Source organism: Klebsiella sp. 28 (assembly GCF_018223905.1).
Taxonomy (GTDB): Bacteria; Pseudomonadota; Gammaproteobacteria; order Enterobacterales; family Enterobacteriaceae; genus Klebsiella; species Klebsiella pneumoniae.
In genome coordinates this window covers 55323-111854 of the sequence record NZ_JAGRQY010000057.1, presented here as the reverse complement: position 1 = coordinate 111854, position 56532 = coordinate 55323, and the positions used below count along the sequence as shown (strand labels likewise).

Annotated in this window: 52 protein-coding genes (2 of these 52 running past the window's edge); 32 read left to right on the top strand and 20 right to left on the bottom strand. The window is 56.7% G+C overall.

The genetic code is table 11. The features are described from left to right. Together KHQ28_RS10715 and KHQ28_RS10710 are read right to left on the bottom strand one after the other, a co-directional pair. On the bottom strand, positions 1–72 hold the 5' end (the start) of the coding sequence (locus KHQ28_RS10715; protein WP_004177854.1) for an AzlC family ABC transporter permease. Its footprint begins 669 nt before the window's first position; 72 of the gene's 741 nt are visible here — the first part of the coding sequence; its start codon is at positions 70–72; the stop codon falls past the left edge of the window. 83 nt (positions 73–155) lie between these two features. Then, positions 156–1433: a serine dehydratase subunit alpha family protein gene (locus KHQ28_RS10710; RefSeq protein WP_004177853.1), complete on the bottom strand. Its 1278-nt coding sequence runs from the start codon at positions 1431–1433 to the stop codon at positions 156–158. 373 nt (positions 1434–1806) lie between these two features. On the opposite strand from KHQ28_RS10710, the gene psiE reads away from it, so the two are divergent. Continuing rightward, entirely contained in the window at positions 1807–2217 is a 411-nt protein-coding gene (gene psiE, locus KHQ28_RS10705; RefSeq protein ID WP_002884721.1) for a phosphate-starvation-inducible protein PsiE, read from the top strand. Between the two features lie 191 nt (positions 2218–2408). On the opposite strand, the gene malG is transcribed toward psiE, so the two are convergent. The 3 genes from malG to malE form a co-directional block, all read right to left on the bottom strand. Continuing rightward, on the bottom strand, positions 2409–3299 hold the full coding sequence (gene malG / locus KHQ28_RS10700) for a maltose ABC transporter permease MalG (RefSeq protein ID WP_002884725.1): 891 nt from the start codon (positions 3297–3299) through the stop codon (positions 2409–2411). A gap of 14 nt (positions 3300–3313) precedes the next feature. Beyond that, a complete protein-coding gene (gene malF / locus KHQ28_RS10695; RefSeq protein WP_002884726.1) occupies positions 3314–4858 on the bottom strand; it encodes a maltose ABC transporter permease MalF in 1545 nt (514 codons plus the stop codon). A 117-nt stretch (positions 4859–4975) separates the two neighbouring features. After that, entirely contained in the window at positions 4976–6166 is a 1191-nt protein-coding gene (gene malE, locus KHQ28_RS10690) for a maltose/maltodextrin ABC transporter substrate-binding protein MalE (RefSeq protein ID WP_009309456.1), read from the bottom strand. A gap of 370 nt (positions 6167–6536) precedes the next feature. Between malE and malK the strand changes: the two genes are divergently transcribed. The 5 genes from malK (at position 6537) to ubiA (ending at position 11621) form a co-directional block, all read left to right on the top strand. Then, the gene (gene malK / locus KHQ28_RS10685) at positions 6537–7646 is read left to right on the top strand and encodes a maltose/maltodextrin ABC transporter ATP-binding protein MalK (RefSeq protein WP_002884743.1); all 1110 of its coding nucleotides are present in this window, start codon (positions 6537–6539) and stop codon (positions 7644–7646) included. Between the two features lie 83 nt (positions 7647–7729). After that, complete coding sequence (locus tag KHQ28_RS10680) at positions 7730–9019, top strand: maltoporin (RefSeq protein WP_002884747.1); 1290 nt, start codon at positions 7730–7732, stop codon at positions 9017–9019. Positions 9020–9133: 114 nt separating this feature from the next. Continuing rightward, positions 9134–10057: a maltose operon protein MalM gene (gene malM, locus KHQ28_RS10675; protein WP_004151749.1), complete on the top strand. Its 924-nt coding sequence runs from the start codon at positions 9134–9136 to the stop codon at positions 10055–10057. 187 nt (positions 10058–10244) lie between these two features. Then, positions 10245–10742 carry a chorismate lyase gene (ubiC, locus tag KHQ28_RS10670; RefSeq protein ID WP_032418208.1) on the top strand — a complete coding sequence of 166 codons (498 nt, stop codon included), beginning with the start codon at positions 10245–10247 and terminating at the stop codon, positions 10740–10742. 12 nt (positions 10743–10754) lie between these two features. After that, positions 10755–11621: a 4-hydroxybenzoate octaprenyltransferase gene (gene ubiA / locus KHQ28_RS10665; protein ID WP_023287012.1), complete on the top strand. Its 867-nt coding sequence runs from the start codon at positions 10755–10757 to the stop codon at positions 11619–11621. 48 nt (positions 11622–11669) lie between these two features. On the opposite strand, the gene plsB is transcribed toward ubiA, so the two are convergent. Beyond that, positions 11670–14093 (bottom strand): glycerol-3-phosphate 1-O-acyltransferase PlsB, encoded by a 2424-nt coding sequence (gene plsB / locus KHQ28_RS10660; RefSeq protein ID WP_004178269.1) that lies wholly within the window; start codon positions 14091–14093, stop codon positions 11670–11672. Positions 14094–14221: 128 nt separating this feature from the next. Between plsB and KHQ28_RS10655 the strand changes: the two genes are divergently transcribed. From KHQ28_RS10655 to dinF, 3 genes are all read left to right on the top strand, one after another. Then, positions 14222–14590, top strand: a complete 369-nt coding sequence (locus tag KHQ28_RS10655) for a diacylglycerol kinase (RefSeq protein WP_002884819.1) — start codon at positions 14222–14224, stop codon at positions 14588–14590. A gap of 122 nt (positions 14591–14712) precedes the next feature. Continuing rightward, positions 14713–15321, top strand: a complete 609-nt coding sequence (gene lexA / locus KHQ28_RS10650; protein ID WP_002884822.1) for a transcriptional repressor LexA — start codon at positions 14713–14715, stop codon at positions 15319–15321. A 69-nt stretch (positions 15322–15390) separates the two neighbouring features. Then, entirely contained in the window at positions 15391–16707 is a 1317-nt protein-coding gene (gene dinF, locus KHQ28_RS10645) for an MATE family efflux transporter DinF (RefSeq protein ID WP_032418207.1), read from the top strand. A gap of 19 nt (positions 16708–16726) precedes the next feature. On the opposite strand, the gene KHQ28_RS10640 is transcribed toward dinF, so the two are convergent. Further along, on the bottom strand, positions 16727–16876 hold the full coding sequence (locus KHQ28_RS10640; protein ID WP_004219133.1) for a hypothetical protein: 150 nt from the start codon (positions 16874–16876) through the stop codon (positions 16727–16729). 65 nt (positions 16877–16941) lie between these two features. On the opposite strand from KHQ28_RS10640, the gene KHQ28_RS10635 reads away from it, so the two are divergent. Further along, the gene (locus KHQ28_RS10635; RefSeq protein WP_004151747.1) at positions 16942–17151 is read left to right on the top strand and encodes a CsbD family protein; all 210 of its coding nucleotides are present in this window, start codon (positions 16942–16944) and stop codon (positions 17149–17151) included. A gap of 95 nt (positions 17152–17246) precedes the next feature. Here KHQ28_RS10635 and zur read toward each other — a convergent pair whose 3' ends face one another. After that, positions 17247–17762 (bottom strand): zinc uptake transcriptional repressor Zur, encoded by a 516-nt coding sequence (gene zur / locus KHQ28_RS10630; RefSeq protein WP_002884931.1) that lies wholly within the window; start codon positions 17760–17762, stop codon positions 17247–17249. Between the two features lie 249 nt (positions 17763–18011). Here zur and KHQ28_RS10625 point away from each other — a divergent pair, with 249 nt between their 5' ends. The 3 genes from KHQ28_RS10625 (at position 18012) to pspG (ending at position 19981) form a co-directional block, all read left to right on the top strand. Beyond that, positions 18012–18500 carry a cupin domain-containing protein gene (locus KHQ28_RS10625; protein WP_002884935.1) on the top strand — a complete coding sequence of 163 codons (489 nt, stop codon included), beginning with the start codon at positions 18012–18014 and terminating at the stop codon, positions 18498–18500. Positions 18501–18600: 100 nt separating this feature from the next. After that, a complete protein-coding gene (gene dusA, locus KHQ28_RS10620; protein WP_032418205.1) occupies positions 18601–19599 on the top strand; it encodes a tRNA dihydrouridine(20/20a) synthase DusA in 999 nt (332 codons plus the stop codon). 139 nt (positions 19600–19738) lie between these two features. After that, complete coding sequence (gene pspG, locus KHQ28_RS10615; RefSeq protein ID WP_032418204.1) at positions 19739–19981, top strand: envelope stress response protein PspG; 243 nt, start codon at positions 19739–19741, stop codon at positions 19979–19981. Positions 19982–20163: 182 nt separating this feature from the next. Here pspG and KHQ28_RS10610 read toward each other — a convergent pair whose 3' ends face one another. Further along, positions 20164–21147, bottom strand: a complete 984-nt coding sequence (locus tag KHQ28_RS10610; protein WP_002884941.1) for a quinone oxidoreductase — start codon at positions 21145–21147, stop codon at positions 20164–20166. Positions 21148–21316: 169 nt separating this feature from the next. On the opposite strand from KHQ28_RS10610, the gene dnaB reads away from it, so the two are divergent. The 6 genes from dnaB to KHQ28_RS10580 all read left to right on the top strand — a co-directional run bounded on the left by dnaB (position 21317) and on the right by KHQ28_RS10580 (position 27024). After that, positions 21317–22732: a replicative DNA helicase gene (gene dnaB / locus KHQ28_RS10605; protein WP_002884942.1), complete on the top strand. Its 1416-nt coding sequence runs from the start codon at positions 21317–21319 to the stop codon at positions 22730–22732. Between the two features lie 31 nt (positions 22733–22763). After that, a complete protein-coding gene (gene alr, locus KHQ28_RS10600; RefSeq protein ID WP_032418203.1) occupies positions 22764–23843 on the top strand; it encodes an alanine racemase in 1080 nt (359 codons plus the stop codon). Between the two features lie 176 nt (positions 23844–24019). Then, positions 24020–25213 carry an aromatic amino acid transaminase gene (gene tyrB / locus KHQ28_RS10595; RefSeq protein WP_009485000.1) on the top strand — a complete coding sequence of 398 codons (1194 nt, stop codon included), beginning with the start codon at positions 24020–24022 and terminating at the stop codon, positions 25211–25213. 190 nt (positions 25214–25403) lie between these two features. After that, complete coding sequence (gene aphA, locus KHQ28_RS10590) at positions 25404–26117, top strand: acid phosphatase AphA (protein WP_004151745.1); 714 nt, start codon at positions 25404–25406, stop codon at positions 26115–26117. Positions 26118–26247: 130 nt separating this feature from the next. Continuing rightward, on the top strand, positions 26248–26664 hold the full coding sequence (locus KHQ28_RS10585; protein WP_002884951.1) for a secondary thiamine-phosphate synthase enzyme YjbQ: 417 nt from the start codon (positions 26248–26250) through the stop codon (positions 26662–26664). 3 nt (positions 26665–26667) lie between these two features. Further along, on the top strand, positions 26668–27024 hold the full coding sequence (locus KHQ28_RS10580) for an MmcQ/YjbR family DNA-binding protein (RefSeq protein WP_002884953.1): 357 nt from the start codon (positions 26668–26670) through the stop codon (positions 27022–27024). Here the strand turns inward: KHQ28_RS10580 and uvrA are convergent, their stop codons facing one another. Next, positions 27025–29850 (bottom strand): excinuclease ABC subunit UvrA, encoded by a 2826-nt coding sequence (gene uvrA, locus KHQ28_RS10575; protein ID WP_004146620.1) that lies wholly within the window; start codon positions 29848–29850, stop codon positions 27025–27027. It lies immediately after the preceding gene. 251 nt (positions 29851–30101) lie between these two features. Between uvrA and ssb1 the strand changes: the two genes are divergently transcribed. Then, the gene (gene ssb1, locus KHQ28_RS10570; protein WP_004151744.1) at positions 30102–30626 is read left to right on the top strand and encodes a single-stranded DNA-binding protein SSB1; all 525 of its coding nucleotides are present in this window, start codon (positions 30102–30104) and stop codon (positions 30624–30626) included. Between the two features lie 124 nt (positions 30627–30750). On the opposite strand, the gene KHQ28_RS10565 is transcribed toward ssb1, so the two are convergent. Continuing rightward, positions 30751–32331 carry a lytic transglycosylase F gene (locus KHQ28_RS10565; RefSeq protein ID WP_032418202.1) on the bottom strand — a complete coding sequence of 527 codons (1581 nt, stop codon included), beginning with the start codon at positions 32329–32331 and terminating at the stop codon, positions 30751–30753. Positions 32332–32917: 586 nt separating this feature from the next. Between KHQ28_RS10565 and KHQ28_RS10560 the strand changes: the two genes are divergently transcribed. Continuing rightward, positions 32918–35176: a TonB-dependent siderophore receptor gene (locus KHQ28_RS10560; protein WP_032418201.1), complete on the top strand. Its 2259-nt coding sequence runs from the start codon at positions 32918–32920 to the stop codon at positions 35174–35176. A 263-nt stretch (positions 35177–35439) separates the two neighbouring features. On the opposite strand, the gene KHQ28_RS10555 is transcribed toward KHQ28_RS10560, so the two are convergent. The 3 genes from KHQ28_RS10555 to KHQ28_RS10545 all read right to left on the bottom strand — a co-directional run bounded on the left by KHQ28_RS10555 (position 35440) and on the right by KHQ28_RS10545 (position 38206). Then, the gene (locus tag KHQ28_RS10555) at positions 35440–35808 is read right to left on the bottom strand and encodes a helix-turn-helix transcriptional regulator (protein WP_004177844.1); all 369 of its coding nucleotides are present in this window, start codon (positions 35806–35808) and stop codon (positions 35440–35442) included. 33 nt (positions 35809–35841) lie between these two features. Continuing rightward, complete coding sequence (locus KHQ28_RS10550; RefSeq protein WP_032418200.1) at positions 35842–37602, bottom strand: tannase/feruloyl esterase family alpha/beta hydrolase; 1761 nt, start codon at positions 37600–37602, stop codon at positions 35842–35844. 373 nt (positions 37603–37975) lie between these two features. Further along, the gene (locus KHQ28_RS10545) at positions 37976–38206 is read right to left on the bottom strand and encodes a hypothetical protein (RefSeq protein ID WP_032418199.1); all 231 of its coding nucleotides are present in this window, start codon (positions 38204–38206) and stop codon (positions 37976–37978) included. A 21-nt stretch (positions 38207–38227) separates the two neighbouring features. Between KHQ28_RS10545 and bamA the strand changes: the two genes are divergently transcribed. Together bamA and iraM are read left to right on the top strand one after the other, a co-directional pair. Then, positions 38228–40651 (top strand): outer membrane protein assembly factor BamA, encoded by a 2424-nt coding sequence (gene bamA, locus KHQ28_RS10540; protein ID WP_004146635.1) that lies wholly within the window; start codon positions 38228–38230, stop codon positions 40649–40651. 551 nt (positions 40652–41202) lie between these two features. Further along, a complete protein-coding gene (gene iraM / locus KHQ28_RS10535) occupies positions 41203–41556 on the top strand; it encodes an anti-adapter protein IraM (protein ID WP_002885039.1) in 354 nt (117 codons plus the stop codon). Between the two features lie 38 nt (positions 41557–41594). Here iraM and KHQ28_RS10530 read toward each other — a convergent pair whose 3' ends face one another. From KHQ28_RS10530 to KHQ28_RS10520, 3 genes are read right to left on the bottom strand one after another with little or no spacing between them, the layout of a single operon-like run. Then, positions 41595–42356 (bottom strand): inositol monophosphatase, encoded by a 762-nt coding sequence (locus KHQ28_RS10530; RefSeq protein ID WP_032418198.1) that lies wholly within the window; start codon positions 42354–42356, stop codon positions 41595–41597. Positions 42357–42366: 10 nt separating this feature from the next. Next, the gene (locus KHQ28_RS10525) at positions 42367–43380 is read right to left on the bottom strand and encodes a LacI family DNA-binding transcriptional regulator (RefSeq protein ID WP_032418197.1); all 1014 of its coding nucleotides are present in this window, start codon (positions 43378–43380) and stop codon (positions 42367–42369) included. Further along, a complete protein-coding gene (locus KHQ28_RS10520; RefSeq protein ID WP_004186510.1) occupies positions 43377–44147 on the bottom strand; it encodes an MBL fold metallo-hydrolase in 771 nt (256 codons plus the stop codon). Before KHQ28_RS10520 ends, KHQ28_RS10525 begins: the two co-directional genes overlap by 4 nt. Positions 44148–44310: 163 nt before the next feature. On the opposite strand from KHQ28_RS10520, the gene KHQ28_RS10515 reads away from it, so the two are divergent. The 4 genes from KHQ28_RS10515 to KHQ28_RS10500 are packed head-to-tail and all read left to right on the top strand — an operon-like array spanning position 44311 to position 48259. Further along, entirely contained in the window at positions 44311–45342 is a 1032-nt protein-coding gene (locus tag KHQ28_RS10515; RefSeq protein ID WP_004177837.1) for an ABC transporter ATP-binding protein, read from the top strand. Positions 45343–45371: 29 nt separating this feature from the next. Next, positions 45372–46511 carry an extracellular solute-binding protein gene (locus tag KHQ28_RS10510; RefSeq protein WP_004177835.1) on the top strand — a complete coding sequence of 380 codons (1140 nt, stop codon included), beginning with the start codon at positions 45372–45374 and terminating at the stop codon, positions 46509–46511. A 60-nt stretch (positions 46512–46571) separates the two neighbouring features. Continuing rightward, entirely contained in the window at positions 46572–47405 is an 834-nt protein-coding gene (locus KHQ28_RS10505) for an ABC transporter permease (RefSeq protein WP_032418196.1), read from the top strand. Next, positions 47402–48259 (top strand): ABC transporter permease, encoded by an 858-nt coding sequence (locus tag KHQ28_RS10500; RefSeq protein ID WP_032418194.1) that lies wholly within the window; start codon positions 47402–47404, stop codon positions 48257–48259. The genes KHQ28_RS10505 and KHQ28_RS10500 overlap by 4 nt, the downstream gene beginning before the upstream one ends. Before the next feature lie 46 nt (positions 48260–48305). On the opposite strand, the gene KHQ28_RS10495 is transcribed toward KHQ28_RS10500, so the two are convergent. Beyond that, on the bottom strand, positions 48306–48587 hold the full coding sequence (locus KHQ28_RS10495) for a YjcB family protein (RefSeq protein WP_004177826.1): 282 nt from the start codon (positions 48585–48587) through the stop codon (positions 48306–48308). A 506-nt stretch (positions 48588–49093) separates the two neighbouring features. On the opposite strand from KHQ28_RS10495, the gene KHQ28_RS10490 reads away from it, so the two are divergent. Next, the gene (locus KHQ28_RS10490) at positions 49094–50698 is read left to right on the top strand and encodes an EAL domain-containing protein (RefSeq protein ID WP_004177824.1); all 1605 of its coding nucleotides are present in this window, start codon (positions 49094–49096) and stop codon (positions 50696–50698) included. Here KHQ28_RS10490 and soxS read toward each other — a convergent pair. Then, positions 50683–51012: a superoxide response transcriptional regulator SoxS gene (gene soxS / locus KHQ28_RS10485; protein ID WP_032418193.1), complete on the bottom strand. Its 330-nt coding sequence runs from the start codon at positions 51010–51012 to the stop codon at positions 50683–50685. The genes KHQ28_RS10490 and soxS overlap by 16 nt on opposite strands. 84 nt (positions 51013–51096) lie before the next feature. Here soxS and soxR point away from each other — a divergent pair, with 84 nt between their 5' ends. The 4 genes from soxR to KHQ28_RS10465 all read left to right on the top strand — a co-directional run bounded on the left by soxR (position 51097) and on the right by KHQ28_RS10465 (position 56015). After that, positions 51097–51555, top strand: coding sequence for a redox-sensitive transcriptional activator SoxR (soxR, locus tag KHQ28_RS10480; protein WP_002885077.1), 459 nt, complete (start codon positions 51097–51099; stop codon positions 51553–51555). Between the two features lie 259 nt (positions 51556–51814). Then, complete coding sequence (locus tag KHQ28_RS10475; protein WP_002885078.1) at positions 51815–52483, top strand: glutathione S-transferase family protein; 669 nt, start codon at positions 51815–51817, stop codon at positions 52481–52483. A 388-nt stretch (positions 52484–52871) separates the two neighbouring features. Continuing rightward, positions 52872–54221: an NCS2 family permease gene (locus KHQ28_RS10470; protein ID WP_002885079.1), complete on the top strand. Its 1350-nt coding sequence runs from the start codon at positions 52872–52874 to the stop codon at positions 54219–54221. 147 nt (positions 54222–54368) lie between these two features. Beyond that, a complete protein-coding gene (locus KHQ28_RS10465) occupies positions 54369–56015 on the top strand; it encodes a Na+/H+ antiporter (RefSeq protein ID WP_002885082.1) in 1647 nt (548 codons plus the stop codon). A gap of 162 nt (positions 56016–56177) precedes the next feature. On the opposite strand, the gene KHQ28_RS10460 is transcribed toward KHQ28_RS10465, so the two are convergent. Continuing rightward, on the bottom strand, positions 56178–56532 hold the 3' portion of the coding sequence (locus KHQ28_RS10460; protein WP_002885085.1) for a LysR family transcriptional regulator. 527 nt of this gene lie beyond the right edge of the window; the window shows 355 of its 882 coding nt (coding positions 528–882); the start codon falls outside the window, past its right edge — the gene reads right to left on this strand; its stop codon occupies positions 56178–56180.

The window sequence follows — 56532 nt, the reverse complement described above, 5'->3', positions numbered from 1 at the left end:
TGAAAATGGAAAGTCGCCGATGCATAGGGGCATAATAGCGCTGGCGCCGCGGAAGATGACTTTTTTATTCATCTGCTATACCTGCTAATTTATAAATAATAGTGTGGGTAGAGTACGTTAATCGGGGCCTGCTCTTTCAGGCCCGTGAAATGGTATTATTTAGCGACCATAATGCTGATAATTTCTTTATCGGTGAGAGTCATTGGTTTAATCACCAGACGGCACAGGTTATTAATAGTCTGCTCGACATCGGCGCAGACAATACCGTCATTGGCGCCAGCGCAGCTATTTTGCATTGCCATTAGTACCGCCTTAAAGGCGCTGGATACCACTGACGAGACTTTCATCGCGCAGCTGTTGGAAGCGCCATCACAAATCATGCCGGTAATATCGCTGACCATATTAATAATTGCGGTATTAATGGTGTTGATGTCGCGGGTAAACAGCCATGCCATACCGGCGGCGGCGCCCATAGCGGCGGTTGAGGCTGCGCATAGCGCAGATAAGCGCGTATAACGAGAATGAATTGAGATGGCGGTGAGATGAGATAGAGACAAAGCGCGAGCCAGGGTCTCTTCATCGACGCCAAGATGCTCTGCAACCACCACTACCGGCATGGTTGCTGTAATGCCCTGATTGCCTGAACCGAAGTTAGACATCGCTACCACCGGCGCGCCGCCCATACGGGCATCTGAAGCGGCGACGGTGTTGATGATCACCTTGCTTAACAGATCGTTGCTCATCAGACCGTTTTTCACTGCGTCAGAAAAGGTACCGTTAATGTTCAGGCCATATTTTTTTGTTTTGCCTTCTGCCGCCAGCGCGGAGTTTAAGCGCGCGGCGTCGAGAATAAAGCGAATATCATTAAAGTCGACGCGATTAATAAAGTCGTAAGCCTGTTGTAGCGAGAAAGTGGGCAGCGTTTCGCGCTGGGTGCGCGTATTCTGTTTTTCGCTTAATGGCTGCGGTTGGCCATTAATATAAAGTTCGACCACGTTGGTGTGGGTTCCTTTGACCACGACACGACAGCAATTCTCGCCAGCAGAGAGGGTTAGATCGAGATGAATAAAATCCGGGGTCTCTTCGACGGCAATATCAACGGCGTTATTGGCGATCAGCTTCTGCGCCATTTCAACGTGTCGCGGAGTGATATCTTCCAGCGTTTTTAATCCCTTTTGCGGGTCGCCGCCAAATGCGCCAATTGCGGCTGCCAGCGGTACACCGCAAACGGTGGTGCCGGGTATGGTGACGCCCATCGCGTTTTTATAAAGATTGGCGGAAATAAAACCGCTAATTTTAGTGCAAGGCTGATCCAGATATTGTGCGGCGTAGGCGGCCGCGAAGGAAATAGCGACGGGTTCAGTACAACCTAAAGCCGGGGCGACCTCTTGTTTGAGCCATTTTACGTACAGGGAAGCGTTATCGGTGTTCATAATGATTTAATGTCCAAAATTAAATTTTATTCAGCTGCGATAATGCTAAGACAAAAGATAAGAAAAAACTTACCCTAATAACCATAAAAAGACTGTGGTTTGGAGAAAAATTTTATCTTACGGGAGGTTTTAAGATACACCTGTTTCTAAAAATAAACTTTTTATATTTCAGTTAGTTGGGCTGATTCGTTCTAAGCGTAATGGATGATTTTGTTAATCTGCTCACAGCGTTGCTGGAAGGACAATTTTCTCTTGTTCGTACTTTTCGAATCAATAGCCCGGAGATAGCGTAAGACGAAGGAATCATAGGTAGATCTGGATCACACTTTTGCGCTATACAGATCGACAACGTTCATGCATTTGAGGTGTCACTATGCCGTCGGTATATCGTCCGCTGGTTAATTTCGTTGCGAAGGCCATGCAGGCCGTGCTGAATCTGGCACTGCTGTGCCTGGGAATTATTCTGGTGGTGTTCCTGGGAAAGGAGACCCTGCATCTGGCGCACGTACTGTTTACGCCGGAGCCGGTGAGTAAGTACAAGCTGGTCGAAGGGCTGGTGGTCTATTTTCTCTACTTTGAGTTTATCGCGCTGATTGTTAAATATTTTGAATCCGGTTTTCACTTTCCACTGCGCTATTTCGTCTATATCGGTATTACCGCGATTGTGCGGCTTATTATCGTCGATCATGAGTCGCCGCTGGCGGTGCTCATTTACTCCGCGGCGATCCTGATCCTGGTGATTACGCTCTGGCTGTGTAACTCCAATCGCCTGAAACGCGAATAAAAAAAAGCGGCCTCCAGGGCCGCTGACCAACAGTCACAAATAGAATTTATGTAGGGTCCAGTTGAGGATAGCAGTGGCATTGACCTTACTTTTTCAGCTGAGGGCGACGGCGACAATACCCGGTTGGGGTCGTGTATTGCGGCTAGACCGTCGGCCCTCCTCTGAAATTTGGGGCCGGTGTTACAAAAAAATTAACCTTTCACTCCACCCGCCGTCAGGCCATTAACCAGCCAGCGCTGCGCCAGCAGGAAGACAACCGTGATCGGAATGGCGGAGAGCACCGCCGCGGCGGCAAAGTCGCCCCACAGATAGTTCTGCGGGTTGAGATACTGTTGCATACCTACCGCCAGGGTATAGCTGTTCACATCGCGCAGCAGCAGCGAGGCGACCGGCACTTCGGTGATGGCCGCGATGAACGACAGAATAAACACGACTGCCAGAATCGGCACCGACAGCGGCAGCAGCACCAGACGGAAAGCCTGCCATGGGGTCGCGCCATCCAGCGCCGCCGCTTCTTCCAGCGAGCCATCGATGGTTTCGAAGTAGCCTTTAATCGTCCAGACGTGCAGCGCGATACCGCCCATGTAGGCAAAGATGACGCCGCCGTGGGTGTTGAGGCCGACGAACGGGATGTACTGGCCCAGGCGGTCAAACAACGCGTACAGGGCAACCAGCGACAGCACCGCCGGGAACATCTGGAAAATCAGCATCCCTTTCAGCAGGGTCGCTTTCCCCGGGAAGCGCATACGGGCGAAAGCGTAGGCGCAGGTGGTGGAGAGAGCGACGATACCGATCGCGGTGATCCCGGCGACCTTAATCGAGTTCCACAGCCACAGCAGGACCGGGAACGGCGGCGGCGTGACGCGGCCATCGGCGTGTTCGACGCTGAAGCCTAACGCCAGACGCCAGTGCTCCCAGGAGATGGTATCCGGGATCAGGCTGCCGGTGGCGAAGTTACCCTCGCGCAGCGAGATGGCGATAACCATCAGCAGCGGAAACATAATCGCGGCGATAAAAATCAGTAGCAGGAGATGCGTGGTAAATAAACGTAGCTTCTGCGATTTGGGTTGGACCATAGCCATTATCGTTATCTCCCTTAATCAAACTTCATGCGCGTGGCTTTCAGATTCACAATCGCTAACGCGCCAACCAGCAGGAAGATAAGCGTTGCGATAGCCGCCGCCAGGCCGAAGTCCTGACCGCCGCCGCCTTCAAAGGCGATGCGATAGGTGTAGCTCACCAGCAGGTCGGTATAACCGGCCGGGGTGGTGGTGCCGAGACGGTCCGGACCGCCGTTGGTCAACAATTGAATCAGGACGAAGTTGTTAAAGTTAAAGGCGAAGCTGGCGATCATCAGCGGCGTTAGCGGCTTAATCAGCAGCGGGAAGGTAATTTTAAAGAAGTTCTGGAACGGGCCGGCGCCATCCATTGCCGACGCTTCGTACAGATCGTCCGGAATCGCCTTCAGCAGCCCCATGCACAGGATCATCATGTACGGGTAGCCCAGCCAGGTGTTGACGATGATGATCATGGTGCGCGCGGTGGTCGGGTCGCTAAACCAGGCCGGCTTAATGCCGAACAGCGTGCTGAGCATCATGTTGATTTCACCAAAGCTCTGGTTGAACAGCCCTTTGAAAATCAGAATCGAAATAAACGACGGTACGGCGTACGGCAGAATCAGCAGGACGCGATAAATCGCTTTGCCTTTCAGCGCTTCCCACTGCACCAGGCAGGCGAGGATCATCCCCACCGCGACGGTCAGCACCACGGTCAGCACCGAGAACACCACCGTCCAGACGAAGATCGCAAAGAACGGTTTCTGAATGCCTTCATCGTGGAAGACGCGGGTAAAGTTGTCCCAGCCGATAGTCACAGTGTAGCCCGGGCTCAGCTTCTCATTGCCCCAGCTGCCGTCGGCGTTAATTGACTGGTAGAAGCCGACGTCGTTGTTCGGGCGGTATTTAACGTGGGTCTGATTGTTGGTCAGTACCCCGTCTTCGCCGAGGGTATACAGAGGCTGGGTACCGGAGAACTGGCGCAGGGAGCTCATGATGACTTTGCTGTCATCCGGCAGCACAGCGGTCAGCTGGTTCAGCGCGGTGCGATTCTGGGTAATCACGCGCAGGTTGGCGCGCTCGCCTTCCGGCAGGGCGTCGGTTTCTTTTAACGCCAGCTTCTGCTCGCCGCCAAATTTAAAGGCGTCAGAAAGGTAGTTTTTACCGCTTTCGCCGTCGGTGAGCGCCAGCTTCCACTCGTCACCCGCCGGGATCAGCGTGAAATTATAGGCTTTGCCGGCCTGGAAGGAACGATCCATCAGCACCTGCTGCGCACGCTCAAAGGTCAGCTGGTTGGTGCTGCTGTAGTTGGTAAACGCGATAGCGATAGTGCAGATCAGCGGAAACAGGACAAACAGGCCCATGCCGGCGAGGCCGGGATAAACATAGCGCCAGGCATAAGCCTTGCGATTAGCGAAAATATACAGGCCAACTGAGCTTAAAATCAGCGTCATGATGGCGAACAGGTACTCCCCCTGGGCGTACATCAAAACAACAAGGTAACCCACCAGCAGGCACAGTAAGCCAATCACAGACCATGTGAGTTGCGGGCTTTGCCACCAGTGTCTCTTTTTAACGGCATCCATGGGGATCATCCTCTACAGCGGTGAAAACTTATTTGTCAGGTGGCGCTTCGCTTACCTGACCTACGGTCCGAGCCGTAGTGGTAGGGCGGGTAGGCGCACGCGCCACCCGCCGTTTTCTTACTTAGTGATACGGCTCTGTGCATCTTTCAGCGCAGCATCGACAGTCTGGCGACCGCTGGCGGCGTTGATAACCGCGGTACGAACGGCATACCAGAAGGCAGACATCTGCGGGATGTTAGGCATGATTTCGCCTTTCTGGGCGTTCGCCATGGTGGCAGCGATGCGCGGATCTTTTTCCAGTTTTTCCTGGAAGGATTTCAGCGCCACGGCACCCAGCGGTTTGTCGTTGTTAACGGCTTCCAGACCCTGATCGGTCATCAGGTAGTTTTCGAGGAACTCTTTGGCCAGCTCTTTATTCGGGCTGGCGGCGTTGATCCCCGCGCTCAGCACGCCAACGAACGGTTTCGATGGCTTGCCTTTAAAGGTTGGCAGCAGGGTCACGCCGTAGTTAACCTTGCTCTTATCGATGTTAGACCACGCCCACGGACCGTTGATGGTCATCGCGGTTTCGCCTTTGTTGAAGGCCGCTTCCGCGATGGAGTAATCGGTATCGGCATTCATGTGCTTGTTCTTGATCAGGTCAACCAGGAAGGTCAGGCCCGCTTTCGCGCCTGCGCTGTCCACGCCGACGTCTTTCACATCGTACTTGCCGTTTTCAAACTTGAACGCGTATCCGCCGTCGGCAGCGATCAGCGGCCAGGTGAAGTACGGTTCCTGCAGGTTGAACATCAGCGCGCTTTTACCTTTCGCTTTCAGTTCTTTATCCAGCGCCGGGATCTCTTCCCAGGTCTTCGGCGGGTTCGGCACCAGGTCTTTGTTATAAATCAGGGACAGGGCTTCGACTGCGATCGGGTAGGCGATCAGTTTGCCGTTATAGCGAACCGCATCCCAGGTGAACGGATAGAGTTTGTCCTGGAACGTTTTGTCCGGGGTGATTTCCGCCAGCAGGCCCGACTGCGCGTAGCCGCCGAAACGGTCATGCGCCCAGAAGATGATGTCCGGGCCGTCGCCGGTCGCCGCAACCTGCGGGAATTTCTCTTCCAGCTTGTCCGGGTGTTCTACGGAAACTTTAATGCCGGTGTCTTTTTCAAACTTTTTACCCACTTCAGCGAGGCCGTTGTAGCCTTTGTCGCCGTTAATCCAGATAACCAGCTTACCTTCTTCAATTTTTGCGAGGGCAGAGGCGGAAAACATCATCGTGGTCAGTGCCGACAGCGCGAGGATGCGAGCGCCAGTTTTGATTTTCATATACCCGTCCTTTTTGGTGTTGTACTCGTGGATACACTTCGGTGGCTTAACGATGATGAGTTTCCTTTTTTAACAACCCCTTTCCATCCTCCCCAGGTCTACGCCCCACCCGCTGGTTGTGTGATCTCCATTGCAAAAACGGCCGTATTGCGTCCTGGAGCACAGAAAAAAGCGCCCAATTTTGTCGCCTCCATCACGAAATCACGCTCCGCCCGCCATCCCCCGCGGCGAGAGCCAATCTCTCATCCTCCCATCTCCTCCCCCATAAAAAAGCCGGGGGGTGGAGGATTTGCCTGCGTAATGAATGCCGCATAGTCGACCCATCTTGAATGTGACTGTTAGTGACAGGTTGTAACGAAGGGAGAAGGGCATGGCGAGCGTACAGCTGCGAAATGTAACGAAAGCCTGGGGTGACGTGGTGGTATCGAAAGATATCAATCTCGATATCCACGAAGGGGAATTCGTCGTGTTTGTCGGGCCATCGGGCTGCGGCAAATCTACCCTGCTGCGTATGATTGCCGGGTTAGAAACTATTACCAGCGGGGACCTGTTTATCGGTGACACCCGCATGAACGAGATCCCACCGGCAGAACGCGGCGTTGGGATGGTATTCCAGTCTTATGCACTCTATCCCCACCTTTCCGTTGCGGAAAATATGTCGTTTGGCCTGAAGCTGGCCGGCGCGAAAAAAGATCTGATTAACCAGCGGGTGACTCAGGTTGCGGAAGTGCTGCAGCTGGCCCATCTGCTGGAGCGTAAACCGAAAGCCCTCTCCGGCGGTCAGCGCCAGCGCGTGGCGATTGGTCGTACGCTGGTGGCAGAGCCAAGCGTTTTCCTGCTGGATGAGCCGCTTTCCAACCTCGATGCCGCCCTGCGCGTCCAGATGCGTATCGAAATCTCCCGTCTGCATAAGCGACTGGGCCGCACCATGATCTATGTCACCCACGATCAGGTGGAAGCGATGACCCTCGCCGACAAGATCGTGGTCCTCGACGCCGGCCGTGTGGCGCAGGTTGGGAAACCGCTGGAGCTCTATCACTATCCGGCTGACCGCTTCGTTGCCGGCTTCATTGGTTCACCGAAGATGAACTTCCTGCCGGTCAAAGTCACCGCGACGGCTATCGATCAGGTGCAGGTTGAACTGCCGAACCGTCAGCAAATCTGGCTACCGGTGGACAGCGCCAACGTGCAGGCGGGCGCCAATATGTCCTTAGGTATTCGACCGGAGCATTTACTGCCCAGCGATATCGCCGATGTAACCCTTGAAGGCGAGGTCCAGGTCGTCGAACAGCTCGGTCACGAAACGCAAATTCATATCCAGATCCCCGCCATCCGTCAGAACCTGGTTTACCGCCAGAACGACGTGGTGTTGGTAGAAGAGGGAGCCACATTCGCTATCGGTTTGCCGCCAGAACGTTGCCATTTATTCCGTGAGGATGGCACCGCTTGTCGTCGGCTGCATAAAGAGCCGGGCGTGTAAGGCTTCCCATTAAAAAAGCGCGAACCCGGCTGGCGATATACCGGCGAAGCGTGCAAAGAAAAGCAATGATCTCAGGAGATAGAATGATGATTACTCTGCGCAAACTTCCTCTGGCGGTCGCCGTCGCAGCAGGCGTGATGTCTGCTCAGGCGCTGGCTGTCGATTTCCATGGCTACGCGCGTTCCGGCATTGGCTGGACCGGCAGCGGCGGCGAGCAACAGTGCTTCAAAGCGACCGGCGCTCAAAGTAAATACCGTCTTGGTAACGAATGTGAAACCTATGCGGAACTGAAGCTGGGCCAGGAGCTGTGGAAGGAAGGGGATAAGAGTTTTTATTTCGATACTAACGTTGCCTATTCCGTGAATCAGGAAGATGACTGGGAAAGCACCTCTCCGGCGTTCCGTGAAGCCAACATCCAGGGTAAAAACCTGATCGACTGGCTGCCGGGCTCCACGCTGTGGGCGGGTAAACGCTTCTATCAGCGTCATGACGTTCACATGATCGACTTCTACTACTGGGATATCTCCGGCCCGGGTGCAGGTCTGGAAAACGTTGACCTTGGCTTCGGTAAGCTCTCTCTGGCCGCTACCCGTAACTCAGAAAGCGGCGGCTCTTATACTTTCTCCAGCGATGACACCAAAAAATATGCTGCGAAAACTGCCAACGACGTCTTTGATATCCGTCTGGCGGGTCTGGAAACCAACCCGGGCGGCGTGCTGGAGTTAGGGGTCGATTACGGCCGTGCTAACCCGCAGGATGACTATCGCCTGGAAGACGGCGCGTCGAAAGACGGCTGGATGTGGACCGGTGAACATACTCAGTCTATCTGGGGCGGCTTCAACAAGTTTGTGGTTCAGTACGCCACTGACGCAATGACCTCCTGGAACAGCGGCCACTCTCAGGGGACCAGCATCGATAACAACGGCAGCATGATCCGCGTTCTGGATCACGGCGCGATGGACTTCAACGATGACTGGGGCCTGATGTACGTGGCAATGTACCAGGACGTGGATCTGGACAGCAAGAACGGTTCTACCTGGTACACCGTGGGTGTCCGTCCGATGTACAAATGGACGCCGATCATGAGCACCCAGCTGGAAATCGGTTACGACAACGTGAAATCCCAGCGTACCAGCGAAAACAACAACCAGTACAAAATTACTCTGGCTCAACAGTGGCAGGCAGGCAACAGCGTCTGGTCTCGTCCGGCTATCCGTATCTTCGCAACCTACGCGAAGTGGGATGAAAACTGGGGCTACAGCAACACCTCCGGTCTGCAGACGAAAGACAGCAGCGGAAGCGGCGCTTTCACCTCCAGCCGCGGTGACGACAGCGAAGTTACCTTCGGTGCCCAGATGGAAGTGTGGTGGTAATACCGTCCGCAGGACGGGTGTAACCTGGGAGGGGCGTCAGCCCCTCCTGATTATTCAGGGTTAGCGCGCTATTGCCTGGCTACCGCTAAACCGATGCTATCCAAGGTGAGAAGAATGAAAATGAAGAAAACTCTCGTCGCTCTGTGTTTATCCGCAGGGATGTTGGCATGCGTGCCGGGGATGAGCCTTGCCGATGTTAACTTTGTACCGCAGAACACCAGCGCCGCGCCGGCTATTCCAGCCAGCGCGCTGCAGCAGCTGATCTGGACGCCTGCCGATCAATCAAAGACGCAGAGCGTTGATTTAACCACCGGCGGTCAACGCCTGGATGTCCCGGGGATCGTCGGACCGGTCGCCGCCTGGAGCGTGCCGGCCAATATCGGTGAGCTGACCCTGACGCTCGACAGCGAACTGAACAAACATAAGCAGATTTTTGCGCCGAACGTGCTGATTCTCGACCAGAACATGACGCCCGCGGCGTTCTTCCCCAGCAATTACTTTACCTATCAGCAGCCGGGCGTGATGACCGCTGACCGCCTGGGCGGCGTGATGCGCCTGACCCCGGCGCTGGGCCAGCAAAAGCTCTATGTGCTGGTGTTTACCACTGAAAAAGATCTCCAGCAGACCACGACCCTGCTGGATCCGGCGAAAGCCTATGCCAAAGGCGCCGGCAATGCGGCCCCGGATATCCCGGATCCGATCGCTAAACATACCACCGATGGCGTGCTGAAGCTGAAAGTGAAAACTAATAGCACTTCCAGCGTGCTGGTAGGGCCGCTGTTCGGCTCCTCCGGCCCGGGTCCGGTAACCGTCGGCAACACCGCGGCGCCGGTAGCCGCGCCAGCCGCCGCCGCGGCGCCGGCCGCCAAAAGCGAACCGATGCTCAGCGATACCGAAACCTACTTCAACAATGGTATTAAGCAGGCGGTGAAACAAGGTGACATCGACAAAGCCCTGAAATTGATGAACGAAGCTGAGCGCCTCGGCTCGAAATCCGCTCGTTCCACCTTTATCAGCAGTGTAAAAGGCAAGGGGTAATCGTCTCCCCACAATGCTGATGTTTAGGCACAGCCTTTAGGTGCATCCTCCGGGATGCACCTTTTTTTGCACGCGCGGCAGCCTGTTGCATGGCTGTTGCGTGAATGATCGTATATTGACGTTTGCCCGCCACCAACCGCCTATTCTGCGATACAATGCTTTCACGTTATGTACCGGAGAATCAGGCATGTCCCATCCTGCGCTTACGCGACTGCGTGCGCTGCGCTATTTTGCCGTTATGCCATCCCTGCCGCCGCCGCTAAGTGACTGGCTGCTGCTGGAGGACTCAATGACCCAGCGCTTTGAACAACAAGGAAAGCAGGTCACCGTGACCCTGGTTAACGAAGGGTATATCGGCCGTGACACGCTGACTGACGAAGCGGCGCTGCTGCCCGACGAGCCGCGCTACTGGCTGCGGGAGATTATACTCAATGCCGATGGCGAGCCCTGGCTGGCCGGGCGCACGGTGGCGCCGGAGTCGACGCTGTGTGGTCCGGAGTTGGCGCTACAGCAGCTCGGGCAAACTCCGCTGGGCCGATACCTGTTTACGTCGTCGACATTAACCCGCGATTTTATTGAAATTGGTCGCGATGCAGCGCTGTGGGGGCGTCGTTCCCGCCTGCGGCTGAGCGGCAAACCCCTGCTGCTGACCGAGCTTTTTTTGCCTGCGTCGCCGTTGTACTAAGAGGAAGAAAAAATGGAGTGGAGTCTGTCGCAGAATAAGCTGTTGGCGTTTCATCGCCTGATGCGCACTGACAAACCGATCGGCGCTTTGCTGCTGCTGTGGCCGACGCTGTGGGCGCTATGGGTGGCCTCGCCGGGCGTCCCGCCGCTGTGGATCCTGGCGGTATTCGTCGCCGGCGTCTGGCTGATGCGCGCCGCCGGCTGCGTGGTGAATGACTATGCCGACCGAAAATTTGATGGTCACGTAAAGCGTACCGCCCGCCGTCCGCTGCCGAGCGGCGATGTCACCGAGAAAGAGGCGCGAACGCTGTTTATCGTGCTGGTGCTGCTCTCTTTCCTGTTGGTGCTCACCCTCAACACCATGACCATTCTGCTGTCGGTGGCGGCGCTGGCACTGGCGTGGGTCTATCCGTTTATGAAGCGCTACACTCATCTGCCGCAGGTGGTGCTGGGCGCGGCCTTTGGCTGGTCGATCCCGATGGCCTTCTCGGCCGTCAGCGAATCGCTGCCGCTGAGCTGCTGGCTGATGTTCCTCGCCAATATTCTGTGGGCGGTGGCCTACGATACCCAGTATGCGATGGTGGATCGCGATGACGACGTTAAGATCGGCATCAAGTCGACGGCGATCCTGTTTGGCGAAAACGATCGTCTGATTATCGGTATCCTGCAGGTGGCCGTACTGGTGCTGATGGGCGCGGTGGGTTGGCTGAATGGGCTGGGCTGGGAATATTACTGGTCGCTGTTCGTGGCGGCGGGTCTGTTTGGCTGGCAGCAGAAGCTTATCTTCAATCGCGACCGCGATAACTGCTTCAAAGCGTTTATGAACAATAACTACGTCGGGCTGGTGCTGTTCCTCGGCCTGGCGATGAGCTATCTGTAACCTCCTGTCCGCTGCCCCCCGGCATTCCGGGGGGCAGCAAACGCCGCGTTACGCGTCGTCCTGCGTGACGCTCTCAATGGTCAGTCGGACATCCGACGTAATCAAATCCGCCAGCATCCGATAAACCTTCAGGGTCTCTTCCGGCTCGGCGTCGCCGGTGTCGCTGATATAGCCTTCATCGCGCAGGGTCAACACCAGGGTGCTGAACACCGCTTTGTCGAAGAACTCCGGCGCATTGATGCCGTGTAGCACCGACAGACGCTGGGCCACGGTGCGACTCTCTTTTTCCAGCGAGCTGCGGTTGATCGCCGGGTTAGCGCTCAGCAGCCAGAAGGTGATGGCATAGCGCTGCAGCGTCTCGCGGGCGCCAGCGGCCAGCAGCTGCAGGGAGCGAGAGTGCGACGGGTTGAGGCTCATGACATCGCCATCGACGACGATCAGCTCCTGACGCAGCATCTCGGCAATCAGCGCATCCACCACTCCGGCCAGCTCCGCTTTTTCCCAGCGCAGGAACAGCTCGGCCTTGAGGAACGGATAGAGTGTTTCCACATGACGCAGCACTTCGGCGCGGCTGAGATGACGATGCTGAGTCACCAGAGCGGCTAACAGCGACGGCATCACCAGCATATGGGCGATATTGTTGCGATAGTAGGTCATCAGCACCGCCTGCTCGCGCGGCAGGATGATGATGTCGCCAATGGTGTCCTTCTCCACTTCGAACTTGTTCATCTGCAGTGCATGATCGATGAGCTCGCTGGCCGAAGCGGATGGGGCGGTCGCATCCGGAGAATAGGGCACATTGCGCAGCAGCGCGAGGTAGCACTCTAACTGCTGGGTGAGCTGCTCACGGGTCAGCGAACGCTGGCGGGAGGCCAGTAGCGCCGTACAGCACAGGTTCATGGCGTTGGCCGCGCCAGCGTTATTGATGCGCACCATCAGGTCAGCGGCGATGCTATTCACCGTCGGCGTCAGCCAGGAGGGGCGAACCGCTTCGATCGGATCGATCGCTTCCCGCCAATCCGGCACATGCTGGTTAAGATAGGTCATCAGCGGCAGCGGTTCGCCGAAGTTAACGTAACCCTGGCCCAGGTTGCGCAGCTTGCTTAAACCGCGCACCATCTGTGGCAGACTCTCTTTCTCTTTAGTGGCGCCGCGCAGCTCTTTGGCGTAGGTTCCTACCTCCATCACGTGCTCATAGCCGATGTAAATCGGCACCAGGGTGATCGGTCGGGTTCCGCCGCGCAGCATCGCCTGGATGGTCATCGACAGCGTACCGGTCTTCGGATCGAGCAGGCGGCCGGTACGGGAGCGGCCGCCTTCGACGAAATACTCCACGGAATAGCCGCGGCTGAACAGTTCGCCAAGGTATTCGCGGAACACGGTGGAATAGAGCTTGTTGCCCTTAAAGGTGCGGCGAATAAAGAAGGCGCCGAGGCGGCGGAAGATCGGCCCGGCCGGCCAGAAGTTGAGGTTGATGCCCGCCGCGATATGCGGAGGGACCAGCCCCTGATGGTACAGGACGTAGGAGAGCAGCAGATAGTCCATGTGGCTGCGGTGGCAGGGGACATAGACAATTTCATGGCCGTCGTGCGCCAGCTGGCGTACGCGCTCGGCGTTATGCACGTTGATGCCCTGGTACAGGCGGTTCCAGGTGAAGCCGAGAATGCGGTCGGTCAGGCGGATCATCTCGTATGAGAAGTTCGCCGCAATCTCTTCCATCAGCGCGATAGCGTTCTGCTGTGCCTTCTCGTGCGAAATTTTCTTGCTGCGCGCTTCGTCTTCCACCGCGCGGGCAATCGCTTTCGAGGCCAGCAGTTTATTAAACAGATCCTGGCGGGCCGGCAGACGCGGGCCGACGGCGGCCAGCCGCTGGCGGGCAAAATGCATGCGAGCGACGCGAGCCAGCTTCTGGGCGATGATCTTATCGGTACCGTGCTCATCCGCCATGCGGCGCAGCGAAACGGACGGCGAGAAGCGCACGAAGCTGTCGCGGCCGAGCCAGGAGACGGCGAAAAATTTCTGAATGCCGTTCAGCATCCGCAGCGGCGGATTGACTTCTCCTTTCTCGCGACCCGGCGAACGGCCGAACATGACCGAAACCGGCACCATTTGCACATCGAGGTCCGGATGGTTGCGGTGCAGATCGAGGTAATCGTGGAACAGCTTGATGGACTCTTCTTTTGGCGTGTAATAAGTAAATACGCGCGGCCCACCGTGGATGAATACGTAACGCGGCAGCAGGGCGCCGTCGATTTCCAGCGGTTCAAGCGGGTCAGGTAAATCATGCGCCAGGCATTGGGCGCGCAGCGTCAGCAGGTCCGCCTTCGAATTATAGGGCAGGACGTACATGACCGGACGCGAGGTATCGAGTCCTAATTCCTGGGCAGGCTCTGCCGGAATAGACTTGCTTTTTACCAGCACCTGTAATGGTAAATTCAGTAATTTATAGTAAATTCGTTGCCAGCCGGACATAAACGATGTGAAGCCTCTGGTTAATCATGCAAATGCGCGGCAAGAATAACAGAAAGTGGGCAAAATTTCCGTTACCACGCGGCAAACGCGCACACTCATCGACGTCATTTACGTAAAAAGGTTTTGTGATGGCCAATAATACCACCGGGTTAACCCGGATCATTAAGGCGGCAGGTTACTCCTGGAAAGGATTTCGCGCGGCGTGGATCAACGAGGCTGCGTTTCGTCAGGAAGGCGTCGCCGCTATCGTGGCCGTCGCGGTAGCCTGCTGGCTGGACGTCGACGCCATCACCCGCGTATTGCTGATTGGCTCGGTCCTGCTAGTGATGATAGTCGAAATTCTCAACAGCGCGATTGAAGCGGTTGTGGACCGTATCGGCTCGGATTTTCACGAGCTTTCAGGGCGCGCCAAAGATATGGGGTCGGCGGCGGTTCTGCTGGCGATTATCATCGCGCTGATCACCTGGGGAACGCTGCTGTGGAGCCATTATCACTAACGTTCTTCGCTAACCCTCGCAAAATATGAACAATCCGCCGATTTTTGTGTGCCATGTGGTTCCAAAATCACCGTTAGCTGTATATACTCACAGCATAACTGTATATACACCCAGGGGGCGGAATGAAAGCGTTAACGACCAGGCAGCAAGAGGTGTTTGATCTCATTAGGGATCATATCAGCCAGACGGGCATGCCGCCGACGCGTGCGGAAATTGCTCAGCGCTTGGGGTTCCGTTCCCCAAACGCGGCGGAAGAACACCTGAAAGCGCTGGCGCGTAAAGGCGCGATCGAGATCGTCTCCGGCGCTTCTCGCGGTATTCGCCTGCTGACGGAAGAAGAGCAAGGCCTGCCGCTGATCGGCCGCGTCGCCGCCGGTGAGCCGCTGCTGGCGCAGCAGCATATTGAAGGCCACTATCAGGTCGACCCGTCGATGTTTAAGCCCAACGCCGATTTCCTGCTGCGCGTCAGTGGGATGTCGATGAAAGACATCGGTATTCTGGATGGCGATTTGCTGGCGGTCCACAAAACCCAGGATGTGCGTAACGGCCAGGTGGTTGTCGCGCGTATCGATGAAGAAGTGACGGTGAAGCGTCTGAAAAAGCAGGGCAATGTCGTTGAACTGTTGCCGGAAAACAGCGAGTTTTCCCCGATCGTCGTCGATCTGCGCCAGCAGAGTTTTACCATTGAGGGTCTGGCCGTTGGCGTGATCCGTAATGGAGAATGGCTGTAGCGCCTGCCTCTGCGCAGCGTCATCTGTTGCGTGACGCTGCGACGTTTTTCCTCAATCAGGTCCTCAAACATGCTGCTCAACGCTGCCGATAAAGCGCTGTGGCGTCTTGCCCTCCCTATGATTTTCTCCAACATCACCGTCCCGCTGCTGGGGCTGGTGGATACGGCGGTGATCGGCCACCTGGACAGCCCGGTATACCTCGGCGGCGTAGCGGTCGGGGCGACGGCCACCAGTTTCCTCTTCATGCTGCTGCTGTTCCTGCGCATGAGCACCACCGGGCTCACCGCTCAGGCCTGGGGCGCCAAAGATCCGCAGCGCCTGGCGCGGGCGCTGGTGCAGCCGCTGGCCCTGGCGCTGGGCGCCGGGGTGCTGATTATCCTGCTTCGCCTGCCGCTAATTGACCTCGCTCTGCATATTGTCGGCGGCAGCGAGGCGGTGCTTGAGCAGGCGAGACGGTTTCTCGAAATTCGCTGGCTCAGCGCCCCCGCCTCGCTGGCCAACCTGGTGCTGCTCGGCTGGCTGCTGGGCGTCCAGTACGCCCGGGCGCCGGTTATTCTGCTGGTGGTGGGTAATCTGTTGAATATTGTGCTCGATCTGTGGCTGGTGATGGGCCTGCGGATGAACGTCCAGGGAGCGGCGCTGGCCACGGTCACCGCGGAGTACGCCACCCTCATTATTGGCCTGCTGATGGCGAAGCGGGTGCTGACGCTGCGCGGCGTGTCGCTGGCGATGCTGAAAAACGCCTGGCGCGGGGATCTGCGCCGTTTATTGGCGTTGAATCGGGACATCATGCTGCGCTCTCTGCTGCTGCAGCTGTGCTTTGGCGCGCTGACCGTATTCGGCGCCCGTCTGGGCAGCGAAATCGTGGCGGTTAACGCCGTACTGATGACCATGCTGACCTTTACCGCCTACGCGCTGGATGGCTTTGCCTATGCCGTGGAGGCTCACTCCGGCCAGGCCTACGGCGCGCGCGACGGTAGCCAGTTGCTGGAGGTGTGGCGGGCGGCCTGCCGGCAGTCCGGCATGGTGGCGCTGGCGTTTGCCCTGATTTACAGCCTGGCGGGGCAGTACATTATCGCGTTGTTAACCTCACTGCCTTCCCTGCAGCAACTGGCCGATCGCTATCTGATCTGGCAGACGATCCTGCCGGTGGTCGGCGTCTGGTGCTATCTGCTGGACGGCATGTTTATCGGCGCGACGCGCGGCGCTGAGATGAGGAACAGTATGGCGGTCGCCGCGGCTGGGTTTGCCGTGACGCTGCTTACGCTACCGGTGCTTGGCAACCATGGTCTGTGGCTGGCGCTGGCGGTGTTCCTCGCCCTGCGCGGCCTGTCGCTGGCGCTGATCTGGCGTCGTCACTGGCGACGCGGCACATGGTTTAGTTAGTCATCTCCCGTCATTGCCGCTAGCCGTGACCTTCCCCGGTCGCGCTACGCTTACAGGGCGATTCAATAGCCCGGCTCAGCGTGGCGCAAGCCGGGAACATCCTCTTCGCGTTATCCCGCGGTGCGATGGTTAAAAATTCCGAATAACGAATCGACGCCAGCATTCTCATCTATAGTTAATACCATGTCCGGCACAAAACGGGCTGTAAACCCACCGAATGATGAGGACGTTATTATGAATAAAGACGAAATCGGCGGTAACTGGAAACAGTTTAAAGGTAAAGCCAAGGAACAGTGGGGCAAACTTACCGATGATGATATGACCGTAATCGAAGGGAAGCGCGACCAGCTGGTCGGCAAAATTCAGGAGCGTTACGGCTATGAGAAAGATCAGGCTGAGAAAGAAGTCTCAGACTGGGAGCATAAGAACGACTATCGCTGGTAGCGTTCCTTGATCCGAAGAATGAAGCATTTGTGTTAGTGCCTGTCTGAATGGCGCAGGGACGCGCCGTTAACCCTTTTTCCCGCTGCGGCAGCCGCTCAGCGGGCTTTCTTTTTGAGCTGAATAGTATGATCGTGCTGGCAGTGTCCCGGGGTGCTGCAGGCTTCGACTTCCACGCAGCCCGCGCAAAGCCCGTGAGCTTCTATCACATTGTGGCGCAGGGCAAACCCCATGCGGGCCGCCAGCGTATGCATGATATCTTCCACCCCTTCCGCCGCTTCTTCTTTTACCACGCCGCAGCGGTCGCAGATAAACATGGCCGAGCTATGGGTCGGCTGGTCGAACAGATGGCACAGCACATAGCTATTGGTTGACTCTACCTTATGGACAAAACCCTGCTCGAGTAAAAACTCCAGCGCACGGTAAACCGTCGGCGGCTTCGCCTGCGGCTCTTTTTCACGTAGCAAGTCCAGCAGATCGTAGGCGCTGATTGCCCCTTGCTGCAGGCTCATCAGGCGCAACACTTCCAGACGCTGTGGAGTCAGGCGTACGCCGCGCTGTGCGCAAAGCTTTTCAGCATGCGCTAACATCTCTTGCGAAGGGGTCTTATCCATGAGCATCCTCGGGTTGCGTGAATTTGAATCTGTTACTTTATCACGTTCCTCAGAAAACACCGAGAGCCGGCAGGTGATACGGGTCATACTTCAGGTTGTCGGCACCGACGCCCGTCCCGAGCGCTGGCCGCTTATTCTCGAGCAGACTACGCCTTAGCCGCTCGCTAAAACCACCATGTCCGATTTAATCACAACACGCCCGACCCTGGGTATGCTATATCTGAAGTGTCTCATTTTCGGGAGAAAACGATGAAACGACCTGATTGCATTCGCCACTGGCGCGAACTGGAAGGGCCCGACGATGCTACTTATCCCGACAGCCCGGAGCGTTTTTCAATCGGCGCGCCGCTGGGGCGAGGTTTACGTCTCAACCGGCTGGGGATCCACCACGAGCGGCTGCCGCCCGGGCGGCGCACCTCTTATCCACACGCGGAGAGCGATGAGGAAGAGTTCATCTACGTGCTGGAGGGCTATCCGGAAGTGTGGATAAACGGCTATCTCTGGAAGCTGGAGCCCGGCGACAGCGTGGGTTTTCCCGCTGGTACCGGCATCTGCCACACCTTTCTCAATAACACCGAGCAGGAAGTTCGTCTGCTGGTGGTGGGCGAGGCCAACAAGAAGTACAACCGCATTTATTACCCGCTCAATCCCGGCTATGCCGCGACGCGCCAGGATCGTTGGGTTGACCATCCGCCGCAGTTCTTCGGTCCACACGACGGCAAGCCGCGGAAAAAGTAATCATTTCAGGTGAGGGGCGAAGCGCGGCGCACTATGCGCCTGTGGTGTATCTTTATGCTATAGTAGCGCCCCTTTTTACCCGGATGCTTATTTATTCGCCATGATGCCTGAATCAACGTCACCTGTTTTCCCTGCTCACCGCTTCTCCATCGCGCCGATGCTCGACTGGACCGACCGACACTGCCGCTACTTCCTGCGGCTGCTGTCGCGGCATACGCTTCTGTATACCGAAATGGTGACCACCGGGGCGATTATTCACGGCAAAGGGGACTATCTGGCCTATAGCGAAGAAGAGCACCCGGTTGCTCTGCAGCTCGGCGGCAGCGATCCCCAGGCCCTGGCGCAGTGCGCGAAGCTGGCCGAGGCGCGCGGCTATGATGAGATCAACCTCAACGTCGGCTGCCCCTCCGACCGCGTGCAGAACGGGATGTTTGGCGCTTGCCTGATGGGCAATGCGCCACTGGTGGCCGACTGCATCAAGGCGATGCGCGATGTGGTGTCGATTCCGGTCACGGTGAAAACCCGTATCGGCATTGACGACCAGGATAGCTATGAGTTTCTGTGCGACTTCATTGGGACGGTCTCCGGCAAGGGCGAGTGTGAGATGTTTATTATTCACGCCCGCAAAGCCTGGCTCTCCGGCCTGAGTCCAAAAGAGAACCGCGAGATCCCGCCGCTGGATTACCCCCGCGTCTGGCAGCTGAAGCGCGATTTCCCCCACCTTACGATGGCGATCAACGGCGGCATCAAATCGCTGGACGAAGCCAGAGTACAGCTTGAGCATATGGATGGGGTGATGGTCGGGCGTGAGGCCTATCAGAACCCGGGCATTCTGGCCTCGGTCGACCGCGAAATTTTCGGCGTCGCCGGCGCGGATGCCGATCCGGTAGCGGTGGTGCGAGCCATGTACCCCTATATTGAGCGCGAGCTCAGCAAGGGCACCTATCTGGGCCATATTACCCGCCATATGCTGGGGCTGTTTCAGGGGATCCCCGGCGCTCGCCAGTGGCGTCGCTACCTGAGCGAAAATGCGCATAAAGCCGGCGCCGATATTGCAGTGCTGGAGCATGCCCTGAAGCTGGTGGCCGATAAACGTTAATTTCTGACCAAAACCAGGTGAAATTGACCACGCCTCGCGCACCGTCGCGGGGCGTTTTTTTTTAAAGTCAAAAGCTTATGGTTGGCATGCTTTTTGTAATACCTGCAGAGTGAAGTATTCATTCTTTGGGGAGAGAACCATGCTGGAACTGCTATTTGTCATTGGATTTTTTGTCATGCTGCTGGTCACCGGCGTATCGCTGCTGGGGATTATCGCGGCAATCGTGGTGGCGACGGCGCTGATGTTCGTCGGCGGGTTGTTCGCCTTGATGATCAAATTACTGCCGTGGCTGCTGCTGGCGGTGGCGATGGTGTGGATTATTCGGGCGCTGAAATCCCCGAACGGAAACGCTTTTCGCGACAATAACCGTTGGCGTTACTAAGGTATTGAGGGGTGCGTCACAACCTGAACAATTTTGCAGACAACCGCGTAGGCATTGCTGCGCAAATCTGTCACTATTAGCGCGTTAACGAATTCATCGCGCTGTACCCTACATACAGCCGAACTAAAAAAAAGTAAGGGCTTCCCAGGTGGAAGCCCTAAACTTTTGCCCCTTCTGCCAACTTATGGCAGCAGCAAACTCGAACCCTGCGTCACCCGGCTCTCCAGAACTTCATGCGCCCGCCGCGCTTCGCTCAGCGGATAGATCTGACTTTCAGCCACGTCCACTTTAATCACCCCGCTGGCGATCAGCGAAAACAATTCACTGCAGGCTTCCTCCAGCTCTTCCCGGTTGGTGATATAGCCCTGCAGCGATGGGCGAGTGACGTACAGGGAGCCTTTTTGATTCAGGATCCCCAGATTAACGCCGGTCACCGGACCGGAGGAGTTACCAAAGCTGACCATCAGGCCGCGGCGCTGCAGGCAGTCCAGAGAGGCCTCCCAGGTATCTTTCCCCACCGAGTCGTAGACGACGGCCACTTTCTTACCGTCGGTGAGCGCCTTGAGCCGCTCCACGATAGACTCCTCGCGATAGTTAATCACCTGCCAGGCGCCCGCCTCTTTGGCGCGCTGCGCTTTCTGCGCGCTGCCGACGGTACCGATAAGTTTCGCCCCCAGCGCTTTCGCCCACTGACAGGCTATCAGCCCCACGCCGCCAGCGGCCGCGTGAAACAGGAACATCTCATCAGGCTTAATTTCATAGGTTTTGCGCAGCAGATACCAGACCGTTAATCCTTTGAGGAACGACGCGGCGGCCTGTTCGAAAGAGATAGCGTCCGGCAGGACCGCCGCTTTGTCGGCTAGCACATTGTGTACCGTGCTGTAGGCGCCGAGCGCCGACTGGGCGTACACCACCCGATCGCCTACCTTAATATGCGTGACCCCATGGCCAACTTTACTGACGATGCCGGCCGCCTCGGTGCCCAGGCCGCTCGGCAGCGACGGCGGCGGATAGAGGCCGCTGCGAACATAGGTGTCGATATAGTTGATGCCGATGGCTTTGTTTTCGACCTGAATCTCATGTTCTGCGGGATCGCGTGGCGTGAACTCAACCGCCTGAAGCACCTCCGGTCCCCCGTGTTTCGAAAATTCGATGCGTGTTGCCATGTTCGCTCCTGTGTTGTTCCGAGATTATTCAGTAAGCTTAACAGCCTGCGCCGGCGGCGACGGATTTTCTTACCCGCCTCAGGCCTGCCACGCTTAATGGGTTCTTTAGCGGCAATGGCTTTCTCGCTATACTGTCACGCTCTTTTCCGGATCGGTGAAATGTTAGGCTATGGCAGGAAATAAACCCTTCAACAAACCACAGACAGAAACCCGCGAACGCGATCCGCAGCTCGCCGGGCTGAAAGTCCCGCCGCACTCGATTGAAGCGGAGCAGTCGGTGTTGGGCGGTTTAATGCTGGATAACGAGCGCTGGGACGACGTCGCCGAACGCGTCGTTGCCGACGACTTTTATACCCGTCCGCACCGTCATATTTTTACCGAGATGGCGCGCCTGCAAGAGTCCGGCAGTCCGATTGACCTGATTACCCTCGCCGAGTCGCTGGAGCGTCAAGGGCAACTGGACAGCGTGGGCGGCTTCGCCTATCTGGCCGAACTGTCCAAAAACACGCCCAGCGCGGCTAACATCAGCGCCTATGCCGACATCGTGCGCGAACGCGCGGTGGTGCGCGAAATGATTTCGGTGGCCAACGAGATCGCCGAAGCCGGCTTCGACCCGCAGGGGCGAACCAGCGAAGATCTGCTCGACCTCGCCGAATCCCGGGTTTTCAAAATCGCCGAAAGCCGGGCCAACAAAGACGAAGGGCCGAAGAACATCGCCGATGTCCTCGATGCCACCGTCGCCCGTATCGAACAGCTGTTCCAGCAGCCCCATGACGGCGTCACCGGGGTCAATACCGGCTACGACGACCTCAACAAAAAGACCGCCGGCCTGCAGCCGTCGGATCTGATTATCGTCGCCGCCCGTCCATCGATGGGTAAAACGACCTTCGCGATGAACCTCGTGGAAAACGCGGCGATGCTGCAGGACAAACCGGTATTAATCTTCAGTCTCGAGATGCCCTCGGAACAGATCATGATGCGTTCTCTGGCCTCGCTGTCGCGCGTCGATCAGACCCGCATTCGTACCGGTCAACTGGACGACGAAGACTGGGCGCGGATCTCCGGCACCATGGGCATCCTGCTGGAAAAGCGCAATATCTATATCGATGACTCCTCCGGCCTGACGCCGACGGAGGTGCGCTCCCGCGCGCGGCGTATCGCCCGCGAGCACGGCGGCATCGGACTGATTATGATCGACTACCTGCAGCTGATGCGCGTGCCGTCGCTCTCCGACAACCGTACCCTTGAGATTGCCGAAATCTCCCGCTCGCTGAAGGCGCTGGCGAAAGAGCTGCAGGTGCCGGTGGTGGCGCTGTCGCAGCTTAACCGCTCGCTGGAGCAGCGCGCCGATAAGCGCCCGGTCAACTCCGACCTGCGTGAGTCCGGCTCTATCGAACAGGATGCCGACTTAATCATGTTCATTTACCGTGATGAGGTCTATCACGAGAACAGCGATCTTAAAGGCATCGCGGAAATTATCATTGGTAAACAACGTAACGGCCCGATCGGCACCGTGCGACTGACCTTTAACGGCCAGTGGTCGCGTTTCGATAATTATGCCGGTCCTCAGTATGATGATGAGTAATCCTTCCGCCTTCTTTTATTAAGGAATTCAAATGCAAGCGGCAACTGTAGTTATCAACCGCCGCGCTCTGCGACACAACCTGCAACGTCTGCGTGAACTGGCGCCCGCCAGCAAACTGGTTGCGGTAGTGAAAGCGAACGCCTACGGACACGGTCTTCTCGAGACCGCGCGAACGCTGACCGACGCCGACGCCTTTGGCGTCGCCCGCCTGGAAGAGGCGCTGCGCCTGCGAGCGGGGGGCATCGCCCAGCCGATCCTCCTGCTGGAAGGCTTTTTTGCTGCGGAAGACCTGGCGGTGATCGCCGCCCAGCGCCTGCATACGGCGGTGCATAGCCCCGAACAGCTGGCGGCGCTGGAGCAAGCCGATCTCCCCGAGCCGGTGACCGTGTGGATGAAGCTGGATACCGGCATGCATCGCTTAGGGGTGCGCCCGGAGGAAGCCGAGGCGTTTTATCAGCGTCTGAGCCAGTGTAAAAACGTCCGCCAGCCGGTGAACGTGGTGAGCCACTTCGCGCGCGCCGATGAGCCGACCTGCGGCGCCACCGAACGCCAGCTGGACATCTTCACCACCTTTACCGAAGGCAAACCGGGGCTGCGCTCTATCGCCGCCTCGGGCGGCATTCTGCTGTGGCCGCAATCGCATTACGACTGGGTGCGCCCCGGAATTATCCTGTATGGCGTGTCGCCGCTGGACGATCGCTCCACCGGGAAAGATTTCGGCTGCCAGCCGGTGATGACCCTGACGTCCAGCCTGATTGCGGTGCGCGAGCATAAAGCAGGGGAGCCCGTCGGCTACGGCGGCACCTGGATCAGCCAACGCGATACCCGTCTCGGCGTGGTGGCGATGGGCTATGGCGACGGTTATCCGCGTGCGGCACCGTCGGGCACGCCGGTGCTGGTCAATGGCCGGGAAGTGCCGATTGTCGGCCGGGTGGCGATGGATATGATCTGCGTTGACCTCGGACCGCAGGCCCAGGATAAGGCCGGCGATGCGGTAGTGCTGTGGGGAGAGGGGCTCCCGGTAGAGCGCATCGCCGAGATAACGAAAGTGAGTGCTTACGAACTTATTACGCGACTGACCTCCCGCGTCGCCATGAAATACTTCGACTAAGCCTCTGGCGTACCGGATAGCACAGAGGCTGATCCGGTACGCACCAGGCCTGCGGCGCTCAAAAAAGCGGTTTATACCGCTGCGCGGTCACTTTCCCCTCAACATCCTCTCGACCTGCCGTCATATCCGGTTTATTGTGTAAGAACCTGCCCCATGTAAACCTGGAGATACATCGCGTGTTTCAAAAAGTTGACGCCTACGCCGGCGACCCTATTCTTTCTCTGATGGAACGCTTCAAAGAAGACCCGCGAAGCGACAAAGTCAACCTGAGTATCGGGCTGTACTACAACGATGACGGCATTATCCCGCAGCTGCAGGCGGTGGCGGAAGCGGAAGCACGCCTGAACGCCGAGCCGCATGGCGCCTCGCTGTATCTGCCTATGGAAGGGTTGAGCGGCTACCGTCAGGCGATTGCGCCGCTGCTGTTTGGCGCAGAGCATACCGCGCTTAAGCAAAATCGCATTGCCTCTATTCAGACGGTCGGCGGTTCGGGCGCGCTGAAGGTCGGGGCCGACTTCCTCAAACGTTACTTTCCTGAGTCTCATGTCTGGGTCAGCGATCCGACCTGGGAAAACCACATCGCCATTTTTGAAGGGGCTGGCTTCGAAGTAAGTACTTACCCCTGGTTTGATAAAGCCACCAACGGCGTGCGCTTTGAGGACCTGCTGGCGACGCTGCAAACGCTGCCGGCCCGCGATATTGTGCTGCTGCACCCTTGCTGCCACAACCCGACCGGCGCCGACCTGACGCCAGCCCAGTGGGACCGCGTGGTTGAGGTATTGAAAGCGCGTCAGCTGATCCCCTTCCTCGACATCGCCTACCAAGGCTTTGGCGGGGGGCTGGAAGAGGATGCCTACGCTATTCGCGCCATCGCCAGCGCCGGGATGCCGATGCTGGTCAGCAACTCGTTCTCCAAAATTTTCTCGCTGTACGGGGAGCGCGTCGGCGGTCTGTCCGTGGTCTGTGAAGACAGCGAAACCGCGGGCCGCGTGCTGGGGCAGCTGAAGGCCACCGTGCGCCGCAACTACTCCAGCCCGCCGAGCTTTGGCGCGCAGGTGGTGGCGACGGTGCTGAACGATGCCGGGCTGAAAGCCACGTGGCAGGCGGAAGTGGACGCCATGCGCGCGCACATCCTGACCATGCGCCAGGCGCTGGTCGACGCGCTGCAGCAGGTTGCCCCGGGCAGCAAAGTGGATTACCTGCTCAAGCAGCGCGGGATGTTCAGCTATACCGGATTTAGCGCGGCGCAGGTGGATCGTCTGCGCGACGAGTTTGGCGTCTACCTGATTGCCAGCGGACGCATGTGCGTGGCGGGGTTAAACTCACGTAATGTTCAGCAGGTAGCGAAAGCTTTTGCCGCGGTAATGTAAGCCGCTCTCCAGCAGGTTGTCTCTGCCGGTCAACGGGCAGGGGCAACCCCCTCGGATGTGATCATCCTCTTTTTCTATGACATCTGCGCGAAAAAGGCTTTTCATCCATGCCGCCGGCGGGTAAGGTCGGGACGTTGATAAGCATGCACATTATTGAAAACAATAATGATTGATAGATTTAGGGATAAATATGCGCAAACTTACTCTCGCCCTTGCGGCGGCTTCTCTCCTGTTCACGCTGAACAGCGCCGTTGTGGCGCGCGCCTCCACGCCGCAGCCGCTGTGGGTCGGCACCAACGTGGCCCAGCTGGCCGAGCAGGCGCCGATCCACTGGGTTTCGGTGGCGCAAATTGAGAACAGCCTGCTGGGACGGCCGCCGATGGCCGTCGGCTTTGATATCGATGACACCGTCCTCTTCTCCAGTCCGGGTTTCTGGCGCGGGCAAAAAACCTTCTCTCCCGGCAGCGAGGATTACCTGAAAAACCCGCAGTTCTGGGAAAAAATGAACAATGGCTGGGATGAATTCAGCATGCCGAAAGAGGTGGCGCGCCAGCTGATTGCGATGCATGTGAAGCGCGGGGACAGCATCTGGTTCGTCACCGGCCGCAGCCAGACCAAAACCGAAACCGTTTCTAAAACCCTGCAGGATGATTTTCTCATCCCGGCCGCCAATATGAATCCGGTGATTTTCGCTGGCGATAAGCCTGGCCAAAACACCAAGACCCAGTGGCTGCAGGCGAAGCAGATAAAGGTTTTCTACGGCGATTCGGATAACGATATCACCGCCGCCCGCGAAGCGGGCGCCCGTGGCATCCGCGTGCTGCGGGCCGCCAACTCCTCCTATAAGCCGTTGCCGATGGCTGGCGCGCTGGGCGAGGAAGTAATCGTCAATTCCGAATACTGATGACCGCCTGAACGCGATAAACGGCAGCGACGGCGCTGCCGTTTTTTTATGCAAAATCAGGGGTGGAAGGTTTTACCTTTTCACGTATTGCTGCACACTTAGAAGGATTCATTCGCAAAAGGAGTCAATGATGTGGTATCAGCAAACCCTGACGCTTGGGCCAAAATCCCGCGGTTTTCATCTGGTCACTGACGAAATCCTTGGCCAGATCCGCGGGCTGTCCGGGGTGAAGGTTGGCCTGCTGCACCTCCTGCTCCAGCATACTTCCGCTTCCCTGACGCTCAACGAAAACTGCGATCCCACCGTCCGCTATGACATGGAGCAGTATTTTCTCAACGCCGTACCGGACAATGCGCCGTATGAACATGACTATGAAGGCCCTGACGATATGCCGTCGCACATCAAATCATCGATGCTTGGCGTGTCGCTAATGCTGCCGGTCGAGGACGGACGCGTCAGGCTGGGAACCTGGCAGGGCATCTGGCTGGGGGAGCATCGGATACACGGCGGTTCGCGGCGCATCGTTGCGACGCTCATGGGGGAATAAAAGATGACAATTTCGGAGTTATTACAGTACTGCATGGCGAAACCGGGAGCAGAGCAGAGCGTCCACAGCGACTGGAAAGCCACGCAGATTAAGGTCTCAGACGTGCTGTTTGCCATGGTGAAGGAGGTTGAGGACCAGCGGCCGGCGGTCGCGCTGAAGGCGAGTCCGGAGCTGGCTGAGCTGCTGCGTCAGCAGCATCGCGATGTCCGGCCCAGCCAGCATCTCAATAAAGCGCACTGGAGCACCGTCTATCTGGATGGCTCGCTGCCGGATTCGCAAATCTACTACCTGGTCGATGCGTCTTATCAGCAGGCGGTGAAAATGCTGCCGGAGCCGGTCCGGCAGCAGCTTACCCGCTAATTATTTCAGCATGGGCTTGAGGAAGCGCGCGGTGTGCGAGGCTTCGCACTCGGCGACGGTTTCCGGCGTACCGGAGACCAGGATTTCGCCGCCGCCGCTGCCGCCTTCCGGGCCGAGATCGACAATCCAGTCGGCAGTTTTAATCACATCGAGGTTGTGCTCAATCACCACGATGGTATTGCCCTGATCGCGCAGCTGGTGCAGCACTTCCAGCAACTGCTGGATATCGGCGAAGTGCAGACCGGTGGTCGGCTCATCGAGGATATACAGCGTCTGGCCGGTACCGCGCTTGGACAGCTCGCGCGCCAGCTTCACGCGCTGCGCCTCGCCGCCGGACAGGGTCGTCGCCGACTGGCCAAGGCGGATATAGGTCAGGCCGACGTCCATCAGGGTTTGCAGCTTACGCGCCAGTGCCGGCACGGCATCAAAGAATTCACGCGCCTCTTCAATGGTCATATCCAGCACTTCGTGGATGGTCTTACCCTTGTACTTAATCTCCAGCGTTTCGCGGTTATAGCGTTTGCCTTTGCACTGGTCGCACGGCACGTAGATATCCGGCAGGAAGTGCATCTCAACCTTAATGACGCCGTCACCCTGGCAGGCTTCGCAGCGCCCACCGCGAACGTTAAAGCTAAAGCGCCCCGGCGTATAGCCGCGTGAGCGAGACTCCGGTACGCCGGCGAACAGCTCGCGCACCGGGGTAAACACCCCGGTATAGGTTGCCGGGTTGGAGCGCGGCGTCCGGCCGATCGGGCTCTGGTCGATATCGATCACTTTATCGAAATGTTCCAGCCCCTGGATATCGCGATACGGCGCTGGTTCGGCGATGGTCGCGCCGTTGAGCTGGCGCTGGGCAATCGGGAACAGGGTATCGTTGATCAGCGTGGATTTACCCGAGCCGGAGACGCCGGTGATGCAGGTAAACAGGCCCACTGGCAGGGTGAGCGTTACATCCTTCAGGTTGTTGCCGCGCGCGCCGGTCAGTTTGAGGACTTTCTCCGGGTTGGCGGGCACGCGCTGTTTCGGCACTTCAATTTTGCGTTTACCGCTCATGAACTGGCCGGTCAGGGATTCCGGGACCGCCATAATGGCCTCCAGCGGCCCTTCCGCTACTACCTGGCCGCCGTGAACGCCAGCGCCGGGACCGATATCGATCACATGGTCGGCGGCGCGAATGGCGTCTTCGTCGTGCTCAACGACGATCACCGTGTTACCTAAATTACGCAGGTGGATCAGGGTGCCGAGCAGGCGTTCGTTATCGCGCTGGTGCAGGCCGATAGAGGGTTCATCCAGCACGTACATCACGCCAACCAGCCCGGCGCCAATCTGGCTTGCCAGACGGATACGCTGGGCTTCGCCGCCGGAGAGCGTTTCCGCCGAGCGGGAGAGCGTCAGGTAGTTGAGGCCGACGTTGACGAGGAATTTCAGACGATCGCCAATCTCTTTCAGCACTTTTTCGGCGATTTTCGCCCGCTGGCCGGAGAGCTTCAGATTGTTGAAGAAATCCATCGCATGGCCGATGCTCATATCGGAGATGGTCGGCAGCGGGGTGTTTTCCACAAACACGTGGCGCGCCTCGCGACGCAGACGCGTGCCGTCGCAGCTGGCGCACGGACGGTTGCTGATGAACTTCGCCAGCTCTTCGCGCACCGCGCTGGATTCCGTCTCTTTGTAACGGCGCTCCATGTTATGCAGCACGCCTTCGAACGGATGGCGGCGCACCGAGGTATCCCCGCGGTCGTTCATGTATTTGAATTCAATACTTTCTTTACCTGAACCGTACAGCACCACTTTCTGCACGTTGGCGCTGAGGGTGCCCCATGGCGCTTCGACGTCGAATTTATAGTGCTCCGCCAGCGACTTCAGCATCTGGAAGTAGTAGAAGTTACGCCGATCCCAGCCGCGGATGGCGCCGCCCGCCAGCGACAGCTCGGGATTTTGCACCACGCGATCGGGATCGAAATATTGCTGCACGCCGAGGCCGTCGCAGGTCGGGCAGGCGCCCGCCGGGTTGTTAAAGGAGAACAGACGCGGCTCCAGCTCGCGCATGCTGTAGCCGCAGATCGGGCAGGCGAAGTTGGCGGAAAACAGCAGTTCTTCCGCTTTCTCATCATCCATATTAGCCACAATGGCGGTCCCGCCGGAGAGCTCCAGCGCGGTTTCAAACGACTCGGCCAGGCGCTGCGCCAGATCGTCGCGCACCTTGAAGCGGTCGATGACTACCTCAATGGTGTGCTTCTTCTGCAGCTCCAGCTTCGGCGGATCCGACAGATCGCAGACCTCGCCGTCGATCCGCGCGCGGATGTAGCCCTGACTGGCGAGGTTTTCCAGGGTTTTAGTGTGCTCGCCTTTGCGCTCTTTAATAATGGGCGCCAGCAGCATCAGGCGCAGGCCTTCCGGCTGGGCGAGGACATTATCGACCATCTGACTGACGGTTTGCGCCGCCAGCGGCACGTCGTGATCCGGACAGCGCGGTTCGCCGACGCGGGCGTACAGCAGACGCAGATAGTCGTGAATTTCGGTAATAGTACCCACCGTCGAGCGGGGGTTGTGAGAGGTTGATTTCTGTTCGATGGAAATCGCCGGCGACAGCCCTTCGATATGGTCGACGTCCGGCTTCTCCATCAGCGACAGGAACTGTCGCGCATAGGCGGAGAGCGATTCGACGTAGCGACGCTGGCCTTCGGCATACAGGGTGTCGAAAGCGAGTGAAGATTTGCCAGACCCGGAAAGCCCGGTGACGACAATGAGTTTGTCGCGCGGGATAACGAGGTTGATGTTTTTGAGATTATGGGTGCGGGCGCCCCGAACTTCGATCTTATCCATTCACCTTTCCCGGTAGGTAGATACACGGATTGCCTGGTTTGCTTGAAGGACAAACGGCAGAAACGGCTAATTATGACACAATTTAACCTGAATGAATATACAGTATCGGAATGCAAATTCGGGTCGAGTGTGCAACAATGCCGTAGCCGGGTACTATCTCTGGAATCAGCCTCGCAGCTATTAAAATGCTACGTGGAAATGGTACACTCGCGCGTTTACACTATTAAGAAACGTATTCAGGAGACACGAACATGGCCAGCAGAGGCGTAAACAAGGTGATTCTCGTCGGTAATCTGGGGCAGGACCCGGAAGTACGCTACATGCCAAGTGGCGGCGCTGTCGCCAACTTCACGCTGGCAACTTCCGAATCCTGGCGTGACAAGCAGACCGGCGAAATGAAAGAGCAGACCGAGTGGCACCGCGTTGTGCTGTTCGGCAAACTGGCGGAAGTCGCTGGTGAGTATCTGCGTAAAGGCTCTCAGGTGTACATTGAAGGCCAGCTGCGTACCCGCAAGTGGACCGATCAATCCGGTCAGGACAAATACACCACCGAAGTGGTGGTGAACGTGGGCGGCACCATGCAGATGCTGGGCGGCCGTCAGGGCGGCGGCGCACCGGCAGGCGGCGGCCAGCAGCAGGGCGGTTGGGGTCAGCCGCAGCAGCCGCAGGGAGGCAACCAGTTCAGCGGCGGCGCGCAGTCCCGTCCGCAGCAGCAGGCCCCGGCAGCGCCTTCCAACGAACCGCCGATGGACTTCGACGACGACATCCCGTTCTAAGGCTTGCCTTAGGCGCACTGTCTACGCAGTCGAAAACAGAAAGCCCCGGTTTCGCCGGGGCTTTTTCTTTGTTATTCCTGCTCCGTCATTTCAGGATGAGATTTGACCAGCGGTGACGGGCGATTCAGATGACGGGCACCTGAGCGGTGGCGGCTGTCGCCATGCTGGGCTGCGGTTTGACTGGCTGCGCCACCGGCTCCTGCCGCGGTACGGCCGTCGCTTTCTGTTTGCGGGCCATGTCATCGACGATCAGCCGATAGGCGATGTAATACTTATAGATATTGCTGACGTAGGTTACCGTCTCGGCGCCAATTTTTTCTGCCGCCATATTTTCGACGTTACCGAACCAGACGTTCGGGTCAAATCCTCGCTGTTTAGTCATGGTGCGCAGGCGGGCGATACGCGCCGGACCCGCGTTATAGGAGGCAAAGGTAAACAGCGCTTTATCGAGCCGGGTCATGGGCTCATCGGCATAGTACCGATCCATCATCCAGCGCATGTATTTCACGCCGGCATGGATATTGGGATCCAGCTGTTTAATATCGCCCACCTTCAGCTCTTTTCCAGTGCTGGGCATCACCTGCATAACGCCGATGGCGCCGACGTGGCTCCGTACCGACTGATTCAGCCGCGACTCCTGGTATCCCTGGGCCGCCATCAGCAGCCAGTCGACGTCGTAACGATCGCCGTACTTGCGGAAGACATCTACCATCGCGAGGAATTTGCGTCGTTCCTTACTCGCCGCGGCATTTTTGACATATTTAGCATTTTTCAGGTAACGCAGCAGGAGAGTATTGCCCAGCGTGGTGCCCTGACGATTCTTTTTGACGAAGTTGTTCAGTACCGCCAGCAGCTGCGGGCTGTCTTTGCGTACCGCCCAGGCAATGTCGCCGCCGTCGCGCAGCACCACATTGTCATGGACCTGAATTTTTGGAAACACCTGTTTCCAGAACAACGCTTTATGCTGATCGACGACGATCAGCGGAATCAGCCCGGCGTTGAGCATTTCCAGCAGATCTTCATCCTCCAGCGCTTCCGGCGCCGCCTCCAGTATCACCGGTGGGCGCGACTCACCGGCAAATCGGGCGTTCAGCGCTTGCAGGCTGTCGTAATAGCTGGAGGAGCGGCGAACAAAGACGGTTTGACCAGAGAGTTGCTCCAGGCTGTCGACCTTCGGTGAAGCCGGGCCGGAGATCAGTAATTCTTTCACGTTGCTGTAGAGCGGCTGGGCGAAATCGACCTGTGCTTCCCGCGAGGGCGTGATAGTCAGATTGGCAGCCGCAATATCGCCTTTACCTTCATTAAGCGCGATAAAGAGATTGTCCCGACTGACCGGCACAAAAACGATATGCAGCTTCAGGTGGCGCTGTTTGAGCTTTTTATCCTTCGCTAGCTGTTTATTCAGCTCGTTTTCCAGCGCGATAAAAATGTCGTGCGTCGCCCCGCGCTGGGTGCCTTTATCAATAAAAAAGAAGGTCTTGCTGTAGGTGGTTAATACCCGAATGGTACGACGGTCGATCATGTCAGGCAAATCGCCTCTCCATGGCCGTAGCATATCGTCGATATGAATCGATAGCGTGTTGTCTTCGGCTGCTGCCGGCGGCGCTTTTTCCGCCTCTACTGCCGGCAGCAGAGGAGCGAATAACAGTGTCGCGAGGCAGGTGAGCCAGGCGATAAACAGACGTGATAGCGAGTAGGCGTTCATGGAGGAATACTCCGCAGGGGATGTGATTATTTTAGCAGAACGGCCGCCGTTAGCTGGGAACGACAAGGGCGTAAAAAACATAACAATGCCGACAAATAGTTTTCTCCCATTTTATCGCTTACTATTAATGTGTTTTTATCTTTAATTTAACTATGGAGATAATATGGCGAAAATGTGTGTTTTTAATGATAAATAGAAAATAATGATGATGTTTTTATTTTATTTCTCCCCATCTGTTTTGTTGTAACCTTTTGATTGTTAGTATTTATTTTATTTTTCTCCGATATTGATTATTATCATCTTGATAATGAATCTCATTTTTATTACCGTAACACGGCACATTACTCTAATGACACGCTGTCTGGATTACGCTATCAAAGAATAGCGCGCAGCGCTTTTTCTCTAATGATGAAACAGGGCACTTAATTTTATTATGCCTCACGCTTTTTTTTATTCCCATTAATGCCGGGAAGGCGCTGACCTGCGCCAAAATCTGGCGACGCGCTGAGGCAAGTATTTTATCCCATTGTTTTTTCAATTGGGGAAGGCGTTATGCCCGACAGCAACAGAAAACAGGGCATATTCTATGAAATACACGTCTCACTTCCCGCTGGGGATCGTCATTCCTCTGCTCGCCTGTAGCGTGCCGTTGCAGGCGGCAGAGAACATGACCGAACAATCGACGCCTGACGAGAGCGCCGCCACTGCCGAAAATCACGAGGAGACGATGGTCATAACCGCCGCCAGGCAGAACCTGCAGGCGCCGGGCGTGTCGACCATCACCGCAGAAGAGATCCGCAAACATCCCCCCGCCCGCGATGTGTCGGAGTTAATTCGTACGCAGCCCGGGGTAAACCTGACCGGCAACTCTACCAGCGGGCAGCGCGGCAACAACCGGCAAATTGATATCCGTGGCATGGGGCCCGAGAATACGCTGGTGCTGGTCGATGGTAAACCGGTGACCAGCCGTAACTCGGTGCGGTATGGCTGGCGCGGCGATCGTGACTCCCGCGGCGATACCAGTTGGGTGCCAGCGGAGATGATCGATCATATCGATGTGATCCGCGGCCCGGCGGCGGCGCGCTATGGTAATGGCGCGATGGGCGGGGTCGTCAACATCGTGACCAAACCGACCACGCGAGAATGGCACGGTTCGTGGAATACCTATATGAATGCTCCGCAGCACCGTAAAGAAGGGGCGACGAAACGTACTAACTTTAGCCTCAATGGTCCGCTGTCGGACAGTGTCAGCTTCAATCTCTGGGGTAATCTGAGTAAAACCCAGGCCGATGCACAGGATATTAACGCCGGGCATGAAGCGGAACGTACCGGTTCCTACGCCGGTTCTTATCCCGCCGGACGTGAAGGGGTGGTGAACAAAGATATTCACAGTAAGCTGCGCTGGGAGTTTGCCCCGATGCAGGCCCTGGAGTTTGAGGCCGGTTACAGCCGCCAGGATAATCTCTATGCCGGCGACACACAAAACACCAATACCAGTACGCTGGTGAAGAGTATGTACGGGAAAGAGACCAACCGTCTCTTCCGGCAAACTTACGGCGTAACATGGACCGGCGGCTGGGATAATGGCGTGACCAGCAACAGCTATGCCCAGTACGAACACACCCGTAACTCGCGAATGGATGAAGGGCTGGCGGGCGGTACGGAAGGGATCTTCTCCAGTAGCGAGTTTTCAGATATCGATCTGGCCGATGTCCTGCTACATAGTGAAGTGAATATTCCGTTTACGCTGGGGGTCGATCAGAATCTGACGCTGGGGGCAGAATGGAATCAGCAGCGGATGAAAGATGGCGTATCGACAACCCAGGCGCTCTCTTATGGCACTATCGATGGCGTATCGGCTACCGGTCGTAGCCCGTACTCCAGCGCCGAGATCTTCTCGCTGTTTACCGAAGATAATATGGCGCTAACGGACAGCACCATGCTGACACCCGCTCTGCGCTTCGATCATCACAGCATCGTCGGCAATAACTGGAGCCCCTCACTGAACCTGTCCCAAGAGCTGACGGACGACTGGACGCTGAAGCTGGGCATTGCCCGCGCTTACAAGGCGCCTAACCTCTACCAATTGAACCCGAACTATATTCTCTACAGCAACGGTCAAGGCTGTTACGCCAGTAGTTCCGCCTGCTATCTGATGGGGAATAGCGATCTGAAAGCGGAGACCAGCGTTAATAAAGAGATTGGTCTTGAGTACAAGCATGATGGCTATCAGGCGGGGATCACCTGGTTCCGTAACGACTATCACAATAAGATTGAGTCAGGGTATGCGGCGGTGGGTACCGCCAGCAACGGCACCACCAATATCTATCAGTGGGAAAACGTACCAAAGGCGTTAGTGGAAGGCCTGGAAGGAACGCTGAATCTGCCGGTGGGGGAGGCGGTTAACTGGAGCAATAACCTGACCTGGATGCTGCAGAGCAAGAATAAGACGACCGGCGACCGACTGTCAGTGATCCCGCAGTTTACCCTGAACTCGACTTTGAGCTGGCAGGTTCGTGAAGATCTCTCCCTGCAGAGCACCTTTACCTGGTATGGTCGACAGAAACCAAAACGCTTTAATTATAAGGGCGAGGCGGTCAGCGGCAGCGAACTAAACGAAGTCAGCCCATACAGCATTGTCGGCCTCAGTGCGACCTGGGATGTGAACAAAAATCTGAGCTTCACCAGCGGGATAGATAACCTGTTTGATATCCGCCACTACCGGGCAGGGAATGCGCAAACGACCGGCAACGCGACGACGGGAGCTTATCTGTATGGCGCGGGTGCCGAGACCTATAACGAGTCGGGGCGGACCTTCTTTATGAGCGTTAATACTCATTTCTGATGATCCTGATGAGGAGTAAACCGGGTTCAACGCGACCCGGTTTTTTTATTTCAGATGACAGCGGAGGAGGCGGTTATAAATCGTGACAAAATCTTCACGCCCTCTACATTATTAGCTCAACATATCCTTTTATACTGATTTCCGTCGCGCAAGGTCGTTGATCCCGACCGGGTTCGATAATAGCATCCTGCTATTTCCCTTCTGTAATATCCCCTGTCCCCCTTCCATTCCCAACCGCAGCGATGCGGAGGAGGGGGACTTCCTTATTTTTGCCGCGTGATCTGATAGCGATACTGAGTGGGCGTGAGCGCATGATATTTTTTGAAGGTACGATTAAACGCACTGAGATCGTCATAACCGACCATCATACAAATATCGACGATTCGGTAACCAGGCGTCGTCAGCAATAAACGGCGACACAGCGACATGCGCTGCTGGCGGATATATTCCATTGGCGAACGGTCAAAATAATGACGGAAGAGCCGAAACAAATGCCAGGGGGAATAACCAGAGATATCGCTCAGATCGTCGACGGTCAGTTTCTTATCCAGATTATTATCGATCCACAAGAGCAGGTCGCTTAATACCGATTGCTGGAGCGTTTTGCTACGCATAATTGCGGCCAATCCCATAACGCAGGGCTCCTCAATGAGGAGCCCAGGGGTTTATTGAACAGTGAGTATGCCGTGGCGAACCTGATAATTTTTTTGATTATCAGGGCCAATATAGTCGCTGGCGGGTTTTGCCAGCTGCAGATGACCAAAGGCGGTAGTTTGCTCTGCATGATAATTTTCGCCGTCATTCACGTCGCCGCGCCCGTTATAACGGGCAATGGCCGGGAAGGGATACACCGGACGAGTCGCGATAACCGCTGGAGCGGCGTCAGCGTAAGGCTGACTGACTTTCTGCACGCCGTGAAACTGCGTTTGCGCATCTGGTTTTTCTGTCATCGGCGGCAGGTCGGCAGCGGCTGTTGCCCGTTTGCCGGCCATGATCTCCTGCGGCGCGATACCTTCCTCGGTCCAGCGCATCAGCGGAGTAAGGAGATCAATTTGATCGTAACCTTCGCCATTACCGCAATGGGCTACCCCAGGCAGCAGGAATAACCGCAGGAAGGTATCCGTTGCGGCATGGCCCATCTCTGCTTCTACGCCGCGATAATAGGCGATAGAAAAGGCCGGACTGACGGAGTCATCGGCCAGACCGTGCCAGAGGATAAGCTTGCCGCCGCGCTGTTGATAGGCATGAAGATTGGTATTTGCCGCGTTATAGAGCGGCGCCAGTTGGGCGACGGCGTCAAAATTCTGCTGGTTAAGCGGGAAATCCCGCATCGATTGGATCTTCTGTTTTTCTCCTGGCAGGAGCACTGATTGCAGAGCCGGTAGTACCATCATTTCCGACATTGAGTGGCCGGTCGGCGTCTCGGGCACCGGCCAGCGTAGCTCGGAACCCAGCGGCAGACCGCCCGCGACGAACTGGGCGCCGTGGCTGTCGTAAGCGCCGCGGTAGAGCTTTTTCACCACCTCGATCTCTTCCTGCGTCAGGCAGGTAGAACGATCCCGAGCATCGGCAGGACAGCGGGGGAGCCATGACTCAGAGAACTGACAGGCATACGGATTTTGCAGGACACCATCCTGCACGCCGGAAAGCGTCGGGCAGTGAGCCAGCACGGCCTGGTGAATCAGAGGAAGGCGATTTTTCAGCAGGATAGCGGTACCGTCCGGGCGCTGATTGGCGGCCACATTCCAGCCGTGGAAGAAGGAGTTCTGAAACTGGAAAAAGGCCGCTGGCGCGCCAGCGCTGATACCGTCAAAATCCTGCGGAAAGCGCTGCGCTTCCATCAATGCTTCGCGACCGCCGTCTGAGCAGCCCATAAAGTAGGCATACTTTGGCGGCTGGCGGTAAAGCGTCTGCATCACCGCTTTGGCCAGCACGGCGGTCAGGTGGTTGGCGCGCCAGGCAAAATCGATGCGCTTTTGCGGATCTTCGGCCCATGACGCATCCATCATACTGCCATGGTGCCCCATATCGGTTGCTGCCACCACAAACTCGCCGTTCATTGCCGGCAGGCAGCCGCTGGCATTCGACAGACTCAGGTTAATACTCCCGCACAGTCCGCCACAGCCGACCTGCAAAAAACGTTGACTCCAGCGTTGGGTCGGCAGGGCAATCTGCACGCCAATCTCAGGGGCGATAGTGGCGCTCACCTTGCACCAGCTTCCCTGCGCGGAGGTCTGCATTTCAGTGTGATTGATAGTGACTTTTGCGCCAACGGCTGCGCTGAAGTCGGTAGTGCTTAGCGCATCGCATGTCAGCGCGGGAAGAACGATCGGCAGACTGGCGACAGCCTGCGTGGGTGAAGCGAACGATAACCCGAAGAGGGCGCAGAGGATGATGGGCAAGATTGTCTTGAGTAAGCGTGTCATACGCAGTTCCCTGTGGCTGATGATGGGAGGCGGCAGGATGGCGAAACCTATGCCTCACCTTCCCTGGCGAGGCGCCACTGCTTGGCTATTGTAGATAACGATAGACTTTCCTTGATGCCTTGATAAGGCGACCCTACTGTATTCTGCTATTTTGAGGAAAATATGGAGATGTTTGCCAACGGCGTCTGGCGGTGAATTCGGGGTAGAATGTTGTGATATCAGTTGCATAATTTATTCAATTTCTCTTCATTAAATCTGCTGGGTTGCAGGTTATTTTTCTCCCTGTTCCTGGTGATCCCAGAGAGCATCATTCCTAACGAGATCCTTCCCCCTTTCCATTAATAAGAAAGGGGGCTTTTTATTAATAAAACGTTCAGGCAAATCTAAATATAGTACTGGTGTTGGCCATTAGAACCATGCGCTTCAGAAAAAGTTCCATCATTAAATATATTTTTAAAGATGCTTTAACATCCATTTTTTCTCCATTTTGTCGCCATAATTGCATGTAATTCTGCGCCTCGCTCAGGTTATTTTCTGTCGCATATTTTACAGATGCATCCTGAACAAATAAGTTCAACGCCAGCAGGACACTGCTATTGCTCATTATCTCGTAGACGACACATTCATGTTAAAAAAGACTCATATCATCAGCGGATTATTGATCGCCCCTTTAACGTTATATGCCGCAACATCATATCAAGTTGATGATATCCGTTTTGAAGGGCTACAGCGCGTGACCGTCGGGGCGGCGCTATTAAGTATGCCATTGCACGCGGGAGATGCGGTAACGCCAGAAGATGTCAGCGAGGCAGTGCGCGCGCTGTATGCGAGCGGCAATTTCGAAAATGTGCAGATCCTGCGCGATGGGAAAACGCTGGTGGTGCAGGTTAAGGAACGGCCCACTATTGCCAGCGTCAGTTTTTCCGGGAATAAGGCAGTGAAGGATGATGCGCTAAAGGAAAATCTCACCGCGTCCGGTATTTCTGCAGGTAGCGCACTGGACAGAAATTCGCTTAGCGAAATAGAAAAGGGGTTGCAGGATTTCTATTACAGCGCGGGGAAATACAGTGCGCAGGTTCACGCGGTGGTGACCCCGTTACCGCGTAATCGCGTTGACTTAACGTTCGTCTTTCAGGAAGGCATCTCGGCGAAAATCGCACAAATAAACATTATCGGTAATCAGGCGTTTCGGGAAGAGACGCTCCTGGACCAGCTTCAGCTACGTGATAATGTGCCGTGGTGGAACGTGGTAGCCGATAAAAAATACCAGAAGCAGAAGCTGGAAGCCGATCTGGAAACGCTGCGCAGTTTTTATCTCGATCGCGGCTATGCGCGCTTTGCTATCGAGTCCACGCAGGTCAGTATGACGCCAGATAAAAAATCCCTGTATATCACTATCGCCCTCAATGAAGGCGAACGTTATCGGGTCGACCGAACTCAGGTGACAGGCGATCTGGCTCAGCATGGGCCGGAGATCGAGGCGCTTGCCCAGCCGCTGGCGGGGGCATGGTATAGCGGGGCGCAAGTCACCACGGTTGAAAATGAGATCAAAAAGCATTTTGGTAAGTATGGTTATGCCTGGCCGCAGGTGACGTCCACGCCGGAAATCGATGATGCGCATCACCGCGTGGTGCTGCATATTCAGGTCAACGCGGGCCGCCGCTACTCGGTACGCCAGATCCGCTTTTCCGGTAACGACACCTCCCGGGACGCGGTGCTGCGTCGTGAAATGCGCCAAATGGAAGGGGCGTGGCTCAACAACGAAAAAGTCGATCAAGGGAAGGTACGTCTTGATCGAACGGGTTTTTTTGAGAACGTTGAACAGCAGATCGTTCCGGTCAATGGAACGGCGGATCAGGTCGATGTGGTCTACAAGGTGAAGGAGCGCAACACCGGCTCATTCAATGTGGGCCTGGGATTTGGTACGGACAGCGGCGTGAGCTATCAGCTTGGCGTGACGCAGGATAACTGGCTGGGAACGGGTAATAGCGTTAGCTTCAACGGGACGCGCAACAGCTACCAGTCTTATCTTGAACTGGGGGCGACGAACCCGTGGTTTACCGTAGATGGCATCAGCCTGGGCGGAAAGATTTTTTATAACAGCTATGATGCTTCTGATGCGGATGCCGGGAGCTATAACCAGCAGAGCTATGGTTTAGGTAGTACGCTAGGGTTTCCCATTAGCGAAAATAACTCCCTGAACCTGGGACTGGATTATGTCCATAATCGCCTGACCAATATGGATCCGGAGCTGACGACCTGGCGCTACCTCAGCTCTCGGGGAATCGAGCCCAGCGTGGTGACGAAAGATGGCGACAGCGGCGCAAAATATAGCGCCAACGATTATTTTGTAAGTCTTGGATGGGGCTACAACGATCTCGATCGCGGCTTCTTCCCGCGTGCGGGAAACAAGAGCAGCCTGAGCGGTAAAGTGACGCTCCCCGGTTCGGATAATAGCTACTACAAACTCTCTTTTGACACCGCCCAGTATCTGCCGCTGAGCGAGAACAAGCGCTGGGTCTGGATGGAACGCCTGCGCGCAGGCTATGCCGGCGGGTTAGACGGCAAAAGTGTGCCGTTCTACGATAACTTTTACGCTGGCGGTTCGTCGTCAGTGCGCGGATTTTCTTCTAACACCATTGGGCCTAAAGCGGCCTATTACCGCTGTAACGGTAGCGAAAGCAGCTATAGCGCCTGCCCGCTGGACGCCTCGTCTGATGCGGTCGGCGGGAATGCCATGGCGGTGCTGAACAGCGAATTTATCATTCCAACCCCCTTTGTGAATGATAAGTACGCCGATAGCTTGCGAACCTCGCTGTTTGTTGACGCGGGGACGGTCTGGAGCACATCTTGGCACAACACCGCGCAGACGCTGGCGGCAGGGATCCCTGATTACGGCGATCCGAGTCATATTCGTCTCTCCGCGGGGATTGCCGTGCAGTGGATGTCTCCCCTCGGTCCACTGGTCTTCTCCTGGGCAGAGCCGTTTAAAAAGTACGATGGTGATAAAGCAGAACAGTTTCAGTTTAATATTGGCAAAACCTGGTAGGGCTCCAACGGGGCCTGATAGACCGGCGTGGCTATATTCTGTGGACTGTCCTCCGACATAGCGATTGAGCAGAATATACTCAACCGCTATGTCGATATTATCGCTAAGGAATGCGATCTGGCGGGACACCCGCGACATTTACCCGAGCGCGGTCTGAGGGCCTCGCGGACCTGGTGGCGTACGACGAGGTAACCACGCAATAAATAGCTGCCTGCTATGGTCCTCTCTTCTTGCCAAACCGCGGGTAATACTCAGTGCTGCATCATCTAATACCAATGGCTGAGGCCTCATCCAGAGGGACTAAGACGTATTGTCAATTAAGTTTATATTATCTTATTTTTTATTATATTTTCTTTTTTAAGGTTAATTTGGCTGTTTTTCATCAGGCCTAACCATAAATTTAGAGAGGGAAATGAAACGTTACTAATAATGGAGTATGTTGTTAGGAATTGTCTTAAATCACATAATTGTCAGGGGCGCTTGCGATTTATAACAATGAATGCTATCACTATATATTGTAATAATTTGTAGCATCTTTATAAGGAAGGAATATGAAATGGACTATTCTTAATACCCTGATCTGCCCGCAATCTGGTATCGCCTTCTCGGCTATATCCAGTCTGCGTTTCTTGAAATTTATCATGTGGTACGAGGCTGATGTAATCCTGTTGCCCGGTGAGTCGATAAGACTCTATTCCTCGAGAGTTTTAATTAATGACCAGTATCATTCATTAAAAATCTATAATATTACGGTGTACGACGAGGCGCAGTGGGAAAAATTACGTGAGCGACCATCGTGCCCTTACCATGCCGGTGGCGAGCGGTCTGACTCCTGTTTTTACCAGTCCTTTTGCACGATTAAGCGTTGCCCGAATAATATTCCCCGCAGTGAACCCTGGCGTTAGCCAGTCCACGCCGCCGGTCAGACACCGGCGGCGTGACGTCATTTCGCCAGCAGGGCGGCCAGTCGAGGCTGGACGCTTGCGCAGCCGGCCAGCACGAGGTTGCCTCGCCGCAGGCCCGCATTGGCGAGAAACGCATTGCACGTTCCGCCCGCCTCCTCAATCAATAGCATGCCTGCCAGCGCATCCCAGCTGTTCATATGCGCTTCATAATAGGCGTGGAGCTGACCGGCGGCGACATGCGCCAGCATCAGGGCGCCCGCGCCAAAACGGCGATACTCCAGACCGGCGTCGAGCAGCGTGTCGATGGCCCGGGCGTAGTCGCTGGCCGGGGCCCGGCTGGAGCGCCCCATGCCGATCACCACCGCATCGGGCTCCGGCTCGCGTAGCGTCAGGCGCCGACCGTTGAGATACGCGCCTTCGCCGCGGGCGGCGAAGAAAAATTCATCGCGATCGGGGGCGTAAATGATGCCGAGCGACAGCTCGCCCTGGCACACTCGCGCCAGTGAGATGCACCAGTAATCCATGCCGAGGATAAAGTTGGTGGTCCCATCGACAGGATCCAGCACCCAGACGGTATGGTCGTCGCCTTCAAAACCGCTCTCCTCGCCGAGGAAACCCTCCTCGGGAAAGTGGGCCTGCAGCCAGCCTTTAATCTCTTGTTCTACCGCGAGATCCGCCTGCGACACAAAGTCCTGGCGCGCTTTTTTATCGACCTGTAATCCCGCATCGCGCAGCGCCTGGGCGTGGGCGCCTGCCTGGCGAATCAAGGTGCATAATGACTCTCGTTGTGCTTCCGTCATAGTCCTGCTCTCAGATAACAAAGGGCGACGTGCGCCGGTGAATTAAGGTTACCTCCACCCAGGTGGTGCGTGAAGGTTGCGAAGGGTCGGCGGCGCGCTCCAGAAGCCGGGCGAGCGCCTGGCGGGCGATCGCCGCCACATCCTGATGTAGCGTGGTGAGCTGATAGCTATATTGCGCGGTCGTCGGCGTGTTATCAAAACCAATCAGCTGAAAATCCGCCGGAGCCTCTCTGCCGCGCTGGCGCATTCCATCGAGAAAGCCACAGGCAAGCTGGGCGTTGGCGCAAAAGATCCCCTCCAGCGCCTCGTCGGCGAGCGCCGCAGCCTGTAACCCGCCCGCGTAACCTTCTTGCTGACAGGCGAGGATCGCCAGGTGGCGTTCGACGTCCACTCCGCGCCTTTGCAGCGCCCGGCCGAACGCTTCCCCGCGCATGCGGCCGGCCCAGGTGGAAGGATGGTGGTTGAGCCAGCCAAAGCGCTGACAGCCGCTGCGCAGCAGCTGGTCGGCGGCCAGTTCGGCGCCGGCGGCGTTGTCAGAACAAACGTAATCCACGCCGGGGATCGTCGGCTGACGATTAATGCCCACGACCGGAATATGCTGCTGGACGCACTCGTTCACCAGCGCCTCCGGCGGCTGGCCGGAGGTGACGATAACGCCGGAGACGCGAAACTGAGCGAAACGGCGCAAGGTCTGCGCCAGATCCTGCTCGCTGTGGATCTCGCTCACCAGCGCCTGAAAGCCCTGGCGCTGGATCTCGTTAAGCAGCGCATCAAGCAGGGTACTGCGAAAAGGATCGCTGATGCGCGAGACGATCACGCCGATTAAGTGGCTGCGCTGGCGGTTCAGCCCCTGGGCGAGGAAGTTAACCTGATACCCCAGCTCTTCGGCGGCGCGCAGTACCCGCGCCCGGGCGTCGGGAGAGATGCTGCCGTTGTTGCTCAACGCCCGGGACACCACTGCCCGGGAGACGCCCGCTCGCCGGGCAACATCCTGGGCGGTGACGCTGGGTTTGCGTGGGTTCATAGGAGGTACGTCTCGTCAGTGGGCGTGGGACGCGGCAGCGTTAAGGTGAGTCCATCCCGGGAAACGAATAAGCCCGGCCACGGCTGACAGGCCTGCTTTAGCGCCGACAGAGAAGCATCCTCGCAGTGATAGAGCCCCATCGCCGGGAGCTGCAGCGTTCTGAACAGCATCAGGCAGGAGGGGAAATCGCCATGCGAGGCGTCATCGTCCAGGGCTGCTACCGAGGCGCACTCCTGAAACGCCAGCTCGGCGCCGGCCATCAGGGCTATCGAGTCGGCGGTCGGTCGGCCATCGCCGCTGTAAAACAGCGTCTGCCCGGCAATGGTGATGCGGATGGCGCGATTACTCAGCTCATGCTGGGTGGGGGCAGTGCGGATCTGCCAGTCCTGCCACGTCCAGGCTTCGCGGCATTCCTGCCAGTCGATGGTGAAACCAAGGTCCGCCTGCGGCCAGTTCGCCAGCGCGGCCAGCTGCATGAGCACCGGCTGCTGCGCCGGCTGGCAGTAGATAATGACTGGCTTCTGACGGGAATAACTTTTCCAGTGGTTCAGTAGCGCCGTCAGGCCGGTGCAGTGGTCCGGGTGAACGTGGGTGAAGTAGATCGCGTCGATATCGTTTACCTCGCCGCCGCGCTGCCAGAGCGCGCGGGGAACGGTGGGGCCGCAGTCGATTAACCACTGTTTGTTGTCCGCATCGATCACCCGCAGCGCGGAGGTATTTTGCGTGCAGGAAAAGGCGCTCCCGCAGCCAAGCACATCTATTTTCATTTACCCTCGCCAAAATTTTTTGCCGCTTAATTAAATTGTCATAAATACCCGACAAAGTAGGCTCACATCATGTCGAGTCAACGTTGCATTTTTTTTACAGCCAAATGAACACGTGTTCACCTTGCTAAAAAAAATGCCGCAACAGCGCTTTCAGGTAGCGAATATGAGTTATTTACAGATCTCCGGCCTTAAAATTAGTTATGGCGATAAGGTGGTTTTACATAATATCGATCTGGCGGTAGAGCAGGGAGAGATGATTGCTCTACTGGGCCCGTCGGGATGCGGAAAAACCACGCTGCTGAACGCCCTCTGCGGCTTTATTCCGGTGCAAAGCGGCGAGGTGGCTATTGCCAGCCGAACGATCACTCATCTTGCGCCGGAGCAGCGCAATATCACCATGGTATTTCAAAGCTACGCCCTGTGGCCGCACCTGACGGTAGCGCGCAATATCGGCTATGGCCTGAAGCTGCGCAAATGGCGCGGGGCGGATATCGCGCGGCGGGTGGCGGAGCTGCTGCGAATAGTCAATCTCGAAGGGCTTGGCGAGGTGAAAGTGACCGAACTGTCGGGCGGCCAGCGGCAGCGGGTGGCGCTGGCGAGAGCCCTGGCCATAGAGCCCCAGGTGCTGGTGTTGGATGAGCCGTTATCTAATCTGGATGCCAAAGTGCGCCTGAATGTGCGCCATGAAATTAAATCTCTGCAAAAGAGACTGGGGTTCACGTCATTAATTGTCACCCACGATCAGCAGGAAGCCTTAGTGATGGCGGACCGCATTGCGGTATTAAATCAGGGGCGTATTGAACAAACCGGCACGCCGGAAGAAATATATCAACGCCCCGCGACGCCCTTCGTCGCTGATTTTATGGGGGCCGATAATAAAATAATTTCCGGTGAATTATCCGCTGCCGCAATATCCGGTTTATCTGCCGCTCAGCAGGGTGACAACGTTATTTATTTTCGCAGCGCCGATGCCGCGCTCGCTGAATTAACGCAGCCTGCGCCGCAGGAGGGGCTGGCTCTGGAAGGCGTGGTGGAGCAAAGCGCGTTTCTGGGCAATCTGTATCGTCACAGCGTGCGCTGCCATGACCGCCTGCTGCTGGCGGATGCCGCGCAGTGCTGGCCGACAAAAAGCCGCGTTCGGCTCCATGTGCCAACGCCGGCCCTGCATATTTTTCCTTTACCACTATCACAGTGATATCAGCGTGTTCATTCTGGGGACAATCCATGTTGACTAAGACGAAAGCAGCGATCGTAACGACCCTCTTCCTGAGCCTTGGCGCACAGGCCGACACCATTCTCAACGTCGCTACCGCGGGCGATCAGAATATGGTGGATTATGTAAAAACCTGGCTGGGGCCAAAATTTGAAGCCGCTCATCCCGGCGTCAAGGTGCGGGTGATCGGTACCGGCCCCGGCGACGCCGGGTCGAATAAAATTAGCGAGAAGCTAACGGCCCAGCAGGAGAGCGGCGCGCAGCAGTGGGATATCGACGTCGCGGTAGTGCACCAGAAGGCGGGCGGTGAGCAGGTGGCAAAGGGATTGCTGCAAAAATACCGTCAGGATATTCAGACCGGCGGCATGGTGAGTTCGCCGAGCGCCACCCAGGCGCTGGGCGTTAACGTTGACGGATACGTGATGCCGATGTTCTTAAGCCAGACCGCTATCGCCTGGAACAGCGATCTGGTCACTACCCCGCCGGCGTCGTATGACGAGCTGGTGGCCTGGACGCAGAAACACCCGCAGGCTTTTGGCTATAACGGCATCAAGAACGGCATGTCCGGCGTCAGCTTTGTGGTGGGCTGGATCTACGCCTACGGGACCGACGCCCAGCGTCTCTCCGCCGGGCCCTATGATAAAAGCGTCGAAAAAGGCTGGCAGCAGGCCTATGAGAAGCTAAAGGCGTTCAATAAAAACGTAACTTTCACCCCGGGCAACGCCGGGACGCTCGATATGCTGAGCCGGGGGGAAATCGCCATGGGCCCGGTGTGGGTCGATATGTTCTATAGCTGGAAAGATCAGGGCAAGCTGCCGCCGTCGATCAAGCTTGCTTTACTGGCGCCGGGCATGCCGGGCCAGCCGATGTATTACGTCATCCCGGCGAAGGCGGCGAATCCGCAGCTGGCGCGCGACTTTATCGCGCTGGCCACCAGCCCGGAAGTGCAGGCGCAGGGGATCGTCAAGCAGTTCAACTGGTATCCGGGCATCGACGCCGGGCAGGTGAAGCCGAAGCTGGATGCGGCGACCTGGCAAAAGCTGTTTGCCGAAATCTCGCCGGAAGCGCTGGCGAAGTATGGCAAAAGCTTCCCGATCGCCCCCTACTTTGACGATATCAAAGAGGGTTACGAAAGCCAGGTGGCTAATTAAACCTTTTTCCAGCCCGGGCCGCAGTCCCGGGCGCTTGCTTGTGCTGACGCCAGGTTTATTATGTCCAGTTCATTAAAATATCTGCTGCTGGTTGCCCCAGCGGCGCTGATGATCGCGATCCTGTTTTTGTATCCGCTGGGGTTTTCGCTGGTCTCGGCGTTTACCGCGCCGGGACAGCCGTTCACCCTCGATCACTTCCGCAAGGTCTATGCGCTCTACGCCAGCGATGTGCTCTTTTCGCTGCTTATTGTGCTGATCTCGGTGGCGCTGTTAGCGCTGCTCGCCATTACCCTGTCGGCAGTGATTGCGCTGTCACCCTGCCGACCCGTTGTGCGTCTGCTGGGTTTTTTGTATCGCCTGCCGCTGTTTATTCCTTTTATCGTTGTTGCCCAGATGATGCGCACTTTTCTCGCCAAAAATGGCCTGATGAACAATGCGCTGGTGGCGGCCGACCTGGTCACGCCGCTGGATACGCTCTCCTGGCTGGGATGGAAAGGGATAGTGATCACCTTTGTCTGGAAGCAACTGGCCTTTGCCACGCTGCTGATCTGCGGGGCGATGGCGGCGCTGGAGTCGTCGCAGATCCTTGCTGCACGTAATCTTGGCGCCTCCCGGCCGCGGATCCTGTTCGATATCATGCTGCCGCAGGTCCTGCCGACTATCGGCGTGGCGCTGGTGCTGTCGACGGTGACCATGATGTCGGTGCTGTCGGTACCGTTGATGATCGGCGTGGGAACCCCGACGATGCTAACCGTGGATATGGCGTTTCGCGTCAATTCCTATGGTGATTACGCGGTGGCGAATGCGCTTGGCGTGGTGTCGCTGGCGATCTGCGGCGCGCTGTCGTGGTTTTACCTGCGCCACAGCCTGCAGCAAAAAGGCGGTGAATCATGAAAGCGCTGGCCCTCGTATCAACCTCGGCATGGTGGGTGAAAGGGCGCCGTAAAGTGCGCGCCAGTCCGGTGCTGCAGACCCTGCTGCTGCTGTTTATGCTGCTGGCGATGTTTGGTCCGCTGCTGAACCTGTTGATCTGGACCGTAGCGGAAAGCTGGTATTTTCCCCATTCGCTGCCCAGCCGGTGGGGGCTGAAGTACTGGTATCAGGTTTTCAATCCATACAGCGATGTCTCCAGCTCGCTGTTAACCAGCGTGCTGATCGCTCTGTTATCGGTGGGGGTCTGTTTGCTGATTTCCGTACCCGCCGGCTATGCGCTTTCCCGGCGGAAAATGCCATTACGGATGCTGTTCATGCTGCTATTTCTTATCCCGCAGGCCTTTCCTAACCTGACGGTATACATGAATGTTGCCCGATTGTTTTATCAGTGGGGATTGAACGGCAGTATCGCAGGGGTGGTGCTGGTGCATAGCGTCCACGGTCTGATGTACTCGGTGTGGATCTGTGTGGCCGCGTTTTCAGCCATCGACCCGCTGCTGGCGCGGGCATCGCGTAACCTGGGCGCCGGACCGATGTATACCTTCTGGCACATTGTGCTGCCGCAGGCGGCGCCGGGGATCATTGCCGCCAGCATCTTTGTTTTTCTGGAGTCGCTGGATGAGTTTACCGGCACTTTCTTCGTCGGGGCGCCGGATATCACCACGCTGCCGCTGCTGCTCTATAACGCCAGCATGTCGGGTAACTATCAGGTCTCGTCGATTACCGCGCTGATTTTGCTGGCCCCATCGTTGCTCTTTATGGTGGTGATCCATAAATTTATGCGTCCGGAGATGATGGCCAAATTAGGGAAATAAGGGCTGCAGAAAACGAAAAAGCTTCCCGTCGGGAAGCTTTTTAACCTCAGGTCATCATCATTGGCCATTCTGGCGGTGTCTGACTCATGACTTCAATCATCACATCTTTGATATTGCCCCAGATTTTGGCCATATCAAGCAGGGTGATACCGAGCAAACCGGTGGCGAACCAGCAGGCGGCGGCCAGGCCGAGGCAGCTGCAGATCACCGCCAGACCGGCGTAATCGCTTTTGCGAAGCTGAATATTCAGTGAGCTGGCGAGAAACATCAGTACCGCGCTCACCAGGGGCCAGCGCAATAATACGACACTGGTAGTAATGGAAGCCATTAACCTATCCTCAAAGAAAGTCGGGAGCCATGGACGACCTGACGCGACTGACGATGGCATAGCGCTCTGGTCTCAACTGGCGTACTAGAGAGTGATGAAACGCCATTTCTGTTTCATCAACTTGTGTGAACTATATCACACTTGGCGCTTTATTCACCAGTCAAAAGATGAGCTTTTGCTGCGTTTAATAACTATGAAGTTTGTGTGGATATTGGTGAGCAACCCCGGGAAACATATTTTCATTCACTGCCTAATGATTATTATTCTGCGGGTTTTATTACCTGTTCTTGTTTATTACACGGAGAAACCGAGTCAGATGCGCGTCTATTCTTAATCTTGCCGGAATATCTTCCGAATACCTGATAAATAAGTATTATTCATCACCATCAGAGGTAAAACTGACGCTCGTGAGGGCTGTCGGATGTCAGCTGATGTCTATCGCAATCGCGATTGCTAACGTGTTCGGGCTACCTTAATTAAGGCATATCGCATGGATGTAAGCGTAAATGGGTGACAGTGCGCCGCATAAGGCGCTAAGACTCATCGGAACAGGTTTGGTTATTTTATTGCCAGTGGTGCTGGCATTGTGGTTTGCCCAGCTGCGGGCTAAAGCCGAAACCATTGATCAATTACACTCATTTTCGCAGCTGGCGCTGCAAAAAACGGAAATGGTCATCCGGGAAGCGGATCAGGCTCGGGCTAAAGCCAGCCAGTATCGCGGTGAGTTGTGTTCAGCGGATCACCAGCGTTATTTACTGCATATTGTGCGCGGCCTGCTGTATGTGGAAGATCTGATCTACGCTAACGGCCAGCGCTTTATCTGTTCAACGTCCGTTCATCAGCAAACCGGCTGGCGGATGCCGGCGGCTAATTACACCAAAAAGCCGGATGTCGCGATTTACTATTACCGGGACACGCCGTTTTATCCAGGCTTTGCCATGAATTATATGCAGAAGGGGCCCTATGTTGTGGTGGTTAATCCCTTCTCGTACAGCTCGGTGATCGCCAGCGACCGCGATTTAGCCTATGGCGTTTTCGATACCAAAACCAACCTCTTTTTCTCGGTAAGTAACAATGTCGAGCCCGCGGAACTCCATGCGTTAATTCGCGAAGGCGATACCTTTTTTAATCAGAATGGCCGGGTGTATACGATCGCCCGCTCCGCTATTCGCCCCATCGCCGTCATTATGTCCACCTCGCGGGCCAGCTACTATCACAACTTTTGTGACCAGGCCAGTCTGACGCTGCCGCTGGGGATAATTTGCAGTATTTTACTGGTGCTGGTGTGGTCGCGCACCCGCCGACAGTATCACTCGCCGCGCAATATGCTGCAGCGGGCTCTGAGCTGCCGCCAGCTGCGCCTGCACTACCAGCCGATTATCGATATTAAAAATAACCGCTGCGTTGGGGCGGAAGCGCTGCTGCGCTGGCCTGGGTTTGACGGTCCGGTGATGAACCCGGCGGAGTTTATTCCGCTGGCGGAAAATGAAGGCATGATTGCCCAGGTCACGGACTACGTGGTGGATGAACTGTTTTATGAAATGGGTGAGTTTCTGGCCAGCCATCCACAGTTGTATATAGCCATCAACCTCTCTGCGTCGGATTTCCATTCGGCGCGGCTGATTTCACAGATCAGTGAGAAAGCGCACAGCTACGCGGTCTGTATCGGACAAATCAAAATCGAAGTGACCGAGCGCGGGTTTATCGACGTACCGAAGACCACGCCGGTGATCCAGGCGTTCCGCGAAGCAGGCTATGAAATTGCCATCGACGATTTCGGCACCGGCTACTCGAATCTGCATAATCTGCACGCGCTGAACGTCGATATCCTCAAAATCGATAAAACCTTCGTCGATACGCTCACCACCAACAACACCAGCCACCTGATTGCTGAACATATCATCGAGATGGCGCGCGGGTTGCGGTTAAAGACGATTGCAGAAGGCGTGGAGACGCCGGAGCAGGTAAGCTGGCTCTACAAGCGCGGCGTACAGTATTGCCAGGGCTGGCTGTTTGCGAAAGCGATGCCGGCGCGGGAGTTTATGCAGTGGTTAGCCAATGCTCCCGCGCCCGCGAACGTGCCTCAGCCGCCGCGTCACGCGGAGATCTGATGGCGATAGTCGCTGGGAGTGCGGTCAAACTCGCGGCGGAACACCCGGGAGAAGGTTTGCTGCGAGACGTAGCCCAGATCCATGGCGATATCAAAGATCGGCCGCTGGGTGGTTCGCAACGCTTCCGCCGCCAGCCGCAGGCGGCGCTGGCGAATATAGTCCCCCAGCGTCTGATGCATCACGGTACGGAACATCCGCTGCAGGTACCACTTCGAGTATCCTGACTTTCTGGCGACTATATCAATGTTAAGTGGTTGATCGATATGTTCATCAATCCATTCAATCAAAGTTTGAATAATATCCTGATGGGACATAAAGCGGCCTCTCTCAATTCTCGATTCGTCGTTTTGTCTGCAGGCGAGTATAATTCCTCAAGTTAACTTGAGGTAAAGCGCTTTATGGAAAAGAAATCACCCCGCATCAAAATGCTGTTGACGCCTGGAGAAGTGGCAAAACGAACCGGCGTGGCGGTCTCGGCCCTCCATTTTTATGAGAGTAAAGGATTGATCCACAGTCAGCGGAATGCCGGCAATCAGCGGCGCTACCGGCGTGACGTTCTGCGCGCGGTGGCGATTATCAAAATTGCGCAACGTATTGGCATCCCGCTGGCCACTATCGGCGACGCGTTTGGCGTGCTGCCGGAAGGGCACAATCTCAGCGCAAAAGAGTGGAAGATGCTGTCATCGCAGTGGCGTGAGGAGCTGGATCGGCGCATTCATACCCTGACGGCGCTACGCGACCAGCTCGACGGCTGTATCGGCTGCGGCTGTTTATCGCGACGCGACTGCCCGCTGCGCAACCCGGGCGATAAACTGGGGGAAGAGGGAACCGGCGCCCGGCTGCTGGAAGACGAGTGATAAAACTAAAGCGCCACAACTGGGCGCTTTAGTTGTTTTCCGGTCTTGGTCTTTCGCATTATCTCGCTGGTTCGCGAGAGGGTTTCCCCCGACGTCGACGTCCCTCAGTATTGCGCAATCTGTTGATGGAGGTTCCGGTTTGCGTCGACACTTTAACTATGGCATCTGTCGTCGCTTTTTCCTCACTATTTTGCTGAAATTTTCCCGGCAATGAGCGCCTGTTTCTATAGTTAATTTGAACAAACTACGGGAGAGGCTCATGCTGACGGTACATCATCTTAATCAATCACGATCGCAACGCGTACTGTGGGCACTGGAAGAGCTGCAGCTGCCTTATCAGATAGTCCGCTATCAGCGGGAGAAAACGATGCTGGCGCCGGCGGCGCTAAAAAAAATCCATCCGTTGGGCAAATCACCGGTACTGGAAGACAACGGCTATGTGCTGGCGGAGTCCGGGGCGATCCTCGAGTATTTGCAGGAAACCTGGGACAGCGGCGGGTTGTTGAAGCCGCAGGGAATTGACGACAAACTGCAGTACCGCTTCTGGCTGCACTATGCCGAAGGCTCGCTGATGCCGCTGTTGTTAATGAAGCTGGTGTTCGCCAGCCTTGGCAAACCCCCTGTGCCCTTTGGCGTTCGCTCGCTGGGTTCGCTGCTGGGCAAGGGGATACAGAAAACGTGGCTCGATCCGCAGCTGGCCACCCATGCGCGGTTCATTGACGACCATCTTGCCGCGCGGCCATGGTTCGCTGGCGAGCGGCTGAGCATGGCCGATATCCAGATGAGCTTCCCGGTGATGGCATTGTTGGCGCGCGGCGGCATGCATGACCTTGTCCATATCGAGGCCTGGCGTCAGCGAGTGGAACAGCGACCGGCCTGGCAACGCGCCATCGAGCGCGGCGGCCCCTTCACCTTACCCGGCGCCTGAGATATCAGCGGATCCGATGACATCGATAAATGAAAGCAACTCACTAAAAAATTGTTAGCGGATTGCGCATGGACGATAACGTTTGCGCATCGTCTGGTTGTTTTCTGTTCGTCATAAGCGAAATTTAGCGAAATACGATAAACATCGGTTGAAAAGGGTTATCTAAAGGCCGGATAATCGTTTGCCTTTCTGTTTCGCTCCCCCTTTTTTCTGCTGTCCGGGGGAGGCGATAAGGTTGACCACCGTAGTGTATGCGCGGAGTTAAACGTTTGCTTTTTTGCGGCCCCCCTGGCGCTGCGATTCGGTACATGGAGATCGCGTTTAACTGGCAGTGGACGGTCCACCACGCATATCAACGAACGATAAAAATTTTCAGGGGAAGTTTTCTATGTCTACGCCTTCAGCGCGTACCGGCGGCTCATTGGACGCCTGGTTTAAAATTTCGGCGCGCGGCAGCACCGTGCGTCAGGAGATTGTTGCAGGTCTTACTACCTTTCTGGCGATGGTGTACTCCGTCATCGTGGTGCCGGGCATGCTCGGTAAAGCGGGCTTCCCGCCGGCCGCGGTGTTTGTCTCGACCTGTCTGGTAGCGGGCGTTGGCTCGCTGGCGATGGGATTATGGGCGAATCTGCCGATGGCGATCGGTTGCGCTATCTCGTTAACCGCCTTCACCGCCTTCAGCCTGGTGCTGGGGCAGCAGATCAGTATTCCGGTAGCCCTCGGCGCAGTATTCCTGATGGGGGTCCTGTTTACGGTGATCTCGGCAACCGGCATCCGCAGCTGGATCTTGCGTAACCTGCCGCAGGGCGTGGCGCACGGTACCGGGATCGGCATTGGCCTGTTCCTGCTGCTGATCGCCGCCAACGGCGTTGGTCTGGTGATCAAAAACCCGCTGGACGGTTTGCCGGTGGCGTTGGGCAACTTTGACAGTTTCCCGGTGGTGATGTCGCTGATTGGCCTCGCGGTGATCATTGGTCTGGAAAAAATGAAGGTGCCGGGCGGCATTCTGCTGACCATTATCGGCGTGTCGATTGTCGGCCTGATTTTCGATCCCAACGTCCATTTCTCCGGCATTTTCGCTATGCCATCCCTGAGCGATGGCCAGGGTAATTCCTTGATCGGCAGCCTGGATATCGTCGGCGCGCTCAACCCGGTCGTGCTGCCAAGCGTGCTGGCGCTGGTGATGACGGCGGTCTTTGACGCCACCGGCACCATCCGCGCGGTGGCTGGCCAGGCGAACCTGCTGGATAAGGACGGACAGATCATCAACGGCGGTAAAGCGCTGACCACCGACTCCCTGAGCAGCGTCTTCTCCGGTTTAGTCGGGGCGGCGCCGGCGGCGGTTTATATCGAATCGGCGGCGGGTACCGCGGCCGGTGGTAAAACCGGTCTGACCGCGGTGACGGTCGGTGTCCTGTTCCTGCTGATCCTGTTCCTCTCCCCGCTCTCTTATCTGGTGCCGGCCTACGCGACCGCGCCGGCGCTGATGTACGTTGGCCTGCTAATGCTGAGCAACGTGGCGAAAATCGATTTCAATGACTTTGTTGACGCGATGGCTGGCCTGATCACCGCGGTGTTTATCGTGCTGACCTGTAACATCGTGACGGGCATCATGATCGGTTTCGCGACCCTGGTTATTGGCCGTCTGGTCTCCGGCGAGTGGCGCAAACTGAACCTCGGCACGGTGATTATCGCTGTGGCGCTGGTGGTGTTCTACGCCGGCGGCTGGGCGATTTAAACCCTTCGTGCTCCTCACGGGCGGCTCAGGCCGCCCGTTTTATTTTTAAGCCACATCCTGTTTCCATTTGCGTTAATCTGGGTAGCGTATGATTCACAGGCACGACGCCTTACAGGTATAAAAGAAAACGCAGCAAACAGGGAACACATGGAAATATTCTTTACCATCCTCATCATGACCCTTGTGGTCTCACTCTCCGGGGTAGTGACGCGCGTACTGCCCTTTCAGGTTCCACTTCCACTGATGCAAATCGCCATTGGCGCGCTTCTGGCGTGGCCGACCTTTGGTTTGCACGTTGAATTTGATCCAGAGCTGTTTCTGGTACTGTTTATCCCGCCGCTGCTATTCGCCGACGGCTGGAAAACGCCAACCCGCGAATTTATTGAACACGGGCGCGAGATCCTCGGCCTGGCGCTAGCGCTGGTGGTCGTGACGGTGGTCGGCATCGGCTTTCTGATCTACTGGATTGTGCCGGGCATTCCGCTGATCCCGGCGTTCGCGCTGGCGGCCGTGCTGTCGCCGACCGACGCCGTGGCGCTTTCGGGCATCGTTGGGGAAGGGCGGATACCGAAGAAAATCATGGGCATTCTGCAGGGGGAGGCGCTAATGAACGACGCCTCCGGCCTGGTCTCGCTCAAGTTTGCCGTCGCGGTGGCGATGGGCACCATGGTCTTTACCGTTGGCGGCGCCACCGTAGAATTTCTGAAGGTGGCGATTGGCGGCGTGCTGGCCGGGTTTGTGGTGAGCTGGTCGTATGGCCGCTCGATGCGCTTCCTCAGCCGCTGGGGCGGGGATGAACCCGCCACGCAGATTGTCCTGCTGTTCCTGCTGCCGTTTGCCTCCTATCTGATTGCCGAACATATCGGTGTCTCCGGCATCCTGGCGGCGGTAGCGGCGGGGATGACCATCACCCGTTCCGGCGTGATGCGCACCGCGCCCTTGGCCATGCGCCTGCGCGCCAACAGCACCTGGGCAATGTTGGAGTTTGTCTTCAACGGCATGGTCTTCCTGTTGTTGGGCCTGCAGCTGCCGGATATCCTCTCCAGTTCGCTGGTGGCGGCGGAGGCCGACCCCAACGTTGAGACCTGGATGCTGTTTACCGACATTATCCTGATCTATGCCGCGCTGATGCTGGTGCGTTTTGGCTGGCTGTGGTCGATGCGTAAGCTCAGTCAGCGCTTCCTGAAGAAGAAGCCGATGGAGTTTGGCTCCTGGACTACGCGCGAGCTGCTGATCTCCTCCGTTGCCGGGGTGCGCGGGGCGATTACCCTCGCCGGTGTGCTCTCCATTCCTCTGCTGCTGCCTGACGGGAATGTCTTTCCGGCGCGCTATGAGCTGATTTTCCTCGCCGCCGGGGTGATCCTGTTCTCGCTGTTCGTCGGGGTGATTGCGCTGCCGATCCTGCTACGTCACATTGAATCGAGCGATAATGTGCAGCAGCGGAAAGAGGAGCGTCTGGCGCGCGCGGCAACGGCTGACGTGGCGATTGTGGCGATCCAGAAGATGGAAGAGCGTCTGGCGGCGGATACCAAAGAGAATATCGATACCCAGCTGCTGACCGAAGTCAGTTCGCGGGTGATCGGTAACCTGCGCCGGCGCGCCGATGGACGTAACGACGTGGAAACCTCTATGCTCGAAGAGAGTCTGGAACGCCGCTTCCGCCTGGCGGCGCTGCGCTCTGAGCGCGGCGAGCTGTATCATCTGCGCGCCACCCGGCAGATCAGTAACGAGACGCTGCAGAAGCTGCTCCACGATCTCGACCTGCTGGAAGCGCTGTTAATCGAAGATCAATAACCTGTAATCCGGATAGCGCGACGCTTATTCGGACTACTGGCGAGACTGCAGTAAATGTGTAGCCCCGGTAAGCGTTAGCGCGACCGGGGGAAACCCGGGCAGCGGCGCAAGCGCCTGACCCGGGCTACCCCTTCCCTTGCGGAACGCGTTGTCACCAGAGAATTATTCCAGCCAGAACGCTTTGCTGCACGTCAGCCAGGCTTCAGCGCTGCGCGACATATATACGCCTTCCCGCCAAATCATCCCCAGCTCCCAGCGCAGCTCGCTTTGCAACGGGATCCAGCAAAAATTCTGCCGGTCGAGACGCTGGCAAATCGGTTCCGGCAGGATCGCTACGCCAATGCCCGCCTGCACCATGGCGGCGAGAAAATCCCACTGGCCGCTGCGCACCGCGATACGTGGCTTCACGTCATGCTCGGCAAACAGCCGCATCAGCTGCTGGCTAAGGGCAAATTCCTCGTTGTAGATAACCAGCGGATGCGACGCCAGCTCGGCCGGCGAGAGCGAGGTTTTACCT

What these genes read in the sequence shown, in the direction of transcription:
- KHQ28_RS10710 (WP_004177853.1), bottom strand. Translation starts at nt 1,433, where the DNA reads ATGAACACCGATAACGCTTCCCTGTACGTAAAATGGCTCAAACAAGAG.
- psiE (WP_002884721.1), top strand. Translation starts at nt 1,807, where the DNA reads ATGCCGTCGGTATATCGTCCGCTGGTTAATTTCGTTGCGAAGGCCATG.
- malG (WP_002884725.1), bottom strand. Translation starts at nt 3,299, where the DNA reads ATGGCTATGGTCCAACCCAAATCGCAGAAGCTACGTTTATTTACCACG.
- malF (WP_002884726.1), bottom strand. Translation starts at nt 4,858, where the DNA reads ATGGATGCCGTTAAAAAGAGACACTGGTGGCAAAGCCCGCAACTCACA.
- malE (WP_009309456.1), bottom strand. Translation starts at nt 6,166, where the DNA reads ATGAAAATCAAAACTGGCGCTCGCATCCTCGCGCTGTCGGCACTGACC.
- malK (WP_002884743.1), top strand. Translation starts at nt 6,537, where the DNA reads ATGGCGAGCGTACAGCTGCGAAATGTAACGAAAGCCTGGGGTGACGTG.
- KHQ28_RS10680 (WP_002884747.1), top strand. Translation starts at nt 7,730, where the DNA reads ATGATGATTACTCTGCGCAAACTTCCTCTGGCGGTCGCCGTCGCAGCA.
- malM (WP_004151749.1), top strand. Translation starts at nt 9,134, where the DNA reads ATGAAAATGAAGAAAACTCTCGTCGCTCTGTGTTTATCCGCAGGGATG.
- ubiC (WP_032418208.1), top strand. Translation starts at nt 10,245, where the DNA reads ATGTCCCATCCTGCGCTTACGCGACTGCGTGCGCTGCGCTATTTTGCC.
- ubiA (WP_023287012.1), top strand. Translation starts at nt 10,755, where the DNA reads ATGGAGTGGAGTCTGTCGCAGAATAAGCTGTTGGCGTTTCATCGCCTG.
- plsB (WP_004178269.1), bottom strand. Translation starts at nt 14,093, where the DNA reads ATGTCCGGCTGGCAACGAATTTACTATAAATTACTGAATTTACCATTA.
- KHQ28_RS10655 (WP_002884819.1), top strand. Translation starts at nt 14,222, where the DNA reads ATGGCCAATAATACCACCGGGTTAACCCGGATCATTAAGGCGGCAGGT.
- lexA (WP_002884822.1), top strand. Translation starts at nt 14,713, where the DNA reads ATGAAAGCGTTAACGACCAGGCAGCAAGAGGTGTTTGATCTCATTAGG.
- dinF (WP_032418207.1), top strand. Translation starts at nt 15,391, where the DNA reads ATGCTGCTCAACGCTGCCGATAAAGCGCTGTGGCGTCTTGCCCTCCCT.
- KHQ28_RS10640 (WP_004219133.1), bottom strand. Translation starts at nt 16,876, where the DNA reads ATGAGAATGCTGGCGTCGATTCGTTATTCGGAATTTTTAACCATCGCA.
- KHQ28_RS10635 (WP_004151747.1), top strand. Translation starts at nt 16,942, where the DNA reads ATGAATAAAGACGAAATCGGCGGTAACTGGAAACAGTTTAAAGGTAAA.
- zur (WP_002884931.1), bottom strand. Translation starts at nt 17,762, where the DNA reads ATGGATAAGACCCCTTCGCAAGAGATGTTAGCGCATGCTGAAAAGCTT.
- KHQ28_RS10625 (WP_002884935.1), top strand. Translation starts at nt 18,012, where the DNA reads ATGAAACGACCTGATTGCATTCGCCACTGGCGCGAACTGGAAGGGCCC.
- dusA (WP_032418205.1), top strand. Translation starts at nt 18,601, where the DNA reads ATGATGCCTGAATCAACGTCACCTGTTTTCCCTGCTCACCGCTTCTCC.
- pspG (WP_032418204.1), top strand. Translation starts at nt 19,739, where the DNA reads ATGCTGGAACTGCTATTTGTCATTGGATTTTTTGTCATGCTGCTGGTC.
- KHQ28_RS10610 (WP_002884941.1), bottom strand. Translation starts at nt 21,147, where the DNA reads ATGGCAACACGCATCGAATTTTCGAAACACGGGGGACCGGAGGTGCTT.
- dnaB (WP_002884942.1), top strand. Translation starts at nt 21,317, where the DNA reads ATGGCAGGAAATAAACCCTTCAACAAACCACAGACAGAAACCCGCGAA.
- alr (WP_032418203.1), top strand. Translation starts at nt 22,764, where the DNA reads ATGCAAGCGGCAACTGTAGTTATCAACCGCCGCGCTCTGCGACACAAC.
- aphA (WP_004151745.1), top strand. Translation starts at nt 25,404, where the DNA reads ATGCGCAAACTTACTCTCGCCCTTGCGGCGGCTTCTCTCCTGTTCACG.
- KHQ28_RS10585 (WP_002884951.1), top strand. Translation starts at nt 26,248, where the DNA reads ATGTGGTATCAGCAAACCCTGACGCTTGGGCCAAAATCCCGCGGTTTT.
- KHQ28_RS10580 (WP_002884953.1), top strand. Translation starts at nt 26,668, where the DNA reads ATGACAATTTCGGAGTTATTACAGTACTGCATGGCGAAACCGGGAGCA.
- uvrA (WP_004146620.1), bottom strand. Translation starts at nt 29,850, where the DNA reads ATGGATAAGATCGAAGTTCGGGGCGCCCGCACCCATAATCTCAAAAAC.
- ssb1 (WP_004151744.1), top strand. Translation starts at nt 30,102, where the DNA reads ATGGCCAGCAGAGGCGTAAACAAGGTGATTCTCGTCGGTAATCTGGGG.
- KHQ28_RS10565 (WP_032418202.1), bottom strand. Translation starts at nt 32,331, where the DNA reads ATGAACGCCTACTCGCTATCACGTCTGTTTATCGCCTGGCTCACCTGC.
- KHQ28_RS10560 (WP_032418201.1), top strand. Translation starts at nt 32,918, where the DNA reads ATGAAATACACGTCTCACTTCCCGCTGGGGATCGTCATTCCTCTGCTC.
- KHQ28_RS10555 (WP_004177844.1), bottom strand. Translation starts at nt 35,808, where the DNA reads ATGGGATTGGCCGCAATTATGCGTAGCAAAACGCTCCAGCAATCGGTA.
- KHQ28_RS10550 (WP_032418200.1), bottom strand. Translation starts at nt 37,602, where the DNA reads ATGACACGCTTACTCAAGACAATCTTGCCCATCATCCTCTGCGCCCTC.
- KHQ28_RS10545 (WP_032418199.1), bottom strand. Translation starts at nt 38,206, where the DNA reads ATGAGCAATAGCAGTGTCCTGCTGGCGTTGAACTTATTTGTTCAGGAT.
- bamA (WP_004146635.1), top strand. Translation starts at nt 38,228, where the DNA reads ATGTTAAAAAAGACTCATATCATCAGCGGATTATTGATCGCCCCTTTA.
- iraM (WP_002885039.1), top strand. Translation starts at nt 41,203, where the DNA reads ATGAAATGGACTATTCTTAATACCCTGATCTGCCCGCAATCTGGTATC.
- KHQ28_RS10530 (WP_032418198.1), bottom strand. Translation starts at nt 42,356, where the DNA reads ATGACGGAAGCACAACGAGAGTCATTATGCACCTTGATTCGCCAGGCA.
- KHQ28_RS10525 (WP_032418197.1), bottom strand. Translation starts at nt 43,380, where the DNA reads ATGAACCCACGCAAACCCAGCGTCACCGCCCAGGATGTTGCCCGGCGA.
- KHQ28_RS10520 (WP_004186510.1), bottom strand. Translation starts at nt 44,147, where the DNA reads ATGAAAATAGATGTGCTTGGCTGCGGGAGCGCCTTTTCCTGCACGCAA.
- KHQ28_RS10515 (WP_004177837.1), top strand. Translation starts at nt 44,311, where the DNA reads ATGAGTTATTTACAGATCTCCGGCCTTAAAATTAGTTATGGCGATAAG.
- KHQ28_RS10510 (WP_004177835.1), top strand. Translation starts at nt 45,372, where the DNA reads ATGTTGACTAAGACGAAAGCAGCGATCGTAACGACCCTCTTCCTGAGC.
- KHQ28_RS10505 (WP_032418196.1), top strand. Translation starts at nt 46,572, where the DNA reads ATGTCCAGTTCATTAAAATATCTGCTGCTGGTTGCCCCAGCGGCGCTG.
- KHQ28_RS10500 (WP_032418194.1), top strand. Translation starts at nt 47,402, where the DNA reads ATGAAAGCGCTGGCCCTCGTATCAACCTCGGCATGGTGGGTGAAAGGG.
- KHQ28_RS10495 (WP_004177826.1), bottom strand. Translation starts at nt 48,587, where the DNA reads ATGGCTTCCATTACTACCAGTGTCGTATTATTGCGCTGGCCCCTGGTG.
- KHQ28_RS10490 (WP_004177824.1), top strand. Translation starts at nt 49,094, where the DNA reads ATGGGTGACAGTGCGCCGCATAAGGCGCTAAGACTCATCGGAACAGGT.
- soxS (WP_032418193.1), bottom strand. Translation starts at nt 51,012, where the DNA reads ATGTCCCATCAGGATATTATTCAAACTTTGATTGAATGGATTGATGAA.
- soxR (WP_002885077.1), top strand. Translation starts at nt 51,097, where the DNA reads ATGGAAAAGAAATCACCCCGCATCAAAATGCTGTTGACGCCTGGAGAA.
- KHQ28_RS10475 (WP_002885078.1), top strand. Translation starts at nt 51,815, where the DNA reads ATGCTGACGGTACATCATCTTAATCAATCACGATCGCAACGCGTACTG.
- KHQ28_RS10470 (WP_002885079.1), top strand. Translation starts at nt 52,872, where the DNA reads ATGTCTACGCCTTCAGCGCGTACCGGCGGCTCATTGGACGCCTGGTTT.
- KHQ28_RS10465 (WP_002885082.1), top strand. Translation starts at nt 54,369, where the DNA reads ATGGAAATATTCTTTACCATCCTCATCATGACCCTTGTGGTCTCACTC.